This window comes from Tabrizicola sp., assembly GCF_030694085.1.
In the GTDB taxonomy this organism is placed as follows: domain Bacteria; phylum Pseudomonadota; class Alphaproteobacteria; order Rhodobacterales; family Rhodobacteraceae; genus Tabrizicola.
Window position 1 is genome coordinate 1 of sequence record NZ_JAUXZE010000082.1, and the last position, 55,440, is coordinate 55,440.

The 55,440-nt window shown below is 65.9% G+C and carries 56 protein-coding genes and 1 pseudogene (1 of these 57 only partly in view); 34 read left to right on the plus strand and 23 right to left on the minus strand.

From position 1 onward, the window contains the following. Both Q8M85_RS18595 and Q8M85_RS18600 read left to right on the plus strand, forming a co-directional pair. A partial coding sequence (locus tag Q8M85_RS18595; protein ID WP_305547350.1) for a DNA glycosylase AlkZ-like family protein occupies window positions 1-518 on the plus strand: 518 nt, incomplete at its 5' end. A gap of 228 nt (window positions 519-746) precedes the next feature. Then, window positions 747-1,403: a DUF930 domain-containing protein gene (locus tag Q8M85_RS18600; protein ID WP_305547352.1), complete on the plus strand. Its 657-nt coding sequence runs from the start codon at window positions 747-749 to the stop codon at window positions 1,401-1,403. Between the two features lie 7 nt (window positions 1,404-1,410). Here Q8M85_RS18600 and mutT read toward each other — a convergent pair whose 3' ends face one another. The 4 genes from mutT to argJ all read right to left on the minus strand — a co-directional run bounded on the left by mutT (window position 1,411) and on the right by argJ (window position 4,659). Next, complete coding sequence (mutT, locus tag Q8M85_RS18605; protein WP_305547354.1) at window positions 1,411-1,815, minus strand: 8-oxo-dGTP diphosphatase MutT; 405 nt, start codon at window positions 1,813-1,815, stop codon at window positions 1,411-1,413. An 8-nt stretch (window positions 1,816-1,823) separates the two neighbouring features. After that, on the minus strand, window positions 1,824-2,330 hold the full coding sequence (locus Q8M85_RS18610; RefSeq protein ID WP_305547356.1) for a hypothetical protein: 507 nt from the start codon (window positions 2,328-2,330) through the stop codon (window positions 1,824-1,826). Between the two features lie 13 nt (window positions 2,331-2,343). Continuing rightward, a complete protein-coding gene (locus tag Q8M85_RS18615) occupies window positions 2,344-3,267 on the minus strand; it encodes a DMT family transporter (protein ID WP_305547358.1) in 924 nt (307 codons plus the stop codon). 141 nt (window positions 3,268-3,408) lie between these two features. Beyond that, entirely contained in the window at window positions 3,409-4,659 is a 1,251-nt protein-coding gene (gene argJ, locus Q8M85_RS18620) for a bifunctional glutamate N-acetyltransferase/amino-acid acetyltransferase ArgJ (protein ID WP_305547360.1), read from the minus strand. 121 nt (window positions 4,660-4,780) lie between these two features. Here argJ and Q8M85_RS18625 point away from each other — a divergent pair, with 121 nt between their 5' ends. From Q8M85_RS18625 to Q8M85_RS18635, 3 genes are read left to right on the plus strand one after another with little or no spacing between them, the layout of a single operon-like run. Further along, window positions 4,781-5,035: a type II toxin-antitoxin system RelE/ParE family toxin gene (locus tag Q8M85_RS18625; RefSeq protein ID WP_305547362.1), complete on the plus strand. Its 255-nt coding sequence runs from the start codon at window positions 4,781-4,783 to the stop codon at window positions 5,033-5,035. 12 nt (window positions 5,036-5,047) lie between these two features. Beyond that, window positions 5,048-5,419 carry a helix-turn-helix domain-containing protein gene (locus Q8M85_RS18630; RefSeq protein ID WP_305547364.1) on the plus strand — a complete coding sequence of 124 codons (372 nt, stop codon included), beginning with the start codon at window positions 5,048-5,050 and terminating at the stop codon, window positions 5,417-5,419. A gap of 3 nt (window positions 5,420-5,422) precedes the next feature. Further along, the gene (locus tag Q8M85_RS18635) at window positions 5,423-6,187 is read left to right on the plus strand and encodes an ABC transporter ATP-binding protein (protein ID WP_305547366.1); all 765 of its coding nucleotides are present in this window, start codon (window positions 5,423-5,425) and stop codon (window positions 6,185-6,187) included. A 34-nt stretch (window positions 6,188-6,221) separates the two neighbouring features. Here Q8M85_RS18635 and Q8M85_RS18640 read toward each other — a convergent pair whose 3' ends face one another. Next, on the minus strand, window positions 6,222-6,452 hold the full coding sequence (locus Q8M85_RS18640) for a DUF1674 domain-containing protein (protein WP_305547368.1): 231 nt from the start codon (window positions 6,450-6,452) through the stop codon (window positions 6,222-6,224). Between the two features lie 154 nt (window positions 6,453-6,606). On the opposite strand from Q8M85_RS18640, the gene htpX reads away from it, so the two are divergent. From htpX to Q8M85_RS18695, 11 genes are all read left to right on the plus strand, one after another. Next, window positions 6,607-7,533, plus strand: coding sequence for a zinc metalloprotease HtpX (gene htpX, locus Q8M85_RS18645; protein ID WP_305547370.1), 927 nt, complete (start codon window positions 6,607-6,609; stop codon window positions 7,531-7,533). Window positions 7,534-7,537: 4 nt separating this feature from the next. Further along, window positions 7,538-8,908 (plus strand): RsmB/NOP family class I SAM-dependent RNA methyltransferase, encoded by a 1,371-nt coding sequence (locus tag Q8M85_RS18650; RefSeq protein WP_305547372.1) that lies wholly within the window; start codon window positions 7,538-7,540, stop codon window positions 8,906-8,908. A gap of 63 nt (window positions 8,909-8,971) precedes the next feature. Continuing rightward, window positions 8,972-10,717 (plus strand): heparinase II/III family protein, encoded by a 1,746-nt coding sequence (locus Q8M85_RS18655; protein ID WP_305547374.1) that lies wholly within the window; start codon window positions 8,972-8,974, stop codon window positions 10,715-10,717. An 84-nt stretch (window positions 10,718-10,801) separates the two neighbouring features. Further along, a complete protein-coding gene (purH, locus tag Q8M85_RS18660; protein WP_305547376.1) occupies window positions 10,802-12,391 on the plus strand; it encodes a bifunctional phosphoribosylaminoimidazolecarboxamide formyltransferase/IMP cyclohydrolase in 1,590 nt (529 codons plus the stop codon). Between the two features lie 2 nt (window positions 12,392-12,393). After that, complete coding sequence (gene lspA, locus Q8M85_RS18665) at window positions 12,394-12,900, plus strand: signal peptidase II (protein ID WP_305547378.1); 507 nt, start codon at window positions 12,394-12,396, stop codon at window positions 12,898-12,900. A 61-nt stretch (window positions 12,901-12,961) separates the two neighbouring features. Continuing rightward, window positions 12,962-13,492 carry a DUF3035 domain-containing protein gene (locus tag Q8M85_RS18670; protein WP_305547380.1) on the plus strand — a complete coding sequence of 177 codons (531 nt, stop codon included), beginning with the start codon at window positions 12,962-12,964 and terminating at the stop codon, window positions 13,490-13,492. A gap of 83 nt (window positions 13,493-13,575) precedes the next feature. Next, on the plus strand, window positions 13,576-14,964 hold the full coding sequence (locus Q8M85_RS18675) for a pitrilysin family protein (RefSeq protein WP_305547382.1): 1,389 nt from the start codon (window positions 13,576-13,578) through the stop codon (window positions 14,962-14,964). After that, window positions 14,961-16,256, plus strand: a complete 1,296-nt coding sequence (locus Q8M85_RS18680) for a pitrilysin family protein (protein ID WP_305547384.1) — start codon at window positions 14,961-14,963, stop codon at window positions 16,254-16,256. Before Q8M85_RS18675 ends, Q8M85_RS18680 begins: the two co-directional genes overlap by 4 nt. Window positions 16,257-16,330: 74 nt before the next feature. Then, window positions 16,331-16,996, plus strand: coding sequence for a CDP-diacylglycerol--glycerol-3-phosphate 3-phosphatidyltransferase (pgsA, locus tag Q8M85_RS18685; protein WP_305547386.1), 666 nt, complete (start codon window positions 16,331-16,333; stop codon window positions 16,994-16,996). After that, window positions 16,993-17,241 (plus strand): molybdopterin converting factor subunit 1, encoded by a 249-nt coding sequence (moaD, locus tag Q8M85_RS18690; RefSeq protein WP_305547388.1) that lies wholly within the window; start codon window positions 16,993-16,995, stop codon window positions 17,239-17,241. Before pgsA ends, moaD begins: the two co-directional genes overlap by 4 nt. 1 nt (window position 17,242) lies before the next feature. Continuing rightward, the gene (locus tag Q8M85_RS18695) at window positions 17,243-17,683 is read left to right on the plus strand and encodes a molybdenum cofactor biosynthesis protein MoaE (RefSeq protein ID WP_305547390.1); all 441 of its coding nucleotides are present in this window, start codon (window positions 17,243-17,245) and stop codon (window positions 17,681-17,683) included. Window positions 17,684-17,804: 121 nt separating this feature from the next. On the opposite strand, the gene Q8M85_RS18700 is transcribed toward Q8M85_RS18695, so the two are convergent. The 3 genes from Q8M85_RS18700 to Q8M85_RS18710 form a co-directional block, all read right to left on the minus strand. Beyond that, window positions 17,805-18,791: a P1 family peptidase gene (locus Q8M85_RS18700; protein WP_305547392.1), complete on the minus strand. Its 987-nt coding sequence runs from the start codon at window positions 18,789-18,791 to the stop codon at window positions 17,805-17,807. Window positions 18,792-18,813: 22 nt separating this feature from the next. Beyond that, window positions 18,814-19,536, minus strand: a complete 723-nt coding sequence (locus Q8M85_RS18705) for a hypothetical protein (protein ID WP_305547394.1) — start codon at window positions 19,534-19,536, stop codon at window positions 18,814-18,816. Window positions 19,537-19,699: 163 nt separating this feature from the next. Continuing rightward, complete coding sequence (locus Q8M85_RS18710) at window positions 19,700-20,047, minus strand: zf-TFIIB domain-containing protein (protein WP_305547396.1); 348 nt, start codon at window positions 20,045-20,047, stop codon at window positions 19,700-19,702. 263 nt (window positions 20,048-20,310) lie between these two features. On the opposite strand from Q8M85_RS18710, the gene Q8M85_RS18715 reads away from it, so the two are divergent. Then, the gene (locus tag Q8M85_RS18715; protein ID WP_305547398.1) at window positions 20,311-21,519 is read left to right on the plus strand and encodes an aminopeptidase P family protein; all 1,209 of its coding nucleotides are present in this window, start codon (window positions 20,311-20,313) and stop codon (window positions 21,517-21,519) included. 36 nt (window positions 21,520-21,555) lie between these two features. Here the strand turns inward: Q8M85_RS18715 and Q8M85_RS18720 are convergent, their stop codons facing one another. Beyond that, window positions 21,556-21,810, minus strand: a complete 255-nt coding sequence (locus tag Q8M85_RS18720; RefSeq protein WP_305547400.1) for a GlsB/YeaQ/YmgE family stress response membrane protein — start codon at window positions 21,808-21,810, stop codon at window positions 21,556-21,558. A gap of 304 nt (window positions 21,811-22,114) precedes the next feature. Here Q8M85_RS18720 and Q8M85_RS18725 point away from each other — a divergent pair. Beyond that, window positions 22,115-22,834, plus strand: a pseudogene (locus Q8M85_RS18725) (L,D-transpeptidase); the annotation flags it as partial. Window positions 22,835-22,997: 163 nt separating this feature from the next. On the opposite strand, the gene Q8M85_RS18730 reads toward Q8M85_RS18725, so the two are convergent. After that, complete coding sequence (locus tag Q8M85_RS18730; protein WP_305547402.1) at window positions 22,998-23,339, minus strand: cupin domain-containing protein; 342 nt, start codon at window positions 23,337-23,339, stop codon at window positions 22,998-23,000. Between the two features lie 169 nt (window positions 23,340-23,508). On the opposite strand from Q8M85_RS18730, the gene panB reads away from it, so the two are divergent. The 11 genes from panB (at window position 23,509) to Q8M85_RS18785 (ending at window position 33,558) form a co-directional block, all read left to right on the plus strand. Continuing rightward, a complete protein-coding gene (panB, locus tag Q8M85_RS18735) occupies window positions 23,509-24,345 on the plus strand; it encodes a 3-methyl-2-oxobutanoate hydroxymethyltransferase (protein ID WP_305547404.1) in 837 nt (278 codons plus the stop codon). Next, a complete protein-coding gene (panC, locus tag Q8M85_RS18740) occupies window positions 24,342-25,181 on the plus strand; it encodes a pantoate--beta-alanine ligase (RefSeq protein WP_305547406.1) in 840 nt (279 codons plus the stop codon). Before panB ends, panC begins: the two co-directional genes overlap by 4 nt. 194 nt (window positions 25,182-25,375) lie before the next feature. Next, window positions 25,376-26,446, plus strand: coding sequence for a hypothetical protein (locus Q8M85_RS18745; protein ID WP_305547408.1), 1,071 nt, complete (start codon window positions 25,376-25,378; stop codon window positions 26,444-26,446). After that, window positions 26,443-26,763 (plus strand): hypothetical protein, encoded by a 321-nt coding sequence (locus Q8M85_RS18750; protein WP_305547410.1) that lies wholly within the window; start codon window positions 26,443-26,445, stop codon window positions 26,761-26,763. Before Q8M85_RS18745 ends, Q8M85_RS18750 begins: the two co-directional genes overlap by 4 nt. After that, entirely contained in the window at window positions 26,756-27,883 is a 1,128-nt protein-coding gene (locus Q8M85_RS18755; RefSeq protein ID WP_305547411.1) for a hypothetical protein, read from the plus strand. Before Q8M85_RS18750 ends, Q8M85_RS18755 begins: the two co-directional genes overlap by 8 nt. 69 nt (window positions 27,884-27,952) lie before the next feature. Beyond that, window positions 27,953-29,881: an AAA family ATPase gene (locus tag Q8M85_RS18760; protein WP_305547412.1), complete on the plus strand. Its 1,929-nt coding sequence runs from the start codon at window positions 27,953-27,955 to the stop codon at window positions 29,879-29,881. A gap of 97 nt (window positions 29,882-29,978) precedes the next feature. After that, a complete protein-coding gene (locus Q8M85_RS18765) occupies window positions 29,979-30,362 on the plus strand; it encodes a hypothetical protein (RefSeq protein WP_305547414.1) in 384 nt (127 codons plus the stop codon). After that, a complete protein-coding gene (locus tag Q8M85_RS18770; RefSeq protein ID WP_305547416.1) occupies window positions 30,362-31,234 on the plus strand; it encodes an exonuclease domain-containing protein in 873 nt (290 codons plus the stop codon). The genes Q8M85_RS18765 and Q8M85_RS18770 overlap by 1 nt, the downstream gene beginning before the upstream one ends. After that, entirely contained in the window at window positions 31,231-32,598 is a 1,368-nt protein-coding gene (locus Q8M85_RS18775; RefSeq protein ID WP_305547418.1) for a DUF6638 family protein, read from the plus strand. Before Q8M85_RS18770 ends, Q8M85_RS18775 begins: the two co-directional genes overlap by 4 nt. Beyond that, window positions 32,599-32,877: a hypothetical protein gene (locus tag Q8M85_RS18780; protein WP_305547420.1), complete on the plus strand. Its 279-nt coding sequence runs from the start codon at window positions 32,599-32,601 to the stop codon at window positions 32,875-32,877. Window positions 32,878-32,889: 12 nt separating this feature from the next. Next, window positions 32,890-33,558, plus strand: a complete 669-nt coding sequence (locus tag Q8M85_RS18785; RefSeq protein WP_305547422.1) for a DUF1523 family protein — start codon at window positions 32,890-32,892, stop codon at window positions 33,556-33,558. Window positions 33,559-33,642: 84 nt separating this feature from the next. Here Q8M85_RS18785 and pheT read toward each other — a convergent pair whose 3' ends face one another. From pheT to Q8M85_RS18810, 5 genes are all read right to left on the minus strand, one after another. After that, on the minus strand, window positions 33,643-36,060 hold the full coding sequence (gene pheT, locus Q8M85_RS18790) for a phenylalanine--tRNA ligase subunit beta (RefSeq protein ID WP_305547424.1): 2,418 nt from the start codon (window positions 36,058-36,060) through the stop codon (window positions 33,643-33,645). 57 nt (window positions 36,061-36,117) lie between these two features. Then, window positions 36,118-36,828 (minus strand): heparan-alpha-glucosaminide N-acetyltransferase, encoded by a 711-nt coding sequence (locus tag Q8M85_RS18795; RefSeq protein WP_305547425.1) that lies wholly within the window; start codon window positions 36,826-36,828, stop codon window positions 36,118-36,120. A gap of 447 nt (window positions 36,829-37,275) precedes the next feature. Then, the gene (locus Q8M85_RS18800; RefSeq protein ID WP_305547427.1) at window positions 37,276-39,861 is read right to left on the minus strand and encodes a TIGR02302 family protein; all 2,586 of its coding nucleotides are present in this window, start codon (window positions 39,859-39,861) and stop codon (window positions 37,276-37,278) included. 39 nt (window positions 39,862-39,900) lie between these two features. After that, on the minus strand, window positions 39,901-41,166 hold the full coding sequence (lysA, locus tag Q8M85_RS18805) for a diaminopimelate decarboxylase (protein ID WP_305547429.1): 1,266 nt from the start codon (window positions 41,164-41,166) through the stop codon (window positions 39,901-39,903). Window positions 41,167-41,222: 56 nt separating this feature from the next. Further along, complete coding sequence (locus Q8M85_RS18810) at window positions 41,223-41,801, minus strand: cation transporter (protein WP_305547431.1); 579 nt, start codon at window positions 41,799-41,801, stop codon at window positions 41,223-41,225. A 130-nt stretch (window positions 41,802-41,931) separates the two neighbouring features. On the opposite strand from Q8M85_RS18810, the gene Q8M85_RS18815 reads away from it, so the two are divergent. Continuing rightward, window positions 41,932-42,579: a DUF6064 family protein gene (locus Q8M85_RS18815; RefSeq protein ID WP_305547433.1), complete on the plus strand. Its 648-nt coding sequence runs from the start codon at window positions 41,932-41,934 to the stop codon at window positions 42,577-42,579. A gap of 18 nt (window positions 42,580-42,597) precedes the next feature. On the opposite strand, the gene Q8M85_RS18820 is transcribed toward Q8M85_RS18815, so the two are convergent. From Q8M85_RS18820 to Q8M85_RS18845, 6 genes are all read right to left on the minus strand, one after another. Continuing rightward, window positions 42,598-42,828: a formate dehydrogenase subunit delta gene (locus Q8M85_RS18820; RefSeq protein ID WP_305547435.1), complete on the minus strand. Its 231-nt coding sequence runs from the start codon at window positions 42,826-42,828 to the stop codon at window positions 42,598-42,600. Next, window positions 42,818-43,618: a formate dehydrogenase accessory sulfurtransferase FdhD gene (gene fdhD, locus Q8M85_RS18825; protein ID WP_305547437.1), complete on the minus strand. Its 801-nt coding sequence runs from the start codon at window positions 43,616-43,618 to the stop codon at window positions 42,818-42,820. Before fdhD ends, Q8M85_RS18820 begins: the two co-directional genes overlap by 11 nt. Then, complete coding sequence (fdhF, locus tag Q8M85_RS18830) at window positions 43,615-46,506, minus strand: formate dehydrogenase subunit alpha (protein ID WP_305547439.1); 2,892 nt, start codon at window positions 46,504-46,506, stop codon at window positions 43,615-43,617. Before fdhF ends, fdhD begins: the two co-directional genes overlap by 4 nt. Beyond that, the gene (locus Q8M85_RS18835) at window positions 46,503-48,008 is read right to left on the minus strand and encodes an NADH-quinone oxidoreductase subunit NuoF (RefSeq protein ID WP_305547441.1); all 1,506 of its coding nucleotides are present in this window, start codon (window positions 48,006-48,008) and stop codon (window positions 46,503-46,505) included. Before Q8M85_RS18835 ends, fdhF begins: the two co-directional genes overlap by 4 nt. Beyond that, on the minus strand, window positions 48,005-48,463 hold the full coding sequence (locus tag Q8M85_RS18840; protein ID WP_305547443.1) for a formate dehydrogenase subunit gamma: 459 nt from the start codon (window positions 48,461-48,463) through the stop codon (window positions 48,005-48,007). Before Q8M85_RS18840 ends, Q8M85_RS18835 begins: the two co-directional genes overlap by 4 nt. Window positions 48,464-48,550: 87 nt before the next feature. Next, window positions 48,551-49,432 (minus strand): LysR family transcriptional regulator, encoded by an 882-nt coding sequence (locus Q8M85_RS18845; protein WP_305547445.1) that lies wholly within the window; start codon window positions 49,430-49,432, stop codon window positions 48,551-48,553. Between the two features lie 75 nt (window positions 49,433-49,507). On the opposite strand from Q8M85_RS18845, the gene Q8M85_RS18850 reads away from it, so the two are divergent. From Q8M85_RS18850 to uvrC, 4 genes are all read left to right on the plus strand, one after another. Next, complete coding sequence (locus Q8M85_RS18850) at window positions 49,508-50,299, plus strand: S49 family peptidase (RefSeq protein WP_305547447.1); 792 nt, start codon at window positions 49,508-49,510, stop codon at window positions 50,297-50,299. Beyond that, window positions 50,300-50,485, plus strand: a complete 186-nt coding sequence (locus tag Q8M85_RS18855; RefSeq protein ID WP_305547449.1) for a hypothetical protein — start codon at window positions 50,300-50,302, stop codon at window positions 50,483-50,485. Further along, window positions 50,482-51,255, plus strand: a complete 774-nt coding sequence (locus tag Q8M85_RS18860) for an SDR family oxidoreductase (protein WP_305547451.1) — start codon at window positions 50,482-50,484, stop codon at window positions 51,253-51,255. Before Q8M85_RS18855 ends, Q8M85_RS18860 begins: the two co-directional genes overlap by 4 nt. A 301-nt stretch (window positions 51,256-51,556) precedes the next feature. Then, window positions 51,557-53,425, plus strand: coding sequence for an excinuclease ABC subunit UvrC (gene uvrC, locus Q8M85_RS18865; RefSeq protein WP_305547453.1), 1,869 nt, complete (start codon window positions 51,557-51,559; stop codon window positions 53,423-53,425). Between the two features lie 105 nt (window positions 53,426-53,530). On the opposite strand, the gene Q8M85_RS18870 is transcribed toward uvrC, so the two are convergent. Continuing rightward, the gene (locus Q8M85_RS18870) at window positions 53,531-54,232 is read right to left on the minus strand and encodes a hypothetical protein (protein ID WP_305547455.1); all 702 of its coding nucleotides are present in this window, start codon (window positions 54,230-54,232) and stop codon (window positions 53,531-53,533) included. Between the two features lie 351 nt (window positions 54,233-54,583). Beyond that, window positions 54,584-55,440, minus strand: partial view of a 4-hydroxyproline epimerase gene (locus Q8M85_RS18875; protein ID WP_305547456.1) — the 3' portion only. The gene runs 145 nt beyond the window's last position; the window shows 857 of its 1,002 coding nt (coding positions 146-1,002); the start codon falls outside the window, past its right edge — the gene reads right to left on this strand; the stop codon is at window positions 54,584-54,586.

Genomic DNA, 55,440 nt, shown 5'->3' on the forward strand with positions numbered 1-55,440 from the left:
AAGGCGTCGTCAGCCTCGATTCGATCTGCCATCTCGATGCGCCCGCCAAGGCGGCGGTGGCGGAGCTGATCGACGCCCGCGTGAAGCGGCGCGAACTGATGCCGGTCGGAATCGAAGACTCGACCGTGCCGCACTGGATGCCGCGCGAGGGGATGGAAGCCGCGGCGCCGCAGCCCGACCTCGTCCACATTCTCTCGCCCTTCGATCCGCTGATCATCCAGCGCAAGCGGCTGAAGCTGTTTTTCGGCTATGCCCACGCGTTCGAGGCCTATCTGCCGAAGGAGAAGCGCGTCTTCGGCTATTTCGGCCTGCCCGTGCTGATCGGCGACAGGGTCGTGGCGGTGCTCGACCTCAAGACCGACCGCCAGGCGGGGCGGCTGCTGATCCAGCAATGGACGTGGCTCGACAGGCAGGAGAGCCCGGAGCGGAAGGCGCTGATCGAGGCGGAACTGGCGCGGTTCGAGCGGTTTCAGCTGGCCAAGGACGTCGCCGTTCCTGTCGGGTCAGACGATGCCTGACCGTCATTGCGAGCGCAGCGAAGCAATCCAGATCGGCTCGCTCGACGGCCCCTGGATTGCTTCGCTGCGCTCGCAATGACCGAGAAGCCCCCGCTCAGACACGCCCGCCGCAAAATCGTCCATTTCTGGAGTGCCTTTCGTCCCGCCGAACGGCAAGCACAATGGAGCCGTCGGGTGACGAGGTATGATCTCGCGACGCTGGCCGCCCTCACCGGATCGGCAGGGTGAATGCAGGCGAGGCGGGCACGCATCACGGACCTGCGCCCAGCCCTGGCCGGCGCGACCCTGTTGCATCTCCTGCTGCTGGCGGCGCTCGGGTCGCTGTCGATCCGGCCATTGCTCGATGTGGCGCCTCAAGCCGAGACCAGCGTCGAGGTCGAACTGCTGACACCAGGCGCGTTCGAGGCGATGACCCAGCCTGGGCCGATCGAGGCGCCGCCGGGCGGGCTGCCCGAGCAGCCGCCGAGCGCCAAAGCCGCCCCGCCCACCGAGCCGGGCGGCATGGTCAAAGCGAGCCGGCTGATGGCAGCGGAGGCGCTCGCTCACCCCCTGAGCCGGCAGGCGCGGGAGATGCTGCCGCTTCTGGCGGCGGATGAGCGCGCCGAGCAGCTCTGCGGCCTGGAGGCGATGAGCCAGATCCATGCCTGGAAAAGCGACTTCGAGCCGGACCGGGTGACGGCCTATGCGAAGGGCGCGACAAAGCTGGCCGGCCGCGCCCTCATCGCCGACGGCGCGGCGTTCCGCAGCAAGCGCCGCTGGTACGATCTGCACTTCCGCTGCGAACTCAGCCCCGATCAGGCGGCGGTCGTCGCCTTCGCCTTTCGCGTCGGCGAGCCCGTGCCGCGCAGCCAATGGGCGAAGCTCGGTCTGCCGGAGCGGTACTGAGCCGCGCTCACGCCCCCAGCAGATCGATCAGATGCGGGATCAGCGGCTCGTCGGCAGGCGGCATGGCGAGCTCCCGCAGCTTGGCCGGACGGACCCATTTCAGCGCCTGCGCCTCGCGGGAGGCGACCTGCCCTTCCCAGCGACGGCAGATATAGAGCGGCATCAGCAGGTGGAACTCGGGATAGGCGAAACTGGCGAAGGTCAGCGGCGCCAGGCACTCCTCCTTGACCGTGATGCCGAGCTCTTCGGACAGCTCACGGATCAGCGCCGGCTCCGGCCGCTCGCCCGCCTCCAGCTTGCCGCCCGGAAACTCCCACAGCCCGGCCAGCGCCTTGCCCTGCGGCCGCTGGGCCACCAGCACGCGGTTGTCGGAATCGATCAGGGCGCAGGCGACGACGAGGAGAAGCTTCACGGATGGACTCAGTAGCCGGAGAGGATGACGTGCAGGGGTTGCGTCTCCTTACCCGTCACGGTGACGCTGTCATAGACCGAGCCGCCCTCGCGCGTGAGCGCATCCTCGTCGCCCCAGATCACCTGCGTCGTCACGAAGTAGTCGCCCGGCGCCACCTTCTCGAAGACGAAGCGGCCATTCGACTCCGCCTTGGTGGTGCGGGTGTACTCGCCATAGGCGGGATCGGGGTTGTCGTCGCGGGGATAGCCGCGATGCGGCACGAATTTGCGCGGGCCATAGAAGTTGGCGAAGCGCTCGCGCGAGTAGCCCGTGGCCGGCACGAGGCGCACCAGCTGCCCGGCCGCGTTCACGACCGCACCGCTCGGCTTGGTGCGGAAGGCGTGGCCGGTGATCGTGGTCGTGCCGGTCTTCCTGATGAAGGCCGCTTCCTCGACCGAAAACGCGACGGTCGCCGGCTTGCGTTCGACGCAAGCGGACAACGCCAAGGCGAGAACGATCCCCAGCCCGATCCTCATGCCGCTCGCCCCCTCAGGCAGACCTGGCCGCACGCTGCGACGTCGTCACCAGGAAGACGCCAGCGAGGATGATGCAACCGCCGATGATCTGCCGCAACTCCAGCGTTTCCCCGAGCACGACGATGCCGAGGATCGTCGCCACCGTCGGCACGAGATAGCCCGTCATCGCCGCCTTCGTCGGTCCCGCGGCTCGGATCAGCCGCATGAACACCGCCATCGGAACGGCCGTGGCGAGCAGGCCGAGCGCCAGCATCGCCGGGACATGGTCCGCCATCGGCGCGAATGCGGCGGGGCCGGCGAAGACCAGCGTCAGCACCAGCGCGACGAGGCCGGAGACCACCTGCTGACCGAGCGCCAGCCGCGCCGGATCACCGGCCGAGGCGGGAATGACACGGGCATAGAGATTGCCGATGCTGTAGCCCAGCATGACACCGACCATGGCGAGCACGCCGAGCGCCGTGCCGCCGCCCTCGACCAGGCGCGGGCCGATCAGCAGCGCGACGCCGGCCATGCCGAGCAAGATGCCGATCAGGCGGCGCGGCCCCATCCGCTCCTCGGCGAACAGGAAATGCGCAAAGACCGCCGTCACCAGCGGCCCGCCGGCCTGGATCATCGCGGCCGGCCCGCTGGCGAGCTGGACCAGCGCGTAGGCCACCAGCACGTTCGGCACCCAGCCATTGGTGGTGCCGAGCACGAGCCAGTGGCGGATCTCGTCGCGCCGCGGCAGCGGGCTCTGGCGCAGCCAGACGACATAGGCCGCGAGCGCCGCCGCCCCGATCAGCCCGCGCCCGGCGGCGAGCGCAAGCGGCGAGATCGCGCCGCCCGTCAGCTTGATGAACAGGAAGCTCGAGCCCCAGAAGAACGAGCAGACCAGCAGATGCGCGAGGACGAAGGCGCGGCTGGGGCCGGTGGGTGAACCTGCGAGCCCCGGCGTCATATGCTGCGAGCCCTCATCCTGAGGAGGCCCGCAGGGCCGTCTCGAAGGATGGTCCAGATGTCACCGGCGCCTCCAGGAGCATCCTTCGAGACGCCGCTTCGCGGCTCCTCAGGATGAAGCCTCGAACAGCAATCCCGGCGATCAGGACCGGTAGTCGCCGTTGATCTCGACATAGGCCTTGGTCAAGTCGCAGGTCCAGACGGTGGACTTGCCGCGGCCGAGGCCGAGATCGGCGGTGATGACGATGTGCTCGCCCTGCATATAGGTCGTGACAGCGTCCTCGTCATAGGAAGCGGCGCGGGCGCCCTGCTGCGCCACCATGATGTCGCCGAAGGAGATGTCGAGCCGGTCGCGGTCGGCGGGCTCGCCGGCCTTGCCGACCGCCATGACCACGCGGCCCCAGTTGGCGTCCTCGCCGGCGATCGCGGTCTTGACCAGCGGCGAATTGGCGATCGAGAGCGCGACCCGCTTGGCCGAACGCGAGGAGACCGCGCCTGCGACCCTGACCTCGACGAACTTGCGCGCGCCCTCACCATCCTTGCAGACGAGATGGGCGAGTTCGAGCAGCAGCGAATTCAGCGCGCGCTTGAAGCCCGAGAGCCGGGCATCGCCGATCTCGGTGATCGCCGGGACGCCGCGGGCCGCAGCCTTGCCCGTCGCGAACAACATCAGCGTGTCCGAGGTCGAGGTGTCGCTGTCGACGGTGACTGCGTTGAAGGAGCCCTTCACGCCCTTGGAGAGCAGCGCCTGCAGCACGGGCGCGGCGATCGGCGCATCCGTGAAGACGAAGGAGAGCATCGTCGCCATGTCGGGCGCGATCATGCCGGCGCCCTTGGCGATGCCGGCGAGCACGACCTCACGGCCGTCGATCTTCGCCCTGCGCGACAACGCCTTGGGGAAGGTGTCGGTGGTCATGATCGCCCGGGCGGCGTCGATCCAGGGGCCGTCCGCGACGCGCTTGGCGCAATCCTCGAGCACGCCCTCGAACTTGCTCGCGTCGAGCGGCTCGCCGATCACGCCGGTCGAGGCGATGAAGACCTCCTGCGGTTTGCAGCCCGCGGCCTTGGCCGCGATCTTCGCCGTCAGCGCGACGGAATCGCGGCCCTTGAGCCCGGTGAAGGCGTTGGCATTGCCGGAGTTGACCACGACGGCCCGGGCCGAGCCCTGCTTCAGGTTCTCGCGGCACCAGTCGACGGGCGCGGAGGGGCATTTCGAGCGGGTGAAGACGCCGGCGACCTGCGTGCCCTCGTCGAGCAAAGCGAGCCAGACATCGGTGCGGTCCTTGTACTTGATGCCCGCCTCGGCGGTGGCGAAGCGCACGCCGGGGACCGGCGGAACCTTGGGCTGGCGCTTCGGCGCGAGCGGGGAAACGGGAACATCCTTGCCGGCCATGATGGCGTCTCCTGTGCGGGAGGCCCGTGTGCCGCAGGGGCGGCGCGAAGGCAAGGTCGGCATTGTTGTCGGATCGCTATGGCGCCCTCGACGTCGCATTGCATTATGCTATATTCGTTTCGTGAAGGTGACGATCTACAGCAGAGACGCACTGAAGACCTTGCGGGGCCTGCCCACGAACGTCGCTGATCGCATCCGCGGCAAGGTCGAGCAGTACGTCGCCGACCCTGCCTCGCAGTCCAACAACGTCAAGGCGCTGCAGGGCGAAAAGGGCTATTTGAGGCTCCGCGTCGGAGACTGGCGGGTCATCTTCCGCGAGGACGGCTCGGTCGTGCTGATCGTCCGCGTCGCGGCGCGCGGGTCTGCCTATGATTGAAAGGACCTGGCCATGAAGGAGCGACTGAAACTGACGATCGACGGCGAGGACTACGTCGCACTGTCGCGCGATGCCTATGACCGCCTTATCGAGGCGGCCGAGGATGCGGCCGACTCCGCGGCCATCGCCCGCTTCGAGCAGCGTCTCGCCGCGGGCGAGGAGGAGTTCGTCCCCTCCGCCATCGTCGATCGCATTCTCGCGGGCGAGAACCTGGTGCGGGTCTGGCGCGAGCATCGCGGGCTGACCGTCAGCGCATTGGCCGAGATGGCGGGCATCGCCCAGCCCTATCTCTCGCAGATCGAGACCGGCAAGCGCGAGGGCACGCTGCAGACGATGAAGAAGATCGCCGGGGCGCTGCGCGTGAAACTCGATGACCTGGTCTGATCGGTGAGCCTTACCGCCTCCGATCTGGTTTACGGCTACCGCGAACGCGTCATTGGTCGCGATATCGTCGTGTCGCTTGCCCGTGGCGAGGTCCTGGCCCTGCTCGGCCCCAATGGCAGCGGCAAGACCACGCTGTTGAAAACCCTGCTCGGGCTCCTGCCGGCTCGGAGCGGGACGCTGCTGCTCGACGACCGCCCCCTCGCTGCGCTGTCGCCGCCAGAACGGGCGCGGTCGCTCGGCTATGTGCCCCAGGCCCATGCCGGAACCTTCGCCTTCACCGTCGAGACCGTGGTGCTGATGGGGCGCAGCGCCCATGCCGGGCTCTTCACCGCCCCCTCAGCCCGCGACCACACGGTTGCCTTCGCGATGCTGGAGCGACTCGGCATCGCGCGCCTGGCGCAGCGGCCCTATACGGAGATTTCGGGCGGGGAGCGCCAGCTCGTGCTGATCGCCCGCGCCTTGGCGCAGGAGCCGGCCTATGTCGTCCTGGACGAGCCGACCGCGAGCCTCGACTTCGGCAATCAGGGCCGGGTGATGCAGGAGATCCGCCGGCTCGCGGCGGAAGGCCTCGGCGTGCTGTTCACGACGCATGATCCCAACCAGGCTTTGCGCCATGCCGACCGCGTCATGATGATCCGCGACGGGCAGGCCATCGCCAGCGGGGGCGCCATGGATCTGCTCACGCCCGAACGACTGCAGCGCCTCTACGGCGTCGGCATCGAGACCGTGCGGGACGGCGATGGCCGTATCGCTTTCCTACCCGGCTAGCGGCGCAGTCCGACGCGGTGCAAACATCCCGCCGTCAGAAGTCGCTGGTCAGGCCCTTCACCTCCCAGTCGTTGTAGCGCACCGGCTCGAGCCCGCCGCGGCCGTCGACTTCCTTGCGGCTGGCGAGATCGGCCGCGCGCGCATCGATCTCGGCCCGTCTCGCCTGCGCCTCGGCGAGTGCGCGCTGCGCCGCCGGCGGCAGCACCCGCGGCGCGTCCTCGCTGCTGTCCAAACCGATCGGCTTGGGATCGTTTGCCTCGCTCATCGCCGCATTCTCTCGTTCCAGCTCTGTTGGGGCCGATTCTCTTGCAGGCTGTTCCCTTGCAGGATCGCCGTCACCTTCACCACATAAGCCTCGAAACCGCATCCGGGGAGTGGCATGTCGCCACGAGCCGTGATGGCGCATGATGGGGATGACGATGAACTATGTCCGCACCGGCATGCTGATGGCCGGTCTCACCGCGCTCTTCGGCGCGGTCGGCTATCTGCTCGGCGGCGGCGGCGGCATGCTGATGGCGCTGGGCTTCGCCGCCGTCACCAACCTGTTCAGCTACTGGAACTCGGATCGGCTCGCGCTTGCCGCCCACAACGCCCATGAGGTCGACGAACGAACCGCGCCGGAGCTCTACGGCATGGTGCGCGACCTCGCGGCGAGGGCCAACATGCCGATGCCGCGCGTCTACCTGATCGACGAGGACCAGCCCAACGCCTTCGCCACCGGCCGCAACCCGGAAAACGCGGCGGTGGCGGCCACCACGGGCATTCTGCGGACGCTGAGCTATGAGGAGCTGGCGGGCGTGATGGCGCATGAGCTCGCCCACATCAAGAACCACGACACGCTGACGATGACGATCACCGCCACCATGGCCGGCGCGATCTCCTCGCTCGTGACCTTTGGCATGATGTTCGGCTCGCGCGAAAACCGGCCCAACCTGATCGTGCAGATCCTGCTCTCGATCCTGGCGCCGATGGCCGCGATGATAATCCAGATGGCGATCTCGCGCTCGCGCGAATACGAGGCCGACAAGCTTGGGGCCGAGATCTGCGGCAATCCGATCTGGCTCGCCGATGCGCTGGCGAAAATCGCCGCCGGCGTCGCCCATACGCCGAACGAGACGGCGGAGGCGAAGCCTGCTACGGCGCACATGTTCATCATCAATCCCCTCACGGCTGGCGGCATGGATTCCCTGTTCTCGACCCACCCCGACACCGGCAACCGCATTGCCGCGCTGATGGAGCAGGCCCGCGCCATGGGCATCGGCCGCAGCGCCGGCGGCTTCATGAGCCAGGCGGCCCAGAGCCCCTGGAGCGGCGGAGCCGGCCCCCAGCCCGGCCCCTGGGGCTGATCCGGTGGCAAAGGGACACAAGGCGGACGATCTCCACGACGACACCAGCGAGCCTGTCGAGGGCGGCGGCGGACCGGCGCCGGGCCTGCCGGCGCGCAAGCTCGCAGCGGCCGTCATCGACGAGGTGCTGCGGGCGAAGCTGTCGCTCGACGACACCCATGAGCGGCTGGCACCGGCCTATCGGCTCGATGCCGCCGACAGCGCTTTGGCGCGCGCCATCGCGATCACCGCCTTTCGCCGGCTTGGCACGATCCAGGAGGCGATCAACGCCCGGCTGGAGCGCGGCAGCCCGCGCAATTCCGGGCCGTTCGAGCCGATCATGGTGGCGGCCGCGGCGCAGATCCTCTTTCTCGACGTGCCCGACCATGCCGCCGTCGATCTCGCCATCCGCCAGCTCCACGAGGATGCGCGCTCCTCGCGCTATGTCTCGCTCGGCAATGCGTTGCTGCGCCGGCTTGCCCGCGAGCGCGAGGCGATCCTCGCCGAGGCCGTCGACCCTTTCCTCGACACGCCCGAATGGCTCGCCGAGAGCTGGATGGAGAGCTATGGCGAGGAAACCGCCGCCGCCATTGCCGAAAGCCACCGCGACGAGCCGCCGCTCGATATCTCCGTGAAATCGGATCCCGAGGGTTGGACCGAGAGGCTCGACGGCCTACTGTTGCCGACGGGCTCGGTCCGCCTGCGCGAGCGCGGCGGCATCACCGGCCTGGCAGGCTTCGACGAAGGCGCCTGGTGGGTGCAGGACGCTGCCGCCGCCCTGCCGGTGCGCCTGCTCGCGCCACAGCCGGGTGAGCGGATCGCCGATCTCTGCGCCGCACCCGGCGGCAAGACCGCACAGCTCGCGGCAATGGGAGCCTCGGTCACTGCCGTCGACCGCTCGGGCCCGCGCCTGCGCCGGCTGCGCGCCAATCTGGAGCGGCTCGCCCTGTCTGCGGAGATCGTCACCAAGGATGCGACTCTCTGGGACGCCGATCCCTTCGACGCCGTGCTGCTCGACGCCCCCTGCAGTGCCACCGGGACCATCCGCCGCCACCCCGACGTCGCCTGGACCAAGTCGCCGGAGGATCGTGACAAGCTCGTCGCCCTCCAGGCGCGGCTGCTCGAGGCCGCCGCCCGGCTGACAAGGCCCGGCGGCCGGCTGGTCTACTGCACCTGTTCGCTCGAACCCCAGGAGGGCGAGGCGCAGATCGAGGCCTTCCTGAAGTCCCATCCCGACTTCGCGCGCAAGCCGGTCGAGGCCGACGAGATCGGTGGCCTCGGTGAGGCGATCGACCGCAACGGCGACCTCAGGACTCTGCCGCACCAGCTGCGCAACGAGACGCCGCGGCTCTCGGGATGGAGCGGATTTTACGCAAGCCGCCTGATCAGGCTATGACGTCACGGGGAATCGCAAAGGCGTGTCACGCCGGGCGTCATGGGTACGGGGCGTATCGGGGCATTGAACGGCTGGTCTGAGCGCAGGGGTCTGGCGCAGGCGGCGATCGGACGGGCGGCCCGGCGAACCCGGGGTCAGCTCGTCGGCATCGTGCGTCGCCTCTGGCCGTTCGGCCGCTCTGCGGCCACCCGCCTGCTCTTCGCCCCGCATGACCTGCGCACCGCCGATCCGACCACGGCCGGCGACATCTATGCCGGCTACTATGCCTTCGCCGGGCGCACGCTGCGCACCCACGGCGAGTCGCCCTTCGACAGCGCCCCCCCGAGCGAGGCCTGGGCCGAGGCGCTGCATGGTTTCGGCTGGCTGCGCCACATGCACGCCGCCGACACGGCCATCGCCCGGGCCAATGCCCGCGCCCTCGTCGAGGATTTCATCGGCCGCAAGCGCGAACGCAGCGAGATCGCCCGCCGGCCCGCCGTGGCGGCACGGCGGCTGATCTCGCTGCTCTCGCATTCGCCGCTGCTGCTCGAAGGCGCCGACCATGCTTTCTACGAGCGTTTCCTGCGACATCTCTCGCGGCTGGCGGAGCGGCTAGACCTGGCATTGGCGGGAGCGGTCGAGGGCAGCGCGCGGCTCAACGGCCTGATCGCGGTCACCTTGGCGGCGATCTGCCTCGATGCGCCCGACGGCCGGCGGCGCCGGCTGGACTACGCGCTCTCCGACGAGCTCGACCGCCAGATCCTGCCCGATGGTGGCCACCTCAGCCGCAATCCACGCATCCTGATCGAGCTGCTGCTCGACCTGCTGCCGCTGCGCGAGACCTTCCTCGCCCGCGGGATCGAGCCGCCGCGCGGCGTGCTGATGGCGATCGAGCGGATGATGCCGCATTTGCGCCTGTTCCGGCACGGCGACGGTGCACTCGCTCTGTTCAACGGCATGGGGACGACCCCGCCGGACGTGATGGCGACGCTCGCCGCCTATGACGACGCCCGGGCGCGCCCGATCGAGCAGGCCGCCTATTCGGGCTATAGCCGCCTCACCGGAGAGCGCGGCATCGTCGTGATCGACGCCGGCGCACCGCCGCGCGGCGCCCATTCGGTCGAAGCCCATGCGGGCTGCCTGTCCTTCGAATTCTCCAGCGGCGCACAGCGCCTCGTGGTCAATTGCGGCATCAGCCGCTTCGGCTCCGACGCCTTGCGCCTGGCGGCCCGGAGCACGGCGGCGCATTCGACGCTGACGCTCGACGACCGCTCCAGCGCGACCTTCGGCCGGGTGCTCGGCGAGATGCGCGTCGTCGCCGGGCCCACCGATGTCCGCGTCGCCCGGCAGGAGCGCGAGGAGGGACAGGAATGGGTCGGCAGCCATGACGGCTACGGCCGTACGCTCGGCGCGGTGCATACGCGCCGCCTGCTGCTGGCCCGCGACGGCGCCACCCTGACGGGCGAGGACGAAATCGCGCTCGACGGGGCCCGCGCGGCCCTGCCGTCTCTGGCGCGCTTCCATCTGCATCCCGACGTCAAGCCGAGCCTGATCCGCGAGGGCCAGGGCGCGATGCTGGCGCTCCCCAATGGCGAGGTCTGGGCTTTCGAGGCCTCGGGGCTGACGGTCTCGATCGAGGAAAGCATTTTCCTTGCCGGAGCCGCGGGTGGACGGCGTACCGAACAGCTCAGCGTCGCCTTCGACGCCGCCGTCATGCCCCGGATCAGCTGGCGCTTCAGCCGGGTGGGTGCAGCCGCCCCCGCCACCGCCCGCTTCCGCCCGCCGCCAGGGGCGGATCCCTCCGCACCGGGATCCGCGCCCGACGCCTGAGCCGGCCACCACCGCGCGCTTTGCTTTGCGCGCCGCAGCATGATAGCTCGCGCCGACCGTCTCGATGTTCCTGGACCCTTCCCGATGCCGACCGAGCTTCGCCGCGTCGAACGCGCGCTCCTTTCCGTTTCCGACAAGACCGGCCTGGTCGAGTTCGCGCGCGCCCTGAACCACATGGGCATCGCCCTGGTTTCGACGGGCGGCACGGCGAAGGCCCTGGCCGAGGCCGGCCTGCCCGTCACCGACGTCTCCGACCTCACCGGCTTCCCGGAAATGATGGATGGCCGCGTCAAGACCCTGCACCCCAAGGTCCATGGCGGCCTGCTGGCGATCCGCTCCCATCCCGAGCACCAGGCCTCGATGCTCGGCCACGGCATCGCGCCGATCGACCTGCTCGTCGTCAACCTCTACCCCTTCGAGGCGACGGTCGCGGCCGCAAAGCCCTATGATGACTGCATCGAGAACATCGACATCGGCGGCCCGGCGATGATCCGCGCGGCAGCGAAGAACCATCGCTTCGTGACGGTGGTGACCGACCCGGCGGATTACAGCGCGCTACTGGACCAGCTGCGGGCACACGACGGGGCAACGACCATGACCTGTCGACAGAAGATGGCACTGACGGCCTATGCCCGGACGGCCGCCTATGACACGGCGGTCAGCACCTGGCTGGCGGGCGAGATCAAGGAACCCGCCCCGCGGTACCGCAGCTTTGCGGGCAAGCTGGCCCAGACGCTGCGCTATGGCGAGAACCCGCATCAGGCGGCGGCATTCTACGTCGACGGCTCGCGCCGCCCCGGCGTTGCGACCGCGCGGCAGTGGCAGGGCAAGGAACTCAGCTACAACAACATCAACGACACCGACGCGGCCTTCGAGCTGGTGGCCGAGTTTGCCGGTGGTGCCCCGGCCTGCGCGATCATCAAGCACGCCAACCCTTGTGGAGTGGCGACGGCCAGCACTCTGACAGAGGCCTACCTGCGCGCCTACCAGTGCGACCAGACTTCGGCCTTTGGCGGGATCGTGGCGCTGAATCAGGTGCTGGACGGGGCGACGGCGGAAGAGATCGTGAAGATCTTCACCGAGGTCGTCATTGCCCCCGACGCCACGGACGAGGCGCGGGCCGTCTTTGCGGGCAAGAAGAACCTGCGGCTTCTGACGACGAAAGCCTTGCCGGACCCCAAGGAGAAGGGGCTGGCCTTCAAGCAGGTGGCCGGGGGCTTTCTGGTGCAGGACCGGGACGCCGGGCATGTCTCGGCCTCGGACCTCAAGGTCGTGACCAAGCGCGCGCCTTCGGATGCCGAGATGCGCGACATGATGTTTGCCTGGACTGTGGCCAAGCACGTCAAATCGAACGCGATCATCTATGTGAAGGACGGAGCGACCGTCGGCGTTGGCGCCGGGCAGATGAGCCGCGTGGATTCCACCCGCATCGCCGCACGGAAAGCCGAAGACATGGCCGAGGCGCTGGGCCTGCCCGGTTCCTTGACCAAGGGCTCCGTGGTCGCCTCGGACGCCTTCTTCCCCTTCGCTGATGGCCTGATCACCGCCGCCGAAGCGGGTGCTACGGCAATCATCCAGCCTGGAGGCTCCATGCGTGATGACGAGGTGATCGCAGCGGCCGACGAGCGGGGTCTCGCGATGGTGTTCACCGGCCAGCGGCATTTCCGGCACTGATGATGCGCCGTTTCTGGATCATCGCGGCCGTTGTCTTCGTGCTGGACCAGCTGACCAAGCTGGCCGTGGTGCATGGCCTGGACCTCATCAACCGGGGTGAGATCGACGTCTTTCCGCCCTATCTGACCTTCCGCATGGCCTGGAACTACGGAATCAACTTCGGCCTTCTGTCCAACGGCTCGGACTGGGCGCGCTGGGGTTTGATCGTGCTGGCCTTGGCCATCTCGGCCTGGGTGGTCTGGTGGATGCGGCGCGAAAAGGGAAACTGGAAGGCCGAACTGTCGGGCGGCCTGCTGGTCGGCGGGGCCTTGGGCAACATCATCGACCGAATCGCCTATGGTGCGGTGGCGGACTTTCTGAACATGTCCTGTTGCGGGATCGAGAACCCCTATGCCTTCAACGTGGCCGACATTGCGATCTTCGCCGGTGCGCTGGGCTTGGTGATCTTCGCCAAGGGCAGCGATGGCGACAAGCCGACCGGCGGAAAACCCCCCCGTCGCAGTCGCTAAACACCCGTGACGCCCGCGATGCTTTAGGCTAAGACGGCACAAAGACGGTTCGGAGGCATACATGCAGGCAGCGAAAGGCAGGGCGGTCATCGCGGTTGCGGCGATGGTCACGCTGGCGGCCTGCGCCGGGGATCGTGACCCGCAGCTGATGAACCTGCGTTCCGGCCAAGGGCCGGACGAATTTGCCATCGTGCCGCCGAAGCCGCTGGAATTGCCGGAGAACCTGGCCGAACTTCCCGAACCCGCCCCCGGTGGGTTCAACCGCACCGACCAGAACCCCGAAGCCGATGCCGTCATTGCTCTGGGCGGCAATCCGGGCGCGGCAGGCGGAATCCCGTCGGGTGACTCGGCCCTGTATAGCCACGCGGCCCGCTTCGGGGTCGAGGGTGGCATCCGCGCGACGCTGGCTTCGGAAGATCTGGACTGGCGGCGCGACAACAACGGCCGCATCCTGGAACGCCTGTTCAACGTGAACGTCTACTACAAGGCCTACCGCAAGCAGCGGCTGGACCAGCAGGCGGAACTGGCCCGCTGGCGTGCGGCGGGCGTGCGGACCTCGTCCGCGCCACCACGCAAACCTGACGAAGAGTAACAAGCGCGTGCCTTGGCCTGCCAGGACTTGAATGTCCGGGCCCTGCGCCGCAGTTTCCCTGAAAATCAAGGGTGAGGAAGCCAATGCTCGGACGACTTGGTGCTGCCGTTCTGCTGACACTGACGCTGCCCGCCTTTGCCGAAGAGCCGGTCACCACCTTCACCCTGGACAACGGGTTGAACGTCGTGGTGATCGAGGATCACCGTGCCCCGGTCGTCGTGCAGATGATCTGGTACCGTGTCGGTGCTGCGGATGAACCGCGCGGCCATTCCGGCATCGCGCATTTCCTGGAACATCTGATGTTCAAGGGCACCGAAAAGGTGGCCCCCAACGCCTTTTCCGGCATTGTCGAGGCGCAGGGCGGCGATGACAACGCCTTCACCTCCTGGGACTACACCGCCTATTTCCAGCGCATCGCCGCCGACCGGCTGGACCTGGTGATGGAGATGGAAGCCGACCGGATGCGCAACCTGCGCCTGACCGAAGACGATGTGACGACCGAACGCCAGGTCATCCTGGAAGAACGCGCGCAGCGCACCGACAGCGACCCCGGTGCCCTGCTGATGGAGCAGATGCGCGCCGCCCAGTTCCTGAACCACCCCTACGGCATCCCGATCATCGGTTGGCGGCACGAGATGGAGCAGCTCGACCGCGAAGATGCCCTGGACTACTACCAACGCTTCTACGCCCCGAACAACGCGACGCTGGTCATCGCCGGGGATGTCGAGCCCAAGGCCGTCAGGGCGCTTGCCGAACAGCATTACGGTCCGCTCAAGCCTTCGGACGCGATCGTGCCGCGCGACCGCGCGCAGGAACCGCCGCAACTGGCCGAGCGTCGCCTGACGCTGGCCGATGAGCGGGTCTCGGACCCCTATGTCTTCCGCACCTACATCGCCCCCGAGCGCGACCCCGGCGACCAGGCCGAGGCTGCGGCCCTGACAGTGCTGGCCGAGCTTCTGGGCGGCAATGGCCAGACCTCGGTCCTGGCGCGGGCGCTGCAGTTCGACGCCCAGGTGGCGGTCTATACCAGCGCCTTCTACAGCGGCACCTCGATCGACGACGCGACGTTCGGCGTGGCCGTGGTCCCCGCCCCGGGGGTCAGCCTTGAAAAGGCAGAGGCCGAGCTTGACCGCGTGCTGGCCGAGTTTGTGGAAAACGGACCTGATCCGGCCGCGCTTGAGCGTATTCGCACCCAGGTCCGGGCCGGCGAGATCTATGCCCGCGATGATGTGGAAGCCCTCGCGCGGCGCTATGGTGAAGGGTTCAGCATCGGTCTGACCCTTGCGGACATCGAAGGTTGGGACGAGGCGCTGTCGGAAGTGACCGAAGCCGATATCCTGACCGCAGCACGCAAGGTGCTGGATCGCCGGAACGCAGTCACCGGCTGGCTGACACAGCCCGAAACCGCCCCGGTCGAAGCCACTCCCGCTGCAGCCGCCACCCCCGTCGTCGCACCGGAGATCCAGGAATGATCCGCGCCGTCTTTGCCGCCCTCCTGGCACTTGCCCTGCCCGTTCAGGCCCAGATTCCGATCAAGGAGGTCACCTCGCCCGGCGGCATCACCGCCTGGCTGGTCGAGGATCACAATATCCCCTTCACCGCGCTGGAGATCCAGTTCCGCGGCGGCACCTCGCTTGAGGCGCCCGACAAGCGCGGCGTGGTCAACCTGATGACCGCCACGTTGGAGGAAGGTTCGGGCGAGATGGACAGCCGGGGCTTCGCCGAGGCGCGTGATGCGCTTGCGGCCAGCTTCAGCTTTGACGCAAGGACGGATTCGGTCGGCGTGTCCGCACAGTTCCTCACCGAGAACCGCGATCAGGCTATCGACCTTCTGCGCCAGGCGCTGGTCACCCCGCGCTTCGACCAGGATGCGGTCGACCGGGTACGGGGGCAGGTCCTCTCGAACCTGCGCTCGAACGAGAAGGACCCCAGGACCATCGCCTCGGACCGCTTCGACCTCTTGGCTTTCGGCGACCATCCCTACGGCTCGTCGGGGGACGGCACCATTGAAACGGTGACCGCGCTGACCCGTGACGACGTGGTGGCCGCGCACAAGGCGTCGCTGGCGCGCGACCGGGTCTTCGTCGCCGCGGCGGGCGACATCACCGCCGAGGAACTGGGCCTTCTTCTGGACCGGCTTCTGGGCGATCTGCCCGCCACCGGCGCGCCGCAACTGACCGAGGCGCCCTGGCTTCTTCCCGCAGGCGTCACGGTGCAGGACTTCCCCTCGCCGCAGTCCACCGTCTTCTTCGGTCAGCGGGGAATTCCCCGTGATGACCCCGATTTCTTCCCGGCCTTCGTCCTGAACGAGATGCTGGGCGGCGGACGATTCACTGCACGGCTGATGACCGAGGTCCGCGAAAAACGCGGCCTGACCTACGGCATTGGCACGTACATCGTGAACATGGACCACGCCGACATGCTTCTGGGGCAATTCTCGGCCTCGAACGAAAAGGTCGCCGAGGCCATCGACGTGGTGAAGACCGAATGGGGCCGCATCGGACGCGAAGGTGTGACGCCGCAAGAGCTGGAGGCGACCAAGACCTACCTTACCGGGTCCTACCCTCTGCGCTTCGACGGCAACGGGCCGATTGCCAGCATCCTGGTCGGCATGCAGATGGACGGAATGCCGATGGACTATGTCATCACCCGCAACTCCAAGGTCGAGGCGGTTACGCTAGAGGACATCAAGCGCGTCGCCGCATCCCTCTTCGACCCCGACGCGCTGCAATTCGTGGTGGTGGGCCAGCCAGGCGACCTGTAGGTGGCATTGGTTCCGCGGGTTTACCGGGAAACTATCCCCTTCCCCCTGCAAGACCCTTGGTCTACGACTTTCCCATGATCTGGACCATTCCGAACACGCTGACCGTGCTTCGCCTGATTGCCGCCCCCGGCGTCGCCATCATGTTCCTCTATTTCCATCGCCCCTGGGCCGACTGGTTCGCCCTGGCCCTGTTCGTCAGCGCGGCGGCGACCGACTGGTTCGACGGCTACCTTGCCCGGCTCTGGAAGCAGGAATCGAAGTTCGGCGCGATGATGGACCCGATTGCCGACAAGGCGATGGTGGTGATCGCGATCATGATCCTGACCGGCTACAACGGGATGAACCCCTGGCTGATCCTGCCCGCCACGCTGATCCTGTTCCGCGAGGTTTTCGTGGGCGGGTTGCGGGAATACCTGGGCGACAAAAGCGGACTTCTGAAGGTTACCAAGCTGGCCAAGTGGAAGACGACCGCGCAGATGATCGCGATTGCGGTGCTGTTTCTTGGGACGGGTCTCGACTACCAGAACGCTCTGGCGCTCGAGGGCATGACCCCCGAACAGCACATGGCCGCCGTTGCGGCAGGCGAGGCCGAAGCGATCCGAACCTGCGGCAACCGGGACTGCGCATCCTATGCGAACCTTGTCGGCATCTGGTTGTTGTGGCTTGCAGCGCTTCTGACGGTGGTCACCGGATGGGAGTATTTTTCGAAGTCGCTGCCTTTCTTGCGGGAAGACAAGTGATCGACGTGCTTTACTTTGCCTGGGTCCGGGAACGGATCGGGCTGCCGCGCGAGCGGATCGAGACTTCGGCAACGACAGTGGCCGAACTGGTCGCCGAGCTGCGCGCCCGGGAAGAACGGTATGAGGCCGCCTTTGCCGACCTTTCATCGCTGCGGGTGGCGCTGGATCAAGAGCTGTCCTCTTTCGATGCGCCGCTGGCCGGGGTGCGCGAGATCGCCTTCTTCCCGCCGATGACCGGGGGCTGACATGCGGGTCGCGGTCCAGTCCCAGCCGTTCGATGTGGGGGCAGAGGTGTCGGGCTTCACGGCGAAGGTCCGGGGGGCCGGGGCAGTGGTCAGCTTCACCGGCCTCGTGCGGGACGAGGGCGGGAACCTGTCCGGGATGGAGATCGAGCATTATCCCGGCATGACCGAAAAGGCGATCCGGGGGATTGTCGAAGAAGCCGTGTCCCGTTGGTCGCTGGTCGATGCCCTGGTGATCCACCGGCATGGGAAGCTGGCTCCTGGGGAGGCGATCATGATGGTTGCCACCGCCGCGCCGCACCGGGCGGATGCTTTCGCGGCGGCGGAGTTCCTGATGGACTACCTGAAATCGCGGGCTCCGTTCTGGAAGAAAGAGCTGGGGGTCGGGGGCGAGGCCTGGGTCGCGGCGAAGGACGCCGATGAGGACGCCCTGAAGCGCTGGTAGTGTCCACGGTGGACAAACTCTGCTTGTCCTTCGGGATCAATAGCTTGCCTGCGGGCGTTCAGGGTTTCTTAACATCTGCACTTGCAGAGAGGTGAGGCCCTGGTCAGCCGACAGCGCCCTGTCAGCCGAAGCGGGACTGCCAGGTCGGCTGCAAATCCAGCGGCTGTGCCTGCGCAAGGTAGACCGCGCGGGCAATGGCCCGTGCCAGGCAGGTGGCAGCGGCATGGCCAAGCTGGAACGGGTCGGTCACGGGGTCTTGCAGCGGTCTTGCCCCGGTTGCGACGCTGAAAACCAGGTCGCCGTCCAACGGCGTGTGCGAGGGAACCAGCGCGCGGGCCATGCCATCATGGGCTGCCACGGCCATGCGCTGCGCCTGCGCCTTGGTGAGGGTGGCATCGGTCGCGACGATGGCGATGGTCGTCGCCTCGCCCAGCCGCTTGCGGGGCAGTGGCGCGTCCTGCGGGATCATCGGGGCCGGGCCAAAGCCGCCGAACTCGGTGCCTTCCTCCCACGGGGCGGCCCAGAAATGCGGCGTTTCCCCCACGGTCGCCTGGCCAAGGGCGTTGACGACGACCAGCGCCCCCACAGTCAGACCGGACGTCAGGACACAGGAGGCCGAGCCGAGGCCGCCCTTCAATGTGCCGGTCATGGCTCCGAACCCTGCGCCAGCAGTGCCAAGGGCGAAAGTGCGGGTCGCACTGTCAAAGGCGCGGCGACCAAGGTCAGGGTAAGGGCTGTCCCCCCACCCCTTGTCGCCTCCGTTCAGAAGGTCGAAAACGATGGCCCCCGGCACGATGGGGACACGGACCGGACCGACGGCAAAGCCCCGCCCGGCCGCGCGCAGACCCTGCATCACGCCTTGCCCGGCATCCAGACCAAAAGCCGACCCCCCCGCGAGGAAGATCGCGTCGACCTCTTGCACCATGCGGTCTGGGGCAAGAAGATCGGTCTCCCGCGTGCCGGGAGAGCCGCCCATCACATGAACGGCGGCCACAAAGGGCCGGTCGGCGGTCAGGACGGTGACGCCGGATCTCAACTGCGCGTCATCGGCATTGCCGACGCGCAGGCCGGGGACATCGGTGATGAGGTTCAGGAGACCGGGGCGCATGGGCTCAAGCTTACGGGGCCGGTCAATGATCCGCCAGCGGCACGGTGAATTCGGCCAGATAGTCCGGGCCGTCGGTTGTGGCGGTGACGACCAGCGTCCAGTAGCGCGCGACGGGGGGTTTGTTGTGTGTGAAGATCCGGCGCAGCCCGGGAATGTTGATCGAGATGCTGCCGCTGAAATAGGGGTTGCGCTGGGCCCGGATCGCCGGGACGGGCTTTGCGCCGACCGAGGCGGGGAGGTCGAAGCGGAACGGCAGCCCACGGGCGCTGTCGGTCGTGGCGGGAAGCGTCTGTTCTGCGGTCCAGACCGTGTAGGCCTCGGTGCTGTGCGGTGAGGAGGAGGAGGAACTGGCCATGTTCCGCCGCTCGTGGACGTCGAGGCAGGTCAGCACCAGGCGGAACTCTCCGCTGGCGCGGATCGTTTGGGCGGTACGGACCTTGCCGGAAAAGGGCGTGCCCAGCGGCACGGGGGTGCGGCCGTCGATGTCGATCAGCGAGGCGCCGAAATCCCTGGCCCGCCGGGTCCAGCGCAGGGCCTGAACGATGTTCACGGCAAGGACTGCAAGCAGCAATCCCTCGACCAGGATGATCGGGTTGAAATCGGGGTGGTTGATGTCGACGATCCAGGGCCAGCCCAGCATCCAGCCGACCCAGGCGGCAGCCGCGCCGACAAGGGCTGCCATGATCCAGGCGGTCGTCGCCTTTACCTTTGGCTCGGCGGTTTCACCCTGCGAGAGGCTGGACATGCGAAGGCTGCATCCCGGTGATCGTGGTGCGATCAGTGTAGCGGGTGTCGGGGCCTGCGACCAGTGCGGGTTGCAGGTCGTATGTGGCTGCTCCTCGCGCGACTTCGTCTTCTCGTCGCTAGGGTCAGCGACGAGTGACGAAGTCATAGAGGAGCGGGGGGAGTCAGAAGTCGAAGATATCGCTCAGGAAGCTGTCCTTGCGTTTCTTCTTGTAGCCGCGGCGGTAATCGTCGTCATCATCCTTGTAACGGCGACGGTCATCCTCACGGTAGCCTTGCGGGGCGCGCGGTTCCGGCTGGTAGACGGGGGCCGGATGGGGGGCTGCATGCTGCTGGATCGCCTGCTGCGGGGTCGGCGCTGGCGCTGCAGCGGGGCCGCCGAGCGAGCGGTCGATGATCTTGTCCAGCTCGCCCCGGTCAAGCCAGACGCCACGGCACTTGGGGCAATAGTCGATCTCGACCCCGCCACGATCCGCCATCACCAGGGTTTCGTTGTCGACCGGACAGCGCATTTGCAACTCCCATTCATGTTCACCGGCTTTAGATGGGGTCGCAAACCGGCCAAGCAAGGGTCGAAAACGGACTTGCGCGAATTGTCGCGAAGGCGCATGGATGGGGGGAGCCGTGGCGATGGCGTCGCCACAGGGGCCGGTTTCGAAAGAACGGAGCCCCGACGCTTGTGGGGACATCCCCGCTTCCGTCCTGTACGCCGGGACCTTTCGGGGTCCCTTGGGCATATGTCCTGACCCCTGGAAATGAGGTCTAGGAAATGTCGTTGAACCGTCCCGATATGTACCGCTTCCACAATGGCGGGAAGAAAGACACCCTCCCCTTCGCCGATCAGGAATATCATGATCGCCTGCAGGGTCTGCGCGAGATCATGGAGTTGCACGACCTGGACGCCGTCGTCCTGACCTCGATGCACAACGTCTCGTATTATTCGGGCTTCCTGTACTGTTCGTTCGGGCGTCCCTATGCCTGCGTGGTGACCAAGACCGAGTGTGTGACGATTTCCGCGGGGATCGACGCGGGCCAGCCCTGGCGCCGGTCGATCGCCGACAACATCACTTACACCGACTGGACGCGCGACAACATGTGGCGCGCGGTGGTTTCGGTCACGGGTGAGGGCAAGGCCATCGGCTGCGAGGCGGATCACCTGACGGTGGAGCGGATGGAGAAGCTGAACACCTTCCTGAAGCCCAAGCGCGGCATGGATATCGCCCCGGCGACCATGTTCCAGCGGATGAAGAAATCCCCCGCCGAGATCACCATGATCAAGCACGGCGCGAACGTCGCCGACGTCGGCGGCTATGCGATCCGCGAGGCGATCAAGGTCGGCGCGACCGAGCTTGAGGTGTCCATCGCCGGGCGGGATGCGATGGAGCGCGAGATTGCCAAGCGCTTCCCGGATGCGGAATACCGCGACACCTGGGTCTGGTTCCAGTCGGGGATCAACACTGACGGCGCACACAACCCGGTGACGAACCGCAAGCTGCAGCATGGCGATATTCTCAGCCTCAACTGCTTCCCGATGATCAGCGGCTACTACACCGCGCTGGAGCGGACGCTGTTCGTGGGCGAGGTGGATGATGCCAGCATGAAGGTCTGGCAGACCAACATCGACAGCCACGAATTCGGGATGAAACTGCTGCGTCCCGGCGCCTCGTGTGCCGAGATCACCATGAAGATCAACGAGTTCCTGGCCGAGCGGCAGATGCTGCAATACCGGACCTTCGGCTATGGCCACTCGTTCGGCATCCTGTCGCACTACTATGGCCGCGAGGCGGCGCTGGAGCTGCGCGAGGACATCGACACGGTGCTGGAACCGGGGATGGTCATCAGCATGGAGCCGATGCTGACGATCCCGGAAGGCATGCCGGGTGCCGGTGGCTACCGCGAACACGACATCTTCGTCGTGACCGAGGACGAGCCCGAGGACATCACGCATTACCCCTATGGCCCCGCGTTCAACGTGGTGGCGTAACGGGATCGGGCCGGGGGAAACCCCGGCCCTTTTCTTTCAGGCGCGTTTGATCAGGCGGATCAGGAACAGCAGGATCACCGCTCCGATCGTGGCCGAGATGATCGCGCCCGGCAGTCCGCCACCCATCGAAAGACCGGCGCGCGGCAGAAGATAGCCTCCGATCACCGCCCCAACGATCCCGACGACGATGTTGCCGATCAGGCCGAAGCCGTAGCCCTTGACGATCAGTCCAGCAAGCCAGCCGGCCACTGCGCCGATGATCAGAATTATGATCAACGAGTCCAAACCCATGTCAGTCCTTCCAAATGCCCCGGAAGGGGGCAAAGGCAGCATATCACAGAAGCCGGCTTGGCGCGCTTGTCTGCGTGATTGTCTGGCGACCAAACGAATCGACCTGTCTGTCGGGGTCGCGGTTGGGGCCACATTCAGGGGCGGAACTGAAGAAAACGAACCCCCGCGCGGGAATCCCAAGTGAATCCGGCTTCGAACCAGCTTTGCCCGCGAAGATTCGGAAAAGCTTGTGCTTTTAGGCTTGACGCATGGCCGGTCGCATGGCGCAAGGTGACCATAGCTGCCCAAAGATGAGTCTGCACCCGTGACCCAATCCCTAGCCCGGATCTTCGCGATCCTCGCCCTTCCCTTGCTTGCCGCCTGCGCAGGCACCACCCAGAAGCAACCCGACGTCGTTGCTGGCTACGAAGGCATCCAGGACGGTGAGTTCTTCATCGAGCCGGTGCCCGCGCAGTACCTTTACGAGGGCAACCGGAAGGTCGAAGTGGCCTATACCGGGCCCGAGGCCCCTGGAACGGTGGTCGTCGATACCTTCGCCCGCAAGCTTTACCTGGTGAATGACGGCGGGACGGCCACGCGCTATCCCATCGCCGTGGGGCGAGAGGGGCTGTCATTCCGTGGCACGGGAGTCATCGGGCGCAAGGCCGAATGGCCGTCGTGGACACCCACGGCGAACATGGTCCGCACCCGGCCCGACCTTTACGCGGCCTACGCCGGTGGCCTGCCCGGCGGGCTGACCAACCCGCTCGGCGCGCGGGCGCTCTATCTGTACCGCGGCAACCGCGACACGATGTTCCGCATCCACGGTACGGCGGATGCGGCCTCGATCGGCCATGCGACCAGTGCGGGCTGCATCCGTCTGTTCAACCAGGACGCCATCGACCTGTACAACCGCGTGCCGAACGGCTCCCGCGTGAAGGTGCGCAGCGAAGCGGAAAGCCTGGCGCTGGAAGGCCCGCAGATGGTCGATGCCTATGGCCGCCTGGTTCCCGAGACGCCCGAGAACATCGCCCTGAAGGAAAAGGAAGCCGCTGCCATCGCCAAGAAAGAGGCGAAGGACAGGGTCGCTTCCGAAAAGGCCGAGAAGAAGCGTCTGGCCGCCTGCGAGCGTCGCGGCATCGCCGCCGAAGAATGTCCGCGCCCCAATGCCCCGGCCGCAGTCGTAACGGTCGGCACCTCGGACAGCTCTATAGCCGGATGACGTAGTCCTTGAGGGTGGTCTGCACGACCTCCCACGTCCCTTCAAAGCCCGGGCGGATGATCATGCTGTCGCCCGGGTGAAGCTGGGTGACAGTGCCATCCGCGCTGGTCAGCAGGGAATAGCCCGACAGGATGCGGAAATACTCCCACTCGCCATACTTCACCCGCCACTTGCCGGGCGTGGACTGCCAGAGACCGCAGTACAGGCCGTCGCGGTCCTCCAGGTTCCAGGTGCTGTGGACCGGGTTGCCGGAAATCAGCCGGTCAGGCTCGGGTCCGCCGATCTCTGGTGCCGTGCCGTCGCGGCTGACGCGCTGGATGAGGGTCATGATGCTCTCCTTTGACCGCACAGTCATGACTCCTGCACCTGAAGGGTCAACCCCGTGACGCTGCGGTCGGCGGTGCTGCGCTGCGGCGCAATTATGTTGCGGACGCGTTTCGGTTGTGCCCATATGACAGGCAGATTGCGAAAGCGCCCCCACGCTGCGAGGCCCGAAGATGAGCGCCACTTCCCCCGTCCGGCCGGTGCTTCCCCCCGATATCCGCGCCCGCAAGGGTGGGGCTCCACTTGTGGTGCTGACCGCCTATTCCACTCCCGTTGCCAGACTGGTCGATGCGCATTGCGACATCACTCTGGTCGGCGACTCGGTCGGGATGGTGATTCACGGACTGCCATCCACGCTGGGCGTGACGATGGAGATGATGATCCTGCATGGCCGCGCCGTGGTCCGCGGCTCCCAGAAGGCGATGCCGGTGATCGACATGCCCTTCGGGTCCTATGAAGAAAGCCCGCAACAGGCCTTCCGCAATGCGTCGCGCCTGATGGCCGAAACCGGCGCCCCTTCGGTCAAGCTGGAGGGCGGGCAGCACATGGCCGAAACGATTGCCTTCCTGACGGCCCGGGGCGTGCCGGTGATGGCGCATATCGGCCTGACACCGCAGTCGGTGAACACCCTGGGCGGCTACAAGGTCGTGGGTCGCGCCGACGAGGCCGACAAGGTCATGGCCGACGCCCGCGCGGTCGAGGCTGCCGGGGCGTTCTCGGTCGTGCTGGAGAAGGTGCCGGAAGGTCTGGCGGGTCGGATCACCAAGGCGCTGGCAATCCCGACGATCGGCATCGGTGCGGGCGTGGACTGCGACGGGCAGGTGCTGGTGGTCGACGACATGCTGGGCCTTTTCACCGACTTCCGCCCCAAGTTCGTCAAACGCTATGCCGAGCTTGGGAAAGACGCCAACGCCGCCATCGCCGCCTATGCCGCCGAGGTCCGGTCCCGCAGCTTCCCGGCAGCCGAACATTCCTTTCCCGATGTCCTGCCCGCGAAAGACAAGACATGACCCCGATCATCCGAACGGTGGCCGACCTTCGTTCCCTGGCGCGCGGATGGAAGGCGCAGGGCGAAACCGTGGGCGTGGTGCCGACGATGGGCGCGCTGCATGACGGGCACCTCTCGCTCGCCCACCGGGCGCGGGCGGAATGTGACCGGGTGATCACGACGATCTTCGTGAACCCCAAGCAGTTCAACAACCCCGAGGACCTGAAGAAATACCCCCGCAGCGAAGAGGCCGACGCCACCCTTCTGGCCACGGTCCCGGTCGACGCGATCTTCGCCCCCCCGGTCGAAGAGGTCTACCCCGACGGCTTCATCACCAATGTCACCATGCAGGGCGTGGCGCAGCCCTTGGAAGGCTACATGCGCCCCGGTCACTTCGACGGCGTGGCGACCGTGGTGACCAAGCTCTTCGGCATGACGCTGGCTGACAACGGCTACTTCGGCCAGAAGGACTGGCAGCAGCTGCAGGTTGTCCTGCGGCTGGTGCGCGACCTGAACCTGCCCGTCCAGGTCGTCGGCTGCGAGACGATCCGTGAGGCCGACGGTCTGGCCATGTCCTCGCGCAACGTCCGCCTGACCCCCGAAGGCCGCGCCAAAGCCCCGGTCCTTTACGCTGCGATCACCCGCGCCGCGCAGGACATCCGCGTCGGCCACGCCGACCGCATGGCGATCCGCGAAGCAGCGGAAACCATGCGCGAAGCGGGCTTCGAGCGCGTCGAATACATTGAACTTCGCGATGCCGAGACGCTGATGCCCTCGGACGACCCCCGCCGCCCGCGCCGGATGCTGGCCGCCGCCTGGGTCGACGGCGTGCGCCTGATCGACAACATCCCGGTCTAGGCCTTTCATCTTTGCCGAAATATCCCCGCCGGAGGCATCCTGCCGGTCCGACCCGCGCCACCATTCCGCACTTGGCGGATGGGGGAAGTTGCTGCAAGACTTCCCCCCGAGATGCGCCGATTATTCGGTGCCGGAAGGATGTAATTCACTGTTACATCACTATGTGATGCAAACGATGTTCAACGGAGGGTCGGATGGCCGATTTCGAAACGCAGATCAAGGAAAGCCAGGCTCAGGTCGCCGAGGCGCAGGCAAAGATCAGTGCGATCACCAGCCGGATCGAGGCGGCGCGGTCCAAGCTTGACCAGGGCGTGCAGCTGGACGTCGAAAACGCCACGCTGGAGGATGTGTCGAAGCACACCGATCTGATGAACGCGAACATCGCCGAACTCATCATGGGCCTCGACGACGTCACCGCTGGCTTTTCAGCCGAGTTCGCCGAGATGCGGTCGAAAACCGGGATGGAGACCTTCATCGGCATCTTCTCCTCGGCCAAGGCGGAATCGATGCGCCAGGAACGGATGCGCGCCGCGACCATCGACGACAAGCTGCAGGACCTGATCGCGAAATCGGACGTGATCGTGCGGCTGCTGCAAGGCCAGCTTGACCTTCTGAACGTGCAGAAAACGCGGGTAGAGGGGAACCTCGCCTCGACCCTGACCGAGCGAGAAGAAACCGTGGGCGCGCTGGAAGCGGTGCGGAAGGAAGTCGCCAGCCTCGACCCAAGGATCATCGAGCTGGAGAACAGGATCAGCGTCGAACAGGACGCGGCGGCGCGGACCAAGCTGGAGACGGAGCTGGCCAACCTCAACGCGCAGTACAACGCGCTGGTGCAGGATGAGCAGGTGAAGCTGGCAAAGTCGCAGACGCTGGAGCGGTACATCGAGAAGGGCAAGACCTGGGTCGACAGCCTGCAGAACCAGGCGGCGACGCAGCTGGTGCTGATCAACAAGCTGCAGACGGACACCAAGCAGCGGGTGGTGCTGTATGACGCGCTGACCAGTTCGTTGAAGACCGCCCAGCAGCAGGACGTCGCGCACCGGATCAACGAGATCGGGGTGAAGACCGACCAGGAAGCCCAGACCGCGATGGCGGCCATTGGGGCTGCGACAAACGACAAGATGGCCGACATGCTGGAAGCGCATGAGGGGCATATGGTCTTCGCGAGGGCCATCCTGGAGCAGAAGGCGAAGGCGGATGAACGCTTCGCCCGCCGGTTCGCGGCGATTGTCGAGAAGCACGACAAGAACGCGTATGGGGAATGACCTTCCGGGGTCAGGTGCGCTGGGCGCTGACCCGGGGGATTGCGGCGGTGGTGGTCGGGGCGGCTCTCGCCTTTGTCACCATCGTCTTCGAGCTCTATGGCTACCGGATTGCGCAGCAGGTTACCGGGTTGCTAACGGTATTCCTGATCTCGAGCGGGACGTTCCTGGCCCTGCTGGGCGGTTTGGCCCGGCCGGCGCAGAGATGGGCGCTTCTACATGGTCTGCCAGCGGGGCGGCTGCGCGACGTGATCCTTGGCAGCAATCTGCTGCGGCGCTGGTATTGGGTCGATGGAGCGGGACGCGCGCGCGATGACTGAGGTAATCGTCAAGGACCAGCTGACCTCGGACCATCACGAGCTTTACGACACGCTCGTTGCCCGGCGCTACTTTGCCAAGTTTGACCGGATCAGCGGGCATCTGGGCCGGGTGGCGGCGGAGATGGAGACAGAGGGGCGGCTGACGCGGACCGAGGCTCGGGTGCTGGGGAAGTACCTGACGGCGGTGGCGGCGACGTTTCGGGCGTTGAACCACAAGTACCTGATGACGGGGCGGGGCGAGACGGCCCCCAGACTGACCATCGACCGGCATGAGAGCGGGTTTCCCGTCGCGCAAGAGCTGATGACGATGGCCGTGGATGCCCAGCAGGCCGAGAAGCATCTGGCCGGGATGCCGTCCGAGACGGAACTCAAGGACCGGATGGTCCGGCAGATCGTCGGCGATCAGACAATCCCCACCGCACTGCAGTTCGCCTTGTCGCAGCGGTATTACTATGAGGCCTTGGCGGCGGGGGGCATGTTCTGGGCTCGGAACGATCCTGACGCGCAATGGATCGAAGACCTTGGCGCCCGACGCCATTTCCTGGTGCATTGGGCGGTCTGGGACACTCAGGTCAACCTGCCGGTGGTGTACCTGATGGACCTGGAGGACAGCGGCAAACGCCCGATCCTGAACGATGCTTATCGCTGGCCGCAGGCTCAGGCGGCGCTGATGGCGCAGTCGGTGGGCGGGCTGAAGCTGCTGACGATTGCCACCGGGTTCGACAAGGATTTTGCCGATTTACACCCCAAGCGGCTGCGGCGGATCATCCTGGGGCCGATGTATTCGGCGAGCTTCACTTTGCAGTCAGGGCCGATCTCGAAGGTGCTGGAGGGGGCGAAGGCACCTGAAGGCGAGGATTGGGCGCTGGTCTGGACGGTGGAGGACCTGATCTCGGACCGCGAGGAGGCGGTGAAGGACGGCTGGTTCTCGTCCTCGGCAAGGCAGGTCTACAAGCTGGACCCGGTGGCAGGGGCAGAGTTGGGGGCCACGCGGCAGGACCGGATGATCATCCTGCCCGAGAAGCCCTATCAGGTGTTGGTGGAGCAGAACCCCACGGGGCTGCGGGCCTATCGGAAGTTCGTGGTTGGGGCCGGGGGGCGGCTTATTCCGACGTTGTGATTGGTGGATGCGTCCGGGGCGCTGCCCCGGGCCCCGGGATATTTTCGGACAGATGAAAGGGTTTGCCGGATGAGCACGCGCGACACGATGGAGCTGAAGGAAGAGACGATCCGGGCGCAGTATGAGGCGGCCTTGGGGATGGTCTTCGGGTTCGATCATGCGCCGCGCTTGGCGAAGCCTTTGGTTGTTGCGCCGGTAGTGGAGAGGTCTGCGGGCATTGGCACGCGGCCAACGTTCCGCTCGACGGTGCCGGGGATGGCGACTCGGTCGACAGCCCGGCCCGGGGGGGTGCGACTGGCGGAGCGGATCGAGGGGCTGGGGGATGGGCTGGTGTCGCCGGTGCAGGCGGCTTGTCTGAATGCACTGCGGCGGTCCTTGGCGATTGCGCTGGCGATGGGGGAGACGTTTTCGGCGCAGTCCGGGTTGGCGGAGTTGAAGCGGGCGAACCTGGAGGGGCGGGTGCCGGAGCCGCGTCGGGGGGAGTTCGGGGAGTTGCTGGCGGGCGAGGCGCTGGTGGTGCTGTTCACCTTTGGGAACGCGCTGGCCTATCTGATCGCGCCGCATGTGGGGTCTTCGACCGTCGAGCTTGGTGAGGTGGAGGAGGTTCTGACCGACAATGCTCCGCTTGCGTTGCAGGGGGCCTTGTGGGAGCTGGATCAGGACATCGGCGCGCTGGCGACGGATGATGTGAAGCTGGTGGCGGTGGTGTCGGCCTTTGCCGAGGCCTTGATGAAGAAGGTGCAGATCCGGGCGGAGAATGGGGCTCGGACGTCGGTGTTTACCTCCGGTAGCTGGAAGGTCGAGGCGGATGGGCTGACGCTGTCCGGGTTCAAGCCGGCCAAGGCGGCGAAGGGCGGCATGATCGCCATGGCCTTCAAGAAGCCGCATGAGGTGGTGGGGAACCACATCGCCAAGTACCAAAGCCTGCGCTTGTCGAAGATGCTGATGGCCTATGATTTCGAGCGGCGGCTGAACCCGTTTGCGGAACTGGGCGGGTTCATCTTTACCTTCATGGGGGATGGGAAACCGGGGACGGGGAAGACCACGCTGATCCAGATGATGGCGGGATTGCTCAACGATTACTGCAAGGTGGCGGGGTATCCGTTCCGGTATCAGAACTTCAGCATCGACCAGATCGACAGCTATCAGGGCAAGTCGGGGCAGAACGCGAAGGCGTTTATCGATGCGGTGCTTGACCCCTCGGTCATCGGCTTTGGGACCATCGACGATATCGACCAGGTGGCGGGGAAGCGGGGGGACCGGCAGTCCTCGGCAGGGCAGCAGGAGGTGACGGCGGTCTTCATGCAGGCCTTTGCCGGTGCGGGGACGGTGGTGCGGGGGAACTGCACGTTTGGCATGTTCAGTAACTACCCGGAGAATGTGGACGACGCCTTGCGGCAGCGGGCCGGGGCGCGGTTTCTGGTCGACGGGCCGCAGTCGAAGGAGGATTACATTGATATCTTGAGCCTCCTCTTGGGCAAGAACCATGCGATCCCGGTCGGCGAGCATGAGTTGTTCGCGGCGCAGGAGATCAAGAAGGCCGTCGCTGCCAGCTTTGAGGGCCATTCGAAGCCGCATGAGGAGGGGCTCTTGAAGGTCTGGGACCGGGTCTCGGGCGAGATCGGCAAGCTTGATACGCTGGCGAAGATGGGGGCCTACCTCAAGGCGATCCAGCAGGCGGATGAGCGGTTCACGGGGCGGGCGATCAAGAACATTACCGATGCGGTGAAGGTCCGGGCGATGGACTTTGAATTGCCGGACGAGTGGATGGCGGAGCCGGACCTCTTCCTCTTCAAGCCCTATGACGAGAAGCTGGCGATGATCCGGGGGCTGATGACGCCGATCTCGGTCGAGATGGTGATCCAGGAGATCAACCGCTACGCCGACAGCGAATTCCGCTATGCCGACAAGTCGGATGAGGTGGCCATCGACGCGATGGTGCGCGACTTTGGCCGGACGGAAGAGGCGAAGCGGCGGTATCTGGAGAAGAAGGGGTGATGGGACCATCGGGCGCCACCCCGGGCTTGACCCGGGGTCTCGGCTTGAGGGAGGCCCCGGATCAGGTCCGGGGCGGGAGAGCCGTGGAGCAAGCCGCGTGAACGAGCCGCTGACCCTTACGCTGTGGAACTCCATCCTGCCGCTGGCGGGGTTGTGCGCGCTGGTGGCGTGGTTGCCGGGGTGGCTGGTGGGGCGGGGGAACCTGTCTCAGGGAGCGCTTTCGCGGGCGGTGGGGGTGACGGCTGTGGTGGCCTTGGTCGTGGGGGCCATGCTGGCGGCCGGGCTCTATGCGGCGATCAACGAGGGGGTCTGGGCGGGGGTCCTGGCGGCTCCGCTGGAGCGCACGGGGTTCTTCCTGGGCCGCTCGGCGCTGTTCGCGCTGCTGTGGGGGCCATTGCTGGGCTTCGTCTGGCTGGTGAAGGCGCAGGAGCTGAACCGGCGGTTGGGGATGCGGATGGTGGATGAGGGGGGGAAGGGGTGATGAGCGAGTATTTTGCGCTTGACGTTGAGACAGCTAATGCGAGTGCTGCCAGCATCTGCCAGATCGGTATTGTTCACTTTAGAGACCATCAGGTGGTCGATGAATGGGCCTCGCAGATCAACCCATTGACGTTCTTCGATCCCTACAACGTTTCCATTCACGGCATCGACGAAACCGATGTAGCAAAGTCGCCATCACTTGCGGCCATCTATCCACAACTTGAAGGCATCCTTAGCGGCGGCTTCGTCGTTCATCATGGCCACTTCGACAGAACGGCGTTCACTTCCGCATACGAAATTTATGGGTTGGAACCGCTAAAGAGCGAATGGATCGACAATACGAAGGTCGTTCGGCGAACGTGGGAACAGTTCTCGAAGAAGGGCTACGGTCTTGCAAACCTAGTCAAGCACTTTGAAATTCCACTGGATCACCATGACGCTTTGTCAGACGCACGCGCCGCAGGCAAAATATTTGCATTGGCCTCGGAACACACCGGAAACTCGGTTGAGCAATGGCTCGAAGTCGTCAACAGCCGGTCTACGATTTCAGGCCTGAAGAAGCGAATTGCCGTTGATGGTGTCGAAGGAGCGTTGTTCAACGGAGAAACGCTCGTCTTCACTGGAAGCCTGCGTGAAGTTCGAGCGGTTGCAGCAGAAGCAGCGGGACTTCTTGGGTTTAACGTCCGCGACACAGTAACGGCTGACACAACTTTCTTGGTCGTTGGGACGCAGGATGCCGATAAGCTTGGCGGCTACAATAAGTCGTCCAAGCATAGGAAAGCGGAGAGTCTCGCTGGCAAAGGTCAAGAAATTTCCATCCTGACCGAAGAGGATTTCTGGGCGCTTGTTAAGGCAAAGAGAAAGTCGCGATGAAACGCCTCATCCAACGCGGTCTCATGTTCGGGAACCTGATCGAGGTCTCCTCTCCCGCCCTTGTCGAGCGCTACAACCGGGCGCTCAAGCATCTGACCGGCAAGACCACGAAGTTGGACGATTTCCACATCGACCTGTCCGGCTATTCGCCCGAGATCGGGGATGAGCTGGGCGACGACCTCTACCTCAACCCCAACGGGGCGAACCGGCAGTTCATCCTTCTGACCACGGCGCAGAAGGATGCGCCTTTGCTCAACATCAAGTTCTCGACCAGCCGGGGGATCCTGACGCAGTTCATCGAGAAGAACGAGGCGCAGTTGTTTGCCCTGACCGCGCGGGATGCGGTGGCGGGGGAGTTGCAGAACTCGGTCTACGCGTTCGACACGCCGGCCAAGCTGTTCGACATAAGGCAGGTGACGGTCGAGGCGGATACGATTGGCGGGCATGTGGCGGATGCCGGGAAGCTGGCCAAGCTGATCGAGCGGTTCCGGCAGGAACCCGACGGATGGCGCGACGATGTGCTGGTGGCCGAGATGATCGGGCTGGCGAAGAAGACGGGCGATGTGACGCGGGTGCCGATCCATCTGCCGGCGATGACGTTCCAGCAGTCGAACTTCTGGACCAGCCATTTCGGCGGGGTCTACATCTTTCAGGGCGTGCGCTATCCCGCGGCGATTTCCAGCCTCGACTGGCGGTCATTGGGCGAGGTGCCGGTGGCGCAGGTGATGGACCTGACGCATCGCAACCAGATCGCCGACTGGCTGGAGCGGAACGGGCTGGTGGAGCCCATCGTGCAGGCGCGGGGGGCGGATGCCTCGGCGATCCTGCGGCAGAAGATGGATTTCATCCTGGTCGATGCGGCGGACCGGCTGGGGATCGAGGTTGGCGACGCGCGGCGGACCGAATTGCGGAAGGTGGCCTACAAGCTGGGCACCTCGCTGCCCGAGGAGTTTCTGGGGCTGGCGGCCCTTTTGCGCTGGGTGGAGGCAGGGGGGGCCTGGCCGAAGATCACCAGCGAGCATCCGGCGTATTTCTACACGCTGCGGGGCAAGGCAGGGCCGGAGCGGGATCTGGTGAACATGCTCTTGTCGGAACTGTCGCCGATGGACGTGCGGCAGATGTTCATCACCCACAAGGAGCTGTTCTACGCGCAATACATGACCTGGTCGGACACCAAGAAGACCTATGTGGCGGATTTCCTGGCGCGGGAGTATCAGGTGGACCGTGAAGGCGCGCGGACGGCGCTGTTCGGGCCGGAGCCGTCGATGGACGAGTTGCACCGCCCGCAGATGGCCGAGGGGCCGAAGCCGACCCGTTCATCCGGTCGCGGGCCGGTCGCGGGGCCTTGGGGAGGGAGACGCTAGATGGGTTGGCTAAGGCTTGCGTTCTTCATGTATGTCGGCCTGACGATCGCCTATTTCGTCACCGGCATCTATTCGCGGTCGGTCCGGCGGGAAAAGCTGGAGAAGGAATGGGACACCGACCCCGCGCGCGAGGGGCTGAGCGCGCAGGAGCGGTCCGCCTTCATCGAGGCCGGGATGGTCCATTACGACAAGGGGCTGAAAAAGCGGCTGTTGTGGCTTATCTACATCCTGCCGACCATCGGCTTTCTGGTCACGATCTACTTCGTCAACTGGTACTGAAAGGACGCGCCCATGTGGACCAAGATCAAGTGGGGCATCCGCATCCTGTTGGTGCTGATCGTCGGGTTGTTCCTGCACTATACGCTGCCGCAGCGCGACGTGGTGCAGGTCATCAACACCTACAACCGGGTGACGCAGATCGGCGGCAACTGGATGTTCTATTCCATCGAGGACACCGGCACCGGGGCCGAAACCTCGACCACCCGCGACATCCGCTTCATCGACGCGGTCTATGAGGGTGGCAGCACGATGACCTATCGGAACGAGGATACGGGCTGGTTCTGGCCGCCCTATTTCAAGTGGGATTCCAGCACCTTGCAGGCCGAGGCGACCAACGCCGCCCGCACGCCGGGGCAATGGGTGGCGGTGACGCATTACGGCTGGCGGTTGCCGATCTTCTCGATCTTCCCGAACGCCGTGTCGATCCGCCCGGTCGAGGGCCCGGATGTGACGCTGATCCCCTGGGTCAACATCATCATCCTGGGCTTTCTGGTGTTCCTGATCGTGATGATCCGCATGATGTGGCTGCAGTTCCGCGAGCGGATGGTCGATCCGGCGCTGGCGGATGCGGGCGAAGCCTGGGATTCGGTCGAGGCGCGGGCCGAGAACGCCCGGAAAGAGGCGCGCGGCTTCTTCGGGCGGATCGGGGCCTGGTTGAACACCTGGCGGGCGAAGAAGTAACGGACCGCTCGTCGTCGCACTCCGTGCGCTCCTCGCTGGGTCTGCACCCAGGCAAGAGCATCGAAGACAAGCGATGAGCGGCGCTTAGGTCCGCAGGGCGCCGCCCGTGGCCTTGGCGACCTTCTCGATGATCTTCGCCGAAACGGTCTCGATCTCGGCTTCGGTCAGGGTCTTGTCCTGCGGTTGAAGCCGGACGGTCAGGGCGATGGATTTCTTTCCGGGGCCCATCTGCGCCTCGGCCTTGTCGCCGGTGAACTGGTCGAAGACGCGGACGCTTTCGATCAGGGCCTTGTCGGCACCAAGGGCGGCGTTGACGGCGGTCAGGGCCTCGACGCGGGCGTCCACCACGAAGGCGAAGTCGCGGTCCACCGCCTGCAGGTCGCTGATCGCCAGCGCCGGGCGCGTCGGGGTCTTGACCTTGGGCGCGGGGACGTTGGCGACAAGCACGGTGAAGGCCACGGCGGGGCCTTTCACGTCCATGGCTTGCAGGATGCGCGGGTGGACCTCGCCAAAGGTCGCCAAGGTGTTTGGCCCAAGGCCGATAACGCCCGAGCGGCCGGGGTGCCACCAACCGGCCACCTTGCGGGTGATCTGCACACGAGCCGGGGCACCAAGCGCCGCCAGCACCGCCTCGGCATCGGCCCTGGCGTCGAAGACGTCGACCATGCGGCGGCTGCCGTGGGGGTCGCGCTGGGCGGCGGCCCCGACCAACAGGCCTGCGGCTTGCAAGTGCTGGTCGCCGGGTTCGCCGCCCTGGAAGGCGGGGCCGATCTCGAACAGGGACAGGTCCATGAAGCCGCGCGCCTGGTTGCGGGCGGCGGCAGCGAGGAGGCCGGGGAGGAGGTCGGGGCGGAGGTGCGTCATCTCGGACGAGATCGGGTTTTCGACGCGCACGGCCTCGGTTCCACCGCCGAAGAGGGCGGCGGCCTTGGCGTCGATGAAGCTGTAAGTGACGGCCTCATTGTAGCCCAGGGCGGCGATGGTGCGGCGGGCGGTGCGTTCGCGGACCTGCAGCGGGGTCAGGATCGGGCGGGGGACACCGGGAAGCTGGCGGGCCATCGGCGCGCCTTGCAGCTTGGTCAAGCTGGCGATGCGGGCGACTTCCTCGATCAGGTCGGCGTCGCCAAGGATGTCGGGGCGCCAGGTCGGCGGGGTCACGGCGTTGCCGTTCAGGGTGAAGCCAAGCGCCTGAAGCGTGGCGCGCTGGGTGGGTTCGGGTATGTCCATGCCGACCAGGCTGACCACGCGGGCGGGGTTCAGCCGGTAAATCCGGGTCGGGTCGATGGGGGCGCCGTCCTGCACCACGGTCCCGGCCTCACCGCCGCAGAGGTCAAGAATCATCTGGGTGGCGAGTTCCAGGCCTGGCAGGGTGAAGGCCGGGTCCACGCCGCGTTCAAAGCGGTAGCGCGCGTCGGAGTTGATCTTCAGCGCGCGCCCTGTTGCGGCGATGGTGATCGGGTCCCAGTAGGCCGACTCCAGGAAGACGTCGGTGGTTTCCGGCGTGCAGCCCGAAGCATCGCCGCCCATGATCCCGGCCAGCGATTCCGGGCCGTGGTCGTCGGCGATTACCATCTGGCCGGGGGCCAGCGTGTAGGTCTTGCCGTCGAGCGCCAGCAGCGTCTCGCCTTCGCGGGCGGGGCGGATCGTCAGGTCGCCCTTGACCTTGGCGGCGTCGAAGACGTGGAGCGGCCGGTTCAGGCCGAAGGTGAAGTAGTTGGTGATGTCGACCAGCGCCGAGATCGGGCGCAACCCGATGGCCTTGAGGCGGGCCTGCATCCAGTCGGGCGAGGGGCCGTTCGTCACGCCACGGATCAGGCGGCCGGCGAAGTGCGGGCAGCCTTTGGTTTTCAGCGCGGGCGCGATGTGGATGCCGATAGGGGTGGGGAAGCTGCCCTTGATTGGGTTGGCGGTGACGGGTTTCAGTTTGCCCAAGCCTCGGGCCGCCAGATCACGGGCGACGCCGTGGATGCCCAGCGCGTCGGGGCGGTTGGGGGTGACCTTGATCTCGATCACCGGGTCGTTCAGGCCCTTCCAGTCGATATAGCGCACGCCCATCGGCGCGTCGGCGGGCAGTTCGATGATGCCGTCGTGGTTGTCCGACAGCATGAGTTCACGTTCCGAGCAGAGCATCCCGTTCGAATCGACGCCCCGGATGTTGCCGGGTTTCAGGTCGACGCCGGTACCCGGAACATGGGTTCCGGGGGGGGCGAAGACGCCGACAAGGCCGGTCTTGGCGTTGGGCGCGCCGCAGACGACCTGGACTTCCTCGGTCCGGCCTTGCGGGCCGTCGGGCCAGGTTTCCACCCGGCAGACGCGGAGGCGGTCGGCGTTGGGGTGCTGGACGGCCTCGATCACGCGGCAGATGCGGAAGGCGCCAAGTTGCGCGGTCGGGTCCTCGATGCCTTCGACTTCAAGGCCAAGATCGGTCAGCGCCTCGGCCAGCGCCTCGACGGTGGCCTCGGTGTCAAGGTGATCTTTCAGCCAGGACAGGGTGAACTTCATCGGCGGGCCTCCAAACTCGGGCTTCCGATTAGCGGAAAGCGGGGGCGAGGGGAAGCGTCAGGAGTTCGCCCAGATGTAGAGGTTGAAGAGTCCGATCAGGATCGGCTGATGGATCAGGTAGATGATCAGCGAGTGTCGTCCGGGGAAGGTGAGGGTGTGGAGAACGGGCGAGGGCGGACTGCCGCGCCAGGTGTCGATCCGAAGTGCCTTGGCCAGACCCACTCCGGCAAGGGCGGGGGCGGCCCAGGGGATCAGGGGCGTATAGTCGCCCATCATCGGGCGGGTTTCGGCAAGGCCGGTCCAGACCAGCCAGAGCGGGTCAAAGGTCGGGAAGCGCGGGCCCCAGGCGGCGGCGAAGATCGCGGCGGCGAGGGCGAGGGTGACCGGCCAGGGCAGGCGAAGGGCGATCAGGCCCAGAAGGCTGGCGGCAGCGATGGCGTGGAGGATGCCGAACCAGATCGGCCCCCCCGGCACCAGCCAGAGGCTTGCGAGGGTGACAAGCGCAGCGGCGGCAGCGACCTTGGCAAAACGGGTCCAGAAGGCGGACCAGCGGATGCCCCGGCCGTGGGCCAGCCAGAGGCTGACGCCGACGAGAAACAGGAAGCTGCCGGCGATCAGGCGGGCAAAGTAGTACCAGAACGGCTGGGACATCGTTCCGGGATCGATGAAGCCGAAGAGGGCAAGGTCGAAGGTGAAGTGGAAGACCACCATGCAGACCAGGGCCAGGGTCCGGGCAAGGTCGAGGGCGATGAGGCGGCTGCCGGTCATGAAGGCAGAGTGGCGTGGATTGCCGGGGCTCGCAAGCAGGACGCGGAGTGTCCGCAGTGAAGGCAGAAGAAAAGCTTGTTAATCAATAGCTTGAAGGTAGGCTTTCGGGATCCCTTAACCAGTGGTGTGATAAGGGGCCCAGTGGAACATCCGGCGGCGCACCGGGTAGGGGCGGTTTCCGAGCGGAGCGCTGACGCGCAAGTCTTTTGTCTCGCCCTTGCACGTGAAGAACGCGCAAGGGCTCGGGGATGCCTCCGGCGGGGATACTTGGAGCCAGGTGAAAGGGATCTGGTTTCCGGCCGGGACGGGGCTTCTGCAGGTTCGGGCAGGCTGGGATGTGCCTAAGGTGAAGGGTCGCGCAGTTCACCGACAGGATCGGGGCGAGCGTGAGCAGATCGTCAGACACCTTGGCAGAGGTGGGGGGCCGATCGGGATCGGCCGCCCGCGCTAGAACATCTGCAACAGGCGCTTGAGGTAATCCAGTTCTTCAAGCGGGCGGGTCATTTCGCCCGACCGGCGGCGGATTTCGTCCAGGAGTTCCTGCGCGCGTTCGTCCGGGGTGTTCTGCACCATGTTCTCGTCCGAGCCGATGCGGGCAGTCTCGCCCGGGCGGCGGCCCAGCGGATCGGTGCCCTGCGGATCGGCCGAGCCCATGTCGCGCTCACCCTGGCCGTCGCGGTTCTGGCGCTGTTCGTCGGCCAGCGCCTCGCCGAAGTCACGCATCCCGTCGCGGAGCGCCTCCATCGCTTCGGCCTGACGGTCGAGAGCGCCGTCAAGGTCGCCGTCGCGCAGGGCATCCTCGGCCTCTTCCATCGCGCGGCCAGCACGGTCGAGGTTGCGGCGCCCCTCCTCGCCCTGCTCGGTGCCGTCGCCGGGAAGCTGGCCCTGCTGGAGTTCGTTCAGCCGCTGCCGCAGTTCGCGCTGGCGATCGGTGAGCGAGCCACCCTGGCCATTGCCATCCTGATTCTGCGCCTGGTCACTGCCCTGGCCTTGCTGATCACCCGGCTGCTGGCCATCGCCCTGCTCTTGTCCCTGCTGCTGACCCTCGCCCGGCTGCTCGCCGTTGCGCGGCACGCCCTGCAAATCGCGGAAAGCGTCGTCCGACAGGTTCTGCTGGTCGCGCAGCGTCTCGCCAAGGTCGCCCATCGGGCCGTTCTGACCCTGGCCCTGGCCTTGACCCTGGCCCTGCACGACCTGCATGTTCTCCATCAGCTGACGAAGCTGCTCCATCAGCTCGGCGGCTTCGGCGGTCTTGCCTTCCTCCATCAGCTGCTGAAGGCGGTCCAGCATTTCCTGCAGCTGGTCGCCGGACATCATCTGGCCCTGCATCATCTGCTGCTGCTGCTGGTCGCCGGGGTTGCGCTGCGCCTCTTCGGCAAGCTCGCGCATGTATTCGTTCAGCGCCTGCTGCATTTCCTTCATCAGCTGGTCGATTTCCTCGGGCGAGGCGCCATTCTCGATCGCTTCCTGCAGCCGGTCCTGGGCGCGCTGCAGCCGGTCCAGCGCGGATTGCAGGTTCCCCTGTTCGACCATCAGGGCGATGGTCCACAGCTTTTCGGCGATGGCGTCGCGGTCTTCGACCGTCAGGCTGGCCTCCTTGGCCGCAAGGTCACGCATCAGGACGCGCAGGTGCAGGAAGGCGCGGTCGTGGCGGATGAAGCCTTCGGGGCGGTTGGTGACGGCCTTGAGGATCTCGCCGGCGCGGGGGGCATTGATGCGGTTCCACAGGATATCGCGGCGCATCTCGATCAGGGCGGCGGCGAGGGGGTCGAAGAATCGCTTGCCGTGAAGCGTGACTTGGTATGGCGCCGAAACCCCCTCGTTTCCCGCCGCATCGACCACCGCAAAGACCATCGTTACCGGCAGGTTGGCGAAGAGGTGCTTCGACAGGTCGTCGACCAGGGTCGAGGTCAGGTCGGTGCGTTTGCCCTTGCGTGGCATCGGCAGGTCGAGGGTGACAGGTTCGACCGCCTCGGGGTCGACCGTCAACCCGTGGCGGCGGTCGACCTTGGCAAGGTCGAGGCTGATCGTCACGCGGCCCGCGGTCACTCCGTAATCGTCGGCTGCCTTGAAATCCTGTTTGAAGCGGCCGTCGGCCTCGCGCACCATCGCGCCGGTGATCTCGATGGTGGGGGCGTTGTCGGGGGTGGCAGTGATCTGCCATTCGCGACCGCCCTGGCCTTCGATGGCAAGCTCGCCCGAGCGGGTGATGGTCAGGTCATGGACCCCGGCCACCGCGTTCGGGACGGCGGCGGCGCGAGTGGCCTGCGCGTCGGGCGCCGGGGGCGGCGGGACATCGGCGACGGTCTGGGTAAGGGTCAGGTCGCCCTCGGGGCCGTAAAGGCGGATCTGAAGGCGGGTGCCGGTGGGGACTTCCAGCGCGGGGTCGGTGATGTCGTTGAGGTAGAGCGACGGTTTGCCGGTGTAGGCCGGGGGCTGGGCCCAGGCTTCCCAGCTGGGCCCGCCGGGCATCGCGACGGCCGCACCGGGGGCCAGGCCAGCGACGGTGCCAGCCTTCCAGAAGGATCCGAAGAGCGCGGCCATCACGAAAGCGGTCAGCGCGACATAGCGCAGGGAGAAGCGGTCGCGCGACGACAGTCTAAGATCGGGCTGCACGGGGCGCGCGCCGGCGGCGCGGGCGGCCATCCGTTCCTGGTGGACCCGCCATACGGCCAGCGACGCCGCGTCCGCGGTCCCGATGGCCTGGGTGTCGCGCAGAGCGGCGATGGGGCGGCCGGGCATCGTGGCGTCCAGCCGGTCAAGGGCATCAAGGGCGGTCGGCTTGCGGAACCGCTTCAGCCCGTAGGCCAGCAGGGCCAGCGCAAGAAGGCCGATGATCGCCCCACCGATCTGTGCCCAGAGCAGCGGACCCAGGTCCTGAAGGCCGAAAGCAAGGGCCGAAAGCGTGACGAGGGCCAGCGACCACAACGGCCAGAAGGCCCGCGCCAGCCGTTCCGCCCAAAGCCCCGCCAGCGTCAGGCGCATCGGCCAGACGAGCGATTTCAGCGGCGGTTGGGGCGTCTGTCCGGTCATGTCACCTGCCAAGGACCGGCCAACCGGAGACGCCGGGTGTCACAGCCACACAGGGATGGTATCGCGGTTGAGGATTTCGTCAAAGGTCGGTCGCGCCCGGATGACAGCGAAGTGATCCCCGTTGACCAGCACCTCGGGAATAAGCGGGCGGGTGTTGTATTCCGATGCCATGACGGCCCCATAAGCACCTGCGCTGCGGAAGGCCACCAGGTCCCCTTCCGCCACCAAGGGCAGGTCGCGGCCCTTGGCGAAGGTGTCGCCGGTTTCGCAGACCGGGCCGACGACATCGAACTCTTGCGTCGGGGCAGCAACCGGGGGTTCGGCCACGGGAACGATGTCGTGGTGCGCGCCGTACATCGAGGGGCGGACAAGGTCGTTCATCGCGGCGTCGAGGATAAGGAAATCCCGGCCCTCGCCGTTCTTGATGTAGATGACTTGCGCCACAAGGATGCCCGCGTTGCCGCTGATCAGGCGGCCGGGTTCAATCTCGATCTCGCAGCCCAGATCGCCCACCGTGCGCTTGATGAGGGCGCCGTAGTCAGTGGGCAGCGGCGGGGCCTCGTTCGAGCGCGTGTAGGGGATGCCAAGGCCGCCACCAAGGTCGAGGCGGGTGATCGTGTGGCCTTCGGACCGCAGGCGGCGGGTCAGGTCGGCGACCTTGAGGTAGGCCTGTTCAAAGGGTTCCAGCTCGGTCAGCTGGCTGCCGATGTGGACGTCGATGCCGATGACCTGCAGGCCGGGAAGGCGGGCGGCTTCGGCGTAGACTTCGGACGCGCGGGCGATGGGGATGCCGAACTTGTTTTCCTTCTTGCCGGTCGCGATCTTCTCATGGGTCTTGGCATCGACGTCGGGGTTGATGCGGATGGTGATCGGGGCGGTGACGCCAAGGGATGTGGCCACTTCGGACAGCGCCCGCATCTCGGGTTCGGATTCGACGTTGAACTGGCGGATGCCGCCGGTCAGGGCGAGCCGCATCTCGTCCCGCGTCTTGCCGACGCCGGAAAAGACGATGCGGTCGCCGGGGACGCCAGCCGCCTTGGCGCGCAGGTATTCGCCGCCCGAAACGACGTCCATCCCGGCACCGAGGTTGCCCAGCGTCTTCAGGACGGCGACGTTCGACAGCGACTTGATGGCGAAGCAGACGAGGTGCGGCAGCGGGCTGAGGGCCTCGGTGAAAAGCTTGTAGTGCCGGGTCAGGGTGGCGGTGGAATAGACGTAGAACGGGGTGCCCACCTCGGCGGCGATATCGGCAATCGCGACATCCTCGGCATGAAGGGTGCCGTTTCTGTACTGGAAGTGGTCCATCGTCGCCCCCGGAAGTCCGCTGCCCACATAGCAGGCTGTCCAGCGCCTGCAAACCCTTAGGTTTCTGCCACTTTCGCCTCGTCGTGGGCGGCTTCCCAGACCTCCTTTGCGGCGTCGAGGTTCATCACGGCGATGACCAGACCGACCAGAATGTCCGGCCAGATCGAGGGGTAGGCTGCAGTGACCAGGCCCGCACCGATGATCCCGACATTGGCAAAGGCATCGTTGCGGGCCGACAGGAAAGCGGCGCGGGTCAGAGAGCCTTCGGCCCGGCGGTGACGCGCAAGAAGAAGGGCGGCGGTCAGGTTCACCGCAAGCGCACCCAGGCCAACAAGGGTAAGGGCTTCGGCGCTGGGTGGGTTGGGGTCAAGGAGCTTTGCGCCAAGTGTCCAGAGAAAGGCGACGGCTGGCACGAGAAGAAGCGCCGCAAGGACCTTGCCAACCTTGGCTCGGCGGGTGGCAGTCCAGGCCAGTGCGAAGAAGATCAGGATATTGACGGCCGCGTCTTCCAGGAAATCCGCGCTATCGGCCAACAGCGCAACCGACCCTGCGCTCAGGGCCACCACGAACTCGACCCCGAAGTAGGCAAGGTTGAGAGCGGCAACGATCAGGACGGTCTGACGAAGACTGGGCATGGACCTGCGGGGGCGACGGCTGGCCGCCGTCATAGCAGATGCAAGCCTGTCGGCAATCGCCGCTTGATCCCGGTCAAGGCAGCGGTGCCGGTTTCGGGCAAAACTGACATGGCACCGGGAGAAGACCGCGATGCCCTTCACGACCGAGCAGTTCTTCGAGGTGTTCGCCCGCTACAACCAGGCGATCTTCCCGTGGCAGATCATCGCTGTTCTGGCCGGAGTGCTGGCGGTCGTCCTGCTTTGGCAAGATACGCGTCAGGCGACCTCGGGTGTGCTGGTGGTGCTGGCGGCGATGTGGCTGCTTAACGGGATCGGATACCACTGGCTGCACTTCGCTCCCATCAACCCTGTCGCCCGGTTGTTTGCTGCGGCCTTTGTGGCCCAGGCCCTGCTGCTGATCTGGGCCGCGCTGGATCGGCCTGCTCTGCGCCTGACACCGGGCCGAGGCCTGGTCTCGATCCTGGGGCTCGCCTGCATCGGTTTTGCGATCCTGATCTATCCGGCACTGGGCTGGCTGGCGGGCCACCGCTACCCGGCGGTCCCGATGTTCGGCGTAGCGCCCTGCCCCACCACGATCTTCACGGTCGGAGTGCTTTTGCAAGGACAGTGGCGCGAGGTGCGGTGGCTGCTGGTCATTCCGGGACTCTGGGCGGCCATCGGCGGCTCGGCCAGCGTACTATTGGGTGTGCCGCAGGACATGGCGCTTGTCGCAACGCTGGGTCTTCTGGTCGTCGTTGCCTGGGGCCATTGGCGCGGCTGGGGCGACCTGGCCACCTAGATCAGGCGCTTGGACCTGTCAGGCTGCTTCTTCCACGGGCGGACGGCGGATGGACTTGGCGGCATCAAGTACCAGAGGCCGCAGCCCCGTGCCTCCGGCATCGACGATCTCGAAGAACTGCCGCCGCATCCGGGGGTCCCAGAAGTCGTTGATGTGGGACGCCAGTAGGGCGACGCCCTCGGCGCGTGGTTTGGATTCCATGAACTGCGAGATCTGGTTCGCCATCCGCGTGATCTTTTCAGCCGACATGGGCCTGCTCCATCTTCAAACGATCCGTATGCGAAAAGACCTCGAACCGGTCCCCCCTTGCCAGCGCGATCAGGGTGATCCCTGCGCGTTCAGCCAGCTCCACCGCCTCGACCGTGGGGGCCGAGACAGCAATGATCATCGGCGCACCCAGCATGGCGACCTTCTGGACCATGTCGGTCGAGACGCGGCTGGTCAGCACCACCGCGCCTTCTGGCCTGATCCCCTGCCGAACCATCCCGCCCACCAGCTTGTCCAGCGCGTTGTGTCGGCCCACGTCTTCCCGCGCCAACAGCACCCGCCCGTTCCAGAACGCCGCGCCATGCACCGCCCGCGTCGCGTCGTGCAGCCGCTGTTCCCCCGGCAGGGCCGCCACTGCCGCTTTCACCTCGGACGGCGTCATCCGAAATCGCGACGGAGCCACCACCGGCACATCCCGCAACGCCTGCTCGATCGAGTCGATCCCGCACAGCCCGCAGCCCACCGGGCCGGACATGGTGCGGCGGCGGTCGGACAGTCGCGCCTCGGCTTCCGGGTGGAGCCAGATCTGCACGTCCACCCCGCGCGGCACCGGCTCGACCTCGACCGAAAGGATCTCGTCCAGCGCGGCGATCCCTTCCGTCAGCGCAAACCCAACCCCGAAATCCTCAAGGTCGGCAGGCGTCGCCATCATCACCGCCTGCGTGGTCCCGTTGAACGACAGCGCGACGGCCACTTCCTCGGGCAATACCCGTTCCCCCGGCTGGACCGAGGGACCGAACACCAGCCGAGGGGTTGGCCGCGCGCCTTTCATTCCGCTGCCAGAATCCGCCGCGACAGGGCCGCCTGTGCCGCGTACTCCTCTTGCCATTCGGACGGACCGTTCGAGGGGCTGACCTGCACCGCCGTCACCTTGTATTCCGGGCAGTTGGTGGCCCAGTCGCTGAAATCGGTGGTGATGACGTTGGCCTGCGTGTCCGGGTGGTGGAAGGTCGTATACACAACCCCCGGCGCCACCTTGTCGGTGATCGTCGCCCGCAGCGTCGTTTCCCCCGACCGGCTGGCCAGACGGACCCAGTCGCCCTCATGCACACCCCGGTTTTCGGCGTCGTGCGGGTGGATTTCCAGCACGTCCTCGTCATGCCAGACCACGTTCGCCGTCCGCCGCGTCTGCGCGCCGACGTTGTACTGCGACAGGATACGCCCGGTCGTCAGCAGCAGCGGGAAGCGCGGGCCGGTCTTTTCATCCGTCGCCACGTATTCGGTGCGGATGAACTTGCCTTTGCCCCGCACGAAGCCGTCGATGTGCATCAGCGGAGTGCCTTCCGGTGCCTTGTCATTGCAGGGCCACTGGACGCTGCCCATCGTCTCGATCTTCTCATAGCTCACCCCGGCGAACGACGGCGTGGTCATGGCAATCTCTTCCATGATCTGCGACGGATGGGTGTAGTTCCAGTTCGCGCCCCCGGAATCCTTCAGCATCGCGTTGGCGAACAGCTGGGTCACTTCCCAGTCGGCATAGCCCTGCTTCGGTGCCATCACCTTGCGGACCATGTTGATCCGCCGCTCGGCGTTGGTGAAGGTGCCGTCCTTTTCCAGGAAGGACGAGCCGGGGAAGAACACATGCGCGTAGTTCGCGGTCTCGTTCAGGAACAGGTCGTGGACGATCACACATTCCATCGCCGCCAGACCCGCCGCGACATGGTGGGTGTCGGGGTCGGATTGCAGGATGTCCTCGCCCTGGCAATACAGGCCCTTGAACGTGCCCTCGACTGCCGCGTCCAGCATGTTCGGGATGCGCAGGCCGGGTTCCGGGTCGATGGTCACGCCCCAGAGGTTTTCATAGATCGCCCGCACTTCCGGGTTCTTCACATGGCGGTAGCCCGGCAGCTCATGCGGGAACGACCCCATGTCGCAGGAACCCTGCACGTTGTTCTGCCCCCGCAGCGGGTTCACGCCCACGCCCTTGCGACCGATGTTTCCGGTCAGCATGGCAAGGTTCGCGATGCCGATGACGGTGGTGGACCCCTGGCTGTGCTCGGTCACGCCCAGCCCGTAGTAGATCGCCCCGTTCCCGCCGGTCGCGTACAGCCGTGCCGCCCTGCGCAGCTCCTCGGCCGGGACGCCGGTCAGGATTTCCGTCGCCTCGGGTGAGTGGTTCGGCAGGCTGATGAACTCGGCATAATCCTGGAACTCATCCCAGTCGCAGCGCGTGCGGATGAACTCTTCGTCGTACAGCTTTTCGGTGACGATCACATGCGCCAGCGCGCTGACGACGGCCACGTTCGTCCCCGGCGTCAGCGCCAGGTGATGCGCGGCCTTGTAGTGCGGGCCTTCCACGGTTTCCGTGCGGCGCGGGTCGACGACGATCAGCTTCGCACCCTGCCGCAGACGCTTCTTCATCCGCGACGCAAAGACCGGGTGCGCGGCCGAAGGGTTCGCGCCGATCACCATGATCACGTCCGACTCTTCGACCGAGTCAAAGTCCTGCGTCCCGGCGCTGGTGCCGAAGGTCTGCCCCAGCCCATAGCCGGTCGGCGAATGGCACACCCGCGCGCAGGTGTCGGTGTTGTTGTTCATGAACACCGCACGGGTCAGCTTCTGAACAAGGTAGGTTTCCTCGTTCGTGCAGCGGCTGGAGGTGATCACCCCCACCGAATTGCGCCCGTACTTGGCCTGGATGCCCTTCATCTTGGCGGCGGCAAACTCCATCGCCTCGGCCCAGGACACTTCCTGCCACGGCTGGTCGATGCTGTCGCGGATCATCGGCTTCAGGATGCGGTCCTGGTGCGTGGCATAGCCATAGGCAAAGCGGCCCTTGACGCAGGAATGGCCCCGGTTGGCCTTGCCGTGCTTGTAGGGGGTCATCCGCACCAGCTCATCGCCGCGCATTTCGGCCTTGAAGCTGCACCCGACGCCGCAATAGGCGCAGGTGGTGATGACCGAATGGGATGGCGTGCCGATCTCGATGATCGACTTTTCCTGCAATGTCGCCGTCGGGCAGGCCTGCACGCAGGCGCCGCAGCTGACGCAGTCGCTGGCCAGCGCATCATCGGTCTTGGCGCCAAACGACACGCGGCTGTCAAAGCCCCGGCCCTCGATCGTCAGGGCGAAGGTGCCCTGCACTTCTTCACAGGCACGGACGCAGCGCGAGCAGACGATGCACTTCTGCGGATCGTAGCTGAAATAGGGATTGGAATCGTCGCGCGGTATATACAGCGGGTTCGCCTCACCGCTGGTATTCTTCACCTTGAAGTGCGTATCTACAGCCTCATACCGCACATCGCGCAGGCCGACCGCGCCCGCCATGTCCTGCAGCTCGCAATCGCCGTTCGCTGAACAGGTCAGGCATTCGAGCGGGTGGTCCGAGATGTAAAGCTCCATCACCCCGCGCCGCAGCTGTTTCAGCTTGGCGTTCTGGGTGTGGACCTTCAGGCCGGGGGCAACCGGAGTGGTGCAGGACGCCGGGGTGCCGTTGCGCCCCTCGATCTCGACCAGGCACAGACGGCAGGACCCGAAGGCGTCAACCGAGTCCGTCGCGCACAGCTTCGGCACCTGAATGCCCGCCTCTGCCGCCGCGCGCATGATGCTGGTGCCCTCCGGCACGGTCACGTCAAAACCATCGATGGTCAGGGTGACCATCGTCTTGGACTTGGCGGCCGGGGTGCCGAAGTCGCGGTCGGGGATGATGAAGTCTTTCATTCTGCAGCCTCTTTCGCGCGGGCGAAGTCATCGGGGAAATGGGTGAGGGCGCTCATCACCGGATATGGGGTGAAGCCGCCCAATGCGCAAAGCGACCCGGACTTCATCGTGTTGCAAAGGTCCGTGATCAGCGGGATGGCGCTGGCATCGCCAGCGGCCAGACGGTCCAGCGTTTCGACGCCGCGCACCGCGCCGATGCGGCAGGGGGTGCACTTGCCGCAGGATTCAATCGCGCAGAACTCCATCGCGAAACGGGCCATGGCCAGCATGTCGGTGCTGTCGTCGGCGATGGTCAGACCGGCGTGGCCGATCAACCCGTCCTTGGCACCAAACTCCTCGTACCCGAAGGGCGTGTCGAACAGCGACGGCGGGAACCAGGCGCCCAGCGGTCCACCGACCTGCACCGCCTTGACCGGGCGACCCGAGGCGGTGCCGCCGCCGATCTCGTTGACGATCTGGCCAAGGGTCAGACCGAAGGCCACCTCGTAAAGCCCGCCGAAACGCACGTTCCCGGCAATCTGCAGCGGGATCGTCCCGCGAGACCGCCCCAGGCCGAAGTCCTTATAGTGCGCCGCGCCCCTGGCCATGATCACCGGCACCGAGGCCAGCGAGATCACGTTGTTGACCACCGTCGGACGGCCCAGGAAGCCTTGCAGCGCCGGCAGCGGCGGCTTGGCGCGCACCACGCCGCGCTTGCCCTCCAGGCTGTTCAGCAGCGACGTCTCCTCGCCGCAGACATAGGCCCCCGCGCCGACGCGCACCTCCATGTCGAAGGCCGGGCCCAGCACCTTGGCGTCTCGCGCGATCCTCACCGCAGCGTCCATCACCCGGATCGCCACCGGATATTCGCTGCGGATGTAGACGTAGCCCTTGGTCGCCCCGCAGGCCAATCCGGCAATCGCCATGCCTTCGATCAACGTGAAGGGGTCGCCCTCCATCAGCATCCGGTCGGCGAAAGTGGCGCTGTCGCCCTCATCCGCGTTGCAGACGATGTATTTCTGCTCACCCGGAGCCTCGGAGACCGTCTTCCACTTGATCCCCGTCGGGAAGCCGGCACCACCGCGCCCGCGCAGGCCGGACTCGGTGACTTCCGCGACGATCTGCGCCCTGGTCATCTTGGCCGCACGTTCCAGCCCCACCAGACCGCCATGCGCGACGTAATCCTCCAGCGACAGCGGATCGATCACGCCAACCCGGGCAAAGGTCAACCGGGTTTGACCCTTCATCCAGGGCAGTTGATCCACCAGCCCCAGCGCCTTGGGATGCGCCGACAGGTCGCCGAACAGGCCCGGCACATCGGCAACGGTCATCGGACCAAAGCCCACCCGGCCCGCATCTGTGACGACTTCGACCAGCGGCTCCAGCCAGACCATCCCGCGCGACCCGTTGCGGATGATCTCCACCTCTACTCCACGCGAAGCAGCCTCAGCGGCAATCGCATCGGCGATCCTGTCGGCCCCAACGGCGACGGCGGCGCTATCCAGTGGAACGTAAAGCTTCATTTCGCCACCTCAGCCAGCACGCCTTCGTCACAACGGCCCACCAGCCGCCCGTCGACCATCGCCGCCGGTCCGCAGGCGCAGAGGCCCAGGCAGAACACCGGCTCCAGCGTGACCCGCCCATCGGCGGTCGTCTCGTGCCAGTCGATGCCAAGCGCCGCCTTGATCCGGTCCGCCACCGCATCCGCGCCCACAGTCTGACAGGCCTCTGCCCGGCACAGCTTCAGCACATGCCGACCCGCCGGGGCCGAGCGGAAATCGTGGTAGAAGCTGATCACCCCATGCACCTCCGCCTTGGACAGCATCAAGGCCGCCGCGATCTGCGGGATGGCGGTGTCGGGGACATATCCGAACGCTTCTTGAATCGCATGAAGAATGGGGAGCAGCGGCCCCTCCAACCCTTTGTGCGCTTCAAGAATCTCGGTGATCCGGTCGGATTGGACGTGGGAATCGAGCATGCGGGCAAACCTCTGGCTGGCATACAGAGGTATACGCGCATTGATAGGATTTTCAATGTCGATATACCGTCAAACGATAGACAACGTCTATCGAAACAGGCGCACAGCCTCATCGACCAGGGCCTGAAGAACCGGAGTCTGCGGGTCCCGGCGCGCCGCGATCAGGCCGACGGTATGCTCGGCCTCCGGCTCCACGATCGGAATCGAATGTAATCGGCCATCGGCGACGAACATGTCGGCAAGCTTCTTCGGAACAACCGACGCCCAACGCCCGGTCAGCACATGCGACACCAGGGCCATCGTCGAGTTCGATTCGATCATCGGCACCGCATCGACCCCCGCCTCGCCGAGATGCTGGTTGACGATCCGGCGGTTCTGCATGTCCGAGGTCAGCAGGCACAGCGGCACCGACGACAGCTCGTTCCAGCTGACATGACGCCGTGAGGCCAGTTCCGACCCAGGCGCGATCAGCAGCCGGTAGAATTCGGTATAGAGCGGGACTTGCGACACCCGGCCAAGCGGCTCGTTGTCCAGGTAGGTGATCCCGGCCTCAAGGTCCAGGGCCTCGATCCCGGTCAGGATCTCGACGCTGGTCCGGGACAGGATCGACACGCGGACGTTCGGATGTTTCTGGGTGAAAGGGCCGGTCAGGTCGGCCACCATCGGCAGGGCCGTCGGGATCACCCCAAGGCGCAGGTTTCCCGACAACCCGGTGCGGACCACCCGCATCTCGTCCTTCAAGGCCCGCACGTCGCCAACGATCCCCAGCGCGCGGTCCAGAACCCGCTGGCCCTCGGGCGTCAGCCCCTGGAACCGGCTGCCCCGGAACACCAGCTGCACGCCCAGTTGATCCTCCAGTTGCCGGATCGCGGAAGAAAGCGACGGCTGGGTCACCCCGCAAGCTTCTGCCGCTCGGCCAAAATGCCGCTCCTTCGCCAGCGCGATGAACATTTCCAGCTTGTCGATCATGGCCTGACCCTGCCGCGCCCTGCCCTTGCCCGCAAGCCCCTTGCCGGTTGCAGGTCGGGGGCTTACCTCTGGCGCATGAGACGGTTCATCCCCTTCCTGCCCAAACCCGCCTTCGTCCCGGTGATCCGCCTTGGTGGGACCATCGGCACCGGCACCCGCGCCCTGAACGACGAGGCGCTGGCCCCACTGATCGAGAAGGCGTTCAAGATGAAGCCCGTCGCCGTCGCGCTTCAGGTCAACTCACCCGGAGGGTCGGCAGTCCAGTCGTCGCTGATCGCGGCACGAATCCGAAGGCTGGCCGAAGAGAAGAAGGTCCCAGTCCATGCATTTGTCGAAGACGTTGCAGCCTCGGGCGGCTACTGGCTGGCCTGTGCGGCGGACGACATCTGGGTGGACCCCAGCAGCCTTGTCGGGTCGATCGGCGTGATCTTCGCCAGCTTCGGCTTCCCCGAACTGATGGCCCGGCAAGGGGTCGAGCGTCGGGTGGTCACGGCGGGCCGGTCGAAAAGCTTCGCCGACCCCTTCCTGCCGCAAAAGCCGGAAGACATCGAACGCCTCAAGGCCCTGCAAGGACCGATCCATCAGGCCTTCATCGACCACGTCCGCCGCAGCCGGGGCATAAGGCTGGACGACAGCGCCGACCTCTTCAATGCCGACATCTGGGTCGGCCAGCAGGCGGTGGACCTCGGCCTGACCGACGGAGTCGCGCACATGGTCCCGAAGTTGAAACAGCTTTACGGCGACAAGGTCCGGCTCTTGCCGCTCGGGCGCAGGCGCAGCCTGTTCCAGCGGCTTGGCCTGTCACTGGTGGACGAGACCCTGGGTGCGGTCGAGGACCGCGCACTTTGGGCAAGGTACGGCCTCTAGATGCTGTTCAAGATCATCCTCGTCTTCCTGCTGGCGATGGTGCTGATCGCCCTGGTCGGCCGAGCCCTCTTTCCCGGCGCGCTGCCCCGCGTTATTCGGAAACGCAAGGGCGCCCCTGTCTGCGGCACATGCGGGCGCTACCTGATCGGCACCAAGACGTGTGACTGCGGGGGCAAGGCGAAATGACGGCACTGGTGACGGGCGCAGGCAAGCGGCTTGGCCGCGCGATGGCGCTGTATCTGGCGGGGCGAGGGCATGACGTGGCGGTGCACTATGCGTCGTCGGCTGACGAGGCCAAGGCCGTCGTCGCCGAGATCCGCGCAATGGGCCGCAAGGCAGAGGCGTTCCAGGCCGATCTGCTTGATGAAGCGCAGGTTCAGGGCCTTGTCCCGGCCGTGACCGCCGCGCTTGGCCCGCTGACCGTGCTGGTGAACAACGCCTCGATCTTCGAATACGACCGGATCGACACCGCCACCCGCCAAAGCTGGGACCGGCATATGGAATCCAACCTTCGCGCGCCCTATGTCCTGACCCAGGCCTTCGCCCGCCAGTGTCCTGAAGCCACGACCGATGCCAACGGCGAACCCCTGGCTCAGGGCCTGGTCATCAACATGATCGACCAGCGCATCCTGAAACTGACGCCCGAGTTCAGCACCTACACCATCGCCAAGATGGGCCTCTGGGCGCTGACCCAGACCGCCGCTCAGGGCCTTGCCCCGCACGTCCGCGTCAATGGCATCGGTCCTGGCCCGACCCTGAAGGGTGCCCGGCAGACCGAAGACCATTTCGCCCGGCAGCGCGCCGCCACCGTGCTGAAGCGCGGAGCGAACCCGCAGGACATCACTGCAGCACTGAGGTTCTTTCTGGACAGTCCGGGCGTCACGGGCCAGTTCATCGCCGTCGATGGGGGCCAGCATCTCGGTTGGAAAACGCCGGACGTTCTAGGCGTGGAATAGCCCTTCCAGACAGCCCCCGTGTCAACTTGTCCACTTCTCACGACAGCGTCACGTGTCCGTCACAATTCACTTGGAAATTCAGGGATTTGCGCCAAAGAAGAAAATCTTTTCTGTCTTTTCATATGGTTACAAATCTGCACAAAAAATGAGCATCCTCACGAAACGGGCCGAAAACAAGGGAAATTCCGCTCTCCCGAAATCTTGTCCTCTGACTTATCCCCAGATTCCGTGGACAGCTTTGCTCTTGCCTAGTCCCCCTGTTCGGTGGCAGCCCAGAGCGAGAATCGACATAGTGTAAACCATGCCCGAGTCCTTAGACCCAAAACCCCGCAGCGGACATGAGGTGATCCAGGATTACCTGAAGACTCTCGACGGCAGTCCCGGCGTCTACCGGATGCTGAACGCGGCCTCCGAAGTGCTGTATGTCGGCAAGGCGCGCAACCTCAAAGCCCGCGTGTCGAACTACGCGCGCCCCTCGGGCCATTCCGGCCGCATCGCCCGGATGATCCATGAAACCGCCTCGATGATGTTCCTGACCACCCGGACGGAACTTGAGGCGCTGCTTCTGGAACAGAACCTGATCAAGCAGCTGAAGCCGCGCTACAACGTGCTTCTGCGCGATGACAAGTCGTTCCCGAACATCCTGATCTCCTCGGAACACCCCTATCCGCAGATCAAGAAGCACCGCGGCAAGAAGTCGGAAAAGGGTGCCTACTTCGGCCCCTTCGCCAGCGCGGGCGCGGTGAACCGCACCCTGAACCAGTTGCAAAAGGTCTTCCTCCTCCGCAACTGCTCCGACTCCATCTTCGACAGCCGCACCCGCCCCTGCCTGCAATACCAGATCAAGCGTTGCTCCGCCCCCTGCGTCGGCAAGATCTCCCCCGAAGGCTACGCCACCCTTGTCGCCGACGCCACGCGGTTTCTGGAAGGCAAGACAACCTCGGTCCAGGCCGATCTCGCCAAGGCGATGACCGAGGCGTCGCAGGCGATGGAATTCGAACGCGCCGCCGCCCTCCGCGACCGGATCAAGGCGCTGACCCAGGTCCAGCAGACCCAGGGCATCAACCCGCAAGGCGTCGCGGAAGCCGACGTCGTCGCGCTCCACCTTGAACACGGGCAGGCCTGCGTGCAGGTCTTCTTCATCCGCGCCAACCAGTCCTGGGGCAACCGCGACTTCTACCCCAAGACTGGCGCCGGGGCCGAAGAGCCCGAGATCATGGAGGCTTTCCTCACCCAGTTCTACGACGACAAGGACCCGCCCCGGCTGATCCTCCTCTCCCACCCCGTCGACAACCCCGATCTGGTGACCGAGGCCCTGACCGCCCGCGCCAACCGCCGCGTCGAACTCGCCGTCCCCCAGCGCGGCGAAAAGGCGGAACTCGTCGAAAACGCGACCCGCAACGCCCGCGAAAGCCTCGCCCGCCGGATGGCCGAGTCCACCACGCAGAACAAGCTCCTCCAGGGCCTCGCCGAAGCCTTCGACCTCGACGCCCCGCCGCAGCGGATCGAGGTCTACGACAACTCGCACATCCAGGGCACCAATGCCGTCGGCGGGATGATCGTGGCGGGGGCCGAGGGGTTCCTGAAATCGCAATACCGCAAGTTCAACATCCGGTCCGAGGCCGGGGCCAACTCCGACGACTTCGGCATGATGAAGGAAGTCCTGACCCGCCGCTTCGAGCGCCTGCTGAAGGAAGACCCCGAGCGCAAGACCGACATGTGGCCCGACCTCCTCCTGATCGATGGCGGGGCAGGGCAGGTGTCGGCCGTGGCCGAGATCATGAACGAACTCGGGGTGGAGGACATCCCAATGGTCGGCGTCGCCAAAGGCATCGACCGCGACGCCGGGAAGGAAGAATTCCACCGCCCCAATGAGCGCCCCTTCGCCCTGCAACGCAACGACCCCGTCCTCTACTTCATCCAGCGCCTGCGGGATGAGGCCCACCGCTGGGCCATCGGCGCCCACCGCGCCAAACGGGCGAAGGCCGTCAGCCTGACCCCCCTCGACGACATCCCTGGCATCGGAGCCACCCGCAAACGCGCCCTCCTGCAACACTTCGGCAGCGCAAAGGCGGTCGCCCGTGCGGGGCTGTCGGATTTGCAGGCCGTGGACGGGATTTCCGAAGCGATGGCCAGGACAATCGCGGACTACTTCTCGGCGAAGGGGTGACCCGTAGGTCGGGGTTCACCCCGACTCCTTCCACCCTGTCATCCCCGCGAAGGCGGGGACCCATTTGGCGCGTGATGGATCCCCGCCTTCGCGGGGATGACAAGATCATTTGCACTCTCCAATTGAGAAACTTCCGGGGCCAAGATTGTTTGACAACTCATTGTCGGCGATTGCCCCGCTCTTTCCGCTCAATCGCCTGTACGGACTCTTATAGCTACACATCCACCCCAAAACCCCCTCAACCCGCCCCTCCGTCACCGCCTCCTCCGTGATCTCCAGCGTCACCGCCTTCAACCGCACCCCCTCACCAAACACCGCTGCAAGGTCCTCCGGGTTCACCTCCTGCACCGTCTCGGGGTTGGTGATGTCGTCAAAGGTCACCAGCATCGGATACTGATACTCCGGCACCATGATCACGCCCCGTGCCCGGTTGCTCCGGTAATGCACCTCGCTGAAAAGCGCCTGATCGAGCACCCGCCCCTCGCGACCGGCGATAGAGGCGGCGGCGACCGAGCCCATGTATTCCGTCGTCCCCGCCCCCTTCAGCAGCGCAAAGAGGTAGCGCCCCGGCATGACCTCAATTACCACCGCCTCGCCGGTCAGGTCCCAGCTCCAGCCCATGCCATCCCAACGGATCCAATGCTTGCGCCAACTGACCGCGCTGACCGCAGACGCCGAAAGCTCGCCCGCCGGGGTCTCTACCGTGATGGTCAGCTTCTGGTGCCAGCTGTACCGCCCCTGCGACACGACCACCCAAGTCAGCGCAGCCACCACAGCAGCAACGACCAGAACCTTCTTCTCCCACATCACCCAACCTCCACCGCACCGCCTCACCCTACCACACCAACGCCCGGCGGCCCCCTCCGAAACCCCAGACCATTTCATGTCCTCAAATATCCCCGCCGGGGTATCCGCCGCCCACCCCAGGCGCTCCCCAACCCCCTCAGCGCACCAGAAGCAGCAAGCGCCTCCCCTCCCCCAACGTGGGGAGGGGCCGGGGGTGGGGGGTACCCGGCCAACACCGATTCGCGACGGATGGTTAACGGGCCCTCAAAGATACGCGCGTAGAGACGGAAGGAAGACGCAAGCAAGACACAAGGAAGACCCCGTATCTACAGCCAACCCCTTGATCTAACACAGCGAACGCCGCCCCAGCGGCTACTTCACCACGAACCCATGCGCAAACGGATCCCGGTCGTCGATGAAGATCGTGTTGATCCCCGTCTGCCGCGCCCACCCGGCGATGGACGGTACAATCGCCTCCCGCCCCGCCACCGTCGCCGCCGCCTCGACCCGACCCTTGAAGATCGACCCGATGATGCTCTCATGGTGGAACTCGTCCCCCACGCGCAGCTTACCCTTGGCCGCCAGCTGCGCCATCCGGGCCGAGGTTCCGGTCCCGCACGGGCTGCGATCAATCGCTTTTTCCCCATAAAACACGGCGTTACGGGCATGCGCCCCCGGCACCGTGGGCTTCCCAGTCCACAGGATGTGGCTCAGCCCCCGGATCGCCGGATGCTCGGGATGCACAAACTCATACTTCGCATTCAGCGCCGCCCGCAGCTTCGGCGACCACCCCACCAGCTCCCCCGCCGTATGGTCCGCCATGTCGCGGAAACACTTCTGCGGCTCGACGATGGCATAGAAGTTGCCGCCATAGGCCACGTCGACAACGACCTCGCCCAGACCTTCAACGTCCGCCGTAAGCCCTTCTGCATAAAGGAAACCCGGCACGTTGGTCAGCCGAACCTCTTCGACAAACCGCCCGTCCTGTATATACGAAACCTCGACCCTTCCGGCGGGAGCATCCACCGCCAGCCGCCCCGGTTCGCGCGGGGTAATCAGCCCATTCTCGATCCCCATTGTCACCGTTCCGATCAACCCATGACCACACATCGGCAGGCAGCCAGAGGTCTCGATGAACAGCACCCCAACGTCGCAATCCGGGCGTGTCGGCGGATACAGGATCGACCCCGACATCATGTCGTGCCCCCGGGGTTCGAACATCAGTCCGG

What these genes read in the sequence shown, in the direction of transcription:
- panB (WP_305547404.1), top strand. Translation starts at nt 23,509, where the DNA reads ATGAGCGCCACTTCCCCCGTCCGGCCGGTGCTTCCCCCCGATATCCGC.
- argJ (WP_305547360.1), bottom strand. Translation starts at nt 4,659, where the DNA reads ATGGCCGGCAAGGATGTTCCCGTTTCCCCGCTCGCGCCGAAGCGCCAG.
- Q8M85_RS18775 (WP_305547418.1), top strand. Translation starts at nt 31,231, where the DNA reads ATGAAACGCCTCATCCAACGCGGTCTCATGTTCGGGAACCTGATCGAG.
- Q8M85_RS18705 (WP_305547394.1), bottom strand. Translation starts at nt 19,536, where the DNA reads ATGTCCAGCCTCTCGCAGGGTGAAACCGCCGAGCCAAAGGTAAAGGCG.
- Q8M85_RS18800 (WP_305547427.1), bottom strand. Translation starts at nt 39,861, where the DNA reads ATGACCGGACAGACGCCCCAACCGCCGCTGAAATCGCTCGTCTGGCCG.
- Q8M85_RS18615 (WP_305547358.1), bottom strand. Translation starts at nt 3,267, where the DNA reads ATGACGCCGGGGCTCGCAGGTTCACCCACCGGCCCCAGCCGCGCCTTC.
- Q8M85_RS18855 (WP_305547449.1), top strand. Translation starts at nt 50,300, where the DNA reads ATGCTGTTCAAGATCATCCTCGTCTTCCTGCTGGCGATGGTGCTGATC.
- fdhF (WP_305547439.1), bottom strand. Translation starts at nt 46,506, where the DNA reads ATGAAAGACTTCATCATCCCCGACCGCGACTTCGGCACCCCGGCCGCC.
- Q8M85_RS18810 (WP_305547431.1), bottom strand. Translation starts at nt 41,801, where the DNA reads ATGCCCAGTCTTCGTCAGACCGTCCTGATCGTTGCCGCTCTCAACCTT.
- Q8M85_RS18710 (WP_305547396.1), bottom strand. Translation starts at nt 20,047, where the DNA reads ATGCGCTGTCCGGTCGACAACGAAACCCTGGTGATGGCGGATCGTGGC.
- Q8M85_RS18610 (WP_305547356.1), bottom strand. Translation starts at nt 2,330, where the DNA reads ATGAGGATCGGGCTGGGGATCGTTCTCGCCTTGGCGTTGTCCGCTTGC.
- Q8M85_RS18600 (WP_305547352.1), top strand. Translation starts at nt 747, where the DNA reads ATGCAGGCGAGGCGGGCACGCATCACGGACCTGCGCCCAGCCCTGGCC.
- Q8M85_RS18675 (WP_305547382.1), top strand. Translation starts at nt 13,576, where the DNA reads ATGCTCGGACGACTTGGTGCTGCCGTTCTGCTGACACTGACGCTGCCC.
- htpX (WP_305547370.1), top strand. Translation starts at nt 6,607, where the DNA reads ATGAACTATGTCCGCACCGGCATGCTGATGGCCGGTCTCACCGCGCTC.
- Q8M85_RS18720 (WP_305547400.1), bottom strand. Translation starts at nt 21,810, where the DNA reads ATGGGTTTGGACTCGTTGATCATAATTCTGATCATCGGCGCAGTGGCC.
- pheT (WP_305547424.1), bottom strand. Translation starts at nt 36,060, where the DNA reads ATGAAGTTCACCCTGTCCTGGCTGAAAGATCACCTTGACACCGAGGCC.
- Q8M85_RS18730 (WP_305547402.1), bottom strand. Translation starts at nt 23,339, where the DNA reads ATGACCCTCATCCAGCGCGTCAGCCGCGACGGCACGGCACCAGAGATC.
- Q8M85_RS18850 (WP_305547447.1), top strand. Translation starts at nt 49,508, where the DNA reads ATGAGACGGTTCATCCCCTTCCTGCCCAAACCCGCCTTCGTCCCGGTG.
- Q8M85_RS18815 (WP_305547433.1), top strand. Translation starts at nt 41,932, where the DNA reads ATGCCCTTCACGACCGAGCAGTTCTTCGAGGTGTTCGCCCGCTACAAC.
- Q8M85_RS18840 (WP_305547443.1), bottom strand. Translation starts at nt 48,463, where the DNA reads ATGCTCGATTCCCACGTCCAATCCGACCGGATCACCGAGATTCTTGAA.
- Q8M85_RS18640 (WP_305547368.1), bottom strand. Translation starts at nt 6,452, where the DNA reads ATGAGCGAGGCAAACGATCCCAAGCCGATCGGTTTGGACAGCAGCGAG.
- Q8M85_RS18780 (WP_305547420.1), top strand. Translation starts at nt 32,599, where the DNA reads ATGGGTTGGCTAAGGCTTGCGTTCTTCATGTATGTCGGCCTGACGATC.
- Q8M85_RS18700 (WP_305547392.1), bottom strand. Translation starts at nt 18,791, where the DNA reads ATGCGCCCCGGTCTCCTGAACCTCATCACCGATGTCCCCGGCCTGCGC.
- Q8M85_RS18760 (WP_305547412.1), top strand. Translation starts at nt 27,953, where the DNA reads ATGAGCACGCGCGACACGATGGAGCTGAAGGAAGAGACGATCCGGGCG.
- Q8M85_RS18785 (WP_305547422.1), top strand. Translation starts at nt 32,890, where the DNA reads ATGTGGACCAAGATCAAGTGGGGCATCCGCATCCTGTTGGTGCTGATC.
- Q8M85_RS18795 (WP_305547425.1), bottom strand. Translation starts at nt 36,828, where the DNA reads ATGACCGGCAGCCGCCTCATCGCCCTCGACCTTGCCCGGACCCTGGCC.
- Q8M85_RS18845 (WP_305547445.1), bottom strand. Translation starts at nt 49,432, where the DNA reads ATGATCGACAAGCTGGAAATGTTCATCGCGCTGGCGAAGGAGCGGCAT.
- panC (WP_305547406.1), top strand. Translation starts at nt 24,342, where the DNA reads ATGACCCCGATCATCCGAACGGTGGCCGACCTTCGTTCCCTGGCGCGC.
- Q8M85_RS18755 (WP_305547411.1), top strand. Translation starts at nt 26,756, where the DNA reads ATGACTGAGGTAATCGTCAAGGACCAGCTGACCTCGGACCATCACGAG.
- Q8M85_RS18820 (WP_305547435.1), bottom strand. Translation starts at nt 42,828, where the DNA reads ATGTCGGCTGAAAAGATCACGCGGATGGCGAACCAGATCTCGCAGTTC.
- fdhD (WP_305547437.1), bottom strand. Translation starts at nt 43,618, where the DNA reads ATGAAAGGCGCGCGGCCAACCCCTCGGCTGGTGTTCGGTCCCTCGGTC.
- Q8M85_RS18695 (WP_305547390.1), top strand. Translation starts at nt 17,243, where the DNA reads ATGCGGGTCGCGGTCCAGTCCCAGCCGTTCGATGTGGGGGCAGAGGTG.
- Q8M85_RS18770 (WP_305547416.1), top strand. Translation starts at nt 30,362, where the DNA reads ATGAGCGAGTATTTTGCGCTTGACGTTGAGACAGCTAATGCGAGTGCT.
- pgsA (WP_305547386.1), top strand. Translation starts at nt 16,331, where the DNA reads ATGATCTGGACCATTCCGAACACGCTGACCGTGCTTCGCCTGATTGCC.
- Q8M85_RS18670 (WP_305547380.1), top strand. Translation starts at nt 12,962, where the DNA reads ATGCAGGCAGCGAAAGGCAGGGCGGTCATCGCGGTTGCGGCGATGGTC.
- uvrC (WP_305547453.1), top strand. Translation starts at nt 51,557, where the DNA reads ATGCCCGAGTCCTTAGACCCAAAACCCCGCAGCGGACATGAGGTGATC.
- Q8M85_RS18680 (WP_305547384.1), top strand. Translation starts at nt 14,961, where the DNA reads ATGATCCGCGCCGTCTTTGCCGCCCTCCTGGCACTTGCCCTGCCCGTT.
- Q8M85_RS18835 (WP_305547441.1), bottom strand. Translation starts at nt 48,008, where the DNA reads ATGAAGCTTTACGTTCCACTGGATAGCGCCGCCGTCGCCGTTGGGGCC.
- Q8M85_RS18630 (WP_305547364.1), top strand. Translation starts at nt 5,048, where the DNA reads ATGAAGGAGCGACTGAAACTGACGATCGACGGCGAGGACTACGTCGCA.
- Q8M85_RS18870 (WP_305547455.1), bottom strand. Translation starts at nt 54,232, where the DNA reads ATGTGGGAGAAGAAGGTTCTGGTCGTTGCTGCTGTGGTGGCTGCGCTG.
- purH (WP_305547376.1), top strand. Translation starts at nt 10,802, where the DNA reads ATGCCGACCGAGCTTCGCCGCGTCGAACGCGCGCTCCTTTCCGTTTCC.
- Q8M85_RS18860 (WP_305547451.1), top strand. Translation starts at nt 50,482, where the DNA reads ATGACGGCACTGGTGACGGGCGCAGGCAAGCGGCTTGGCCGCGCGATG.
- Q8M85_RS18745 (WP_305547408.1), top strand. Translation starts at nt 25,376, where the DNA reads ATGGCCGATTTCGAAACGCAGATCAAGGAAAGCCAGGCTCAGGTCGCC.
- lysA (WP_305547429.1), bottom strand. Translation starts at nt 41,166, where the DNA reads ATGGACCACTTCCAGTACAGAAACGGCACCCTTCATGCCGAGGATGTC.
- lspA (WP_305547378.1), top strand. Translation starts at nt 12,394, where the DNA reads ATGCGCCGTTTCTGGATCATCGCGGCCGTTGTCTTCGTGCTGGACCAG.
- Q8M85_RS18750 (WP_305547410.1), top strand. Translation starts at nt 26,443, where the DNA reads ATGACCTTCCGGGGTCAGGTGCGCTGGGCGCTGACCCGGGGGATTGCG.